This window comes from Mesorhizobium sp. WSM4806 (genome assembly GCF_055811635.1).
The window spans coordinates 169,060-224,844 of record NZ_JBVVQZ010000008.1; the positions used below are offsets into that span (position 1 = coordinate 169,060).

53 protein-coding genes (1 of these 53 only partly in view) are annotated in these 55,785 nt (G+C 63.2%); 22 read left to right on the top strand and 31 right to left on the bottom strand.

Going from position 1 to position 55,785, the window contains the following annotated elements; all coding sequences use genetic code 11:
• Window positions 1-325 precede the first annotated feature (325 nt).
• The 4 genes from AC0L2M_RS14710 to AC0L2M_RS14725 all read right to left on the bottom strand — a co-directional run bounded on the left by AC0L2M_RS14710 (window position 326) and on the right by AC0L2M_RS14725 (window position 4,514).
• Complete coding sequence (locus AC0L2M_RS14710) at window positions 326-874, bottom strand: DUF1254 domain-containing protein (protein WP_473535228.1); 549 nt, start codon at window positions 872-874, stop codon at window positions 326-328.
• Complete coding sequence (locus AC0L2M_RS14715; RefSeq protein WP_236371816.1) at window positions 867-1,451, bottom strand: DUF1214 domain-containing protein; 585 nt, start codon at window positions 1,449-1,451, stop codon at window positions 867-869. Before AC0L2M_RS14715 ends, AC0L2M_RS14710 begins: the two co-directional genes overlap by 8 nt.
• A gap of 115 nt (window positions 1,452-1,566) precedes the next feature.
• Window positions 1,567-3,726, bottom strand: a complete 2,160-nt coding sequence (locus tag AC0L2M_RS14720; RefSeq protein ID WP_027152779.1) for a transglycosylase domain-containing protein — start codon at window positions 3,724-3,726, stop codon at window positions 1,567-1,569.
• Between the two features lie 149 nt (window positions 3,727-3,875).
• Window positions 3,876-4,514, bottom strand: a complete 639-nt coding sequence (locus AC0L2M_RS14725; RefSeq protein WP_473535229.1) for a TetR/AcrR family transcriptional regulator — start codon at window positions 4,512-4,514, stop codon at window positions 3,876-3,878.
• A gap of 171 nt (window positions 4,515-4,685) precedes the next feature.
• Here AC0L2M_RS14725 and AC0L2M_RS14730 point away from each other — a divergent pair, with 171 nt between their 5' ends.
• Window positions 4,686-6,239 carry a trimethylamine methyltransferase family protein gene (locus tag AC0L2M_RS14730; RefSeq protein ID WP_473535230.1) on the top strand — a complete coding sequence of 518 codons (1,554 nt, stop codon included), beginning with the start codon at window positions 4,686-4,688 and terminating at the stop codon, window positions 6,237-6,239.
• Window positions 6,240-6,257: 18 nt separating this feature from the next.
• Here the strand turns inward: AC0L2M_RS14730 and AC0L2M_RS14735 are convergent, their stop codons facing one another.
• From AC0L2M_RS14735 to AC0L2M_RS14750, 4 genes are all read right to left on the bottom strand, one after another.
• On the bottom strand, window positions 6,258-6,422 hold the full coding sequence (locus tag AC0L2M_RS14735) for a hypothetical protein (protein ID WP_473535231.1): 165 nt from the start codon (window positions 6,420-6,422) through the stop codon (window positions 6,258-6,260).
• A 100-nt stretch (window positions 6,423-6,522) separates the two neighbouring features.
• Window positions 6,523-6,912, bottom strand: a complete 390-nt coding sequence (locus AC0L2M_RS14740; protein WP_473535232.1) for a hypothetical protein — start codon at window positions 6,910-6,912, stop codon at window positions 6,523-6,525.
• Window positions 6,913-6,999: 87 nt separating this feature from the next.
• Entirely contained in the window at window positions 7,000-8,619 is a 1,620-nt protein-coding gene (gene groL, locus AC0L2M_RS14745) for a chaperonin GroEL (RefSeq protein ID WP_473535233.1), read from the bottom strand.
• A gap of 100 nt (window positions 8,620-8,719) precedes the next feature.
• A complete protein-coding gene (locus tag AC0L2M_RS14750; protein WP_473535234.1) occupies window positions 8,720-9,082 on the bottom strand; it encodes a co-chaperone GroES in 363 nt (120 codons plus the stop codon).
• A 246-nt stretch (window positions 9,083-9,328) separates the two neighbouring features.
• Here AC0L2M_RS14750 and AC0L2M_RS14755 point away from each other — a divergent pair, with 246 nt between their 5' ends.
• Both AC0L2M_RS14755 and AC0L2M_RS14760 read left to right on the top strand, forming a co-directional pair.
• Window positions 9,329-9,601 (top strand): hypothetical protein, encoded by a 273-nt coding sequence (locus AC0L2M_RS14755; protein ID WP_027152776.1) that lies wholly within the window; start codon window positions 9,329-9,331, stop codon window positions 9,599-9,601.
• Window positions 9,598-9,864 (top strand): DUF1488 family protein, encoded by a 267-nt coding sequence (locus tag AC0L2M_RS14760; protein ID WP_027152775.1) that lies wholly within the window; start codon window positions 9,598-9,600, stop codon window positions 9,862-9,864. Before AC0L2M_RS14755 ends, AC0L2M_RS14760 begins: the two co-directional genes overlap by 4 nt.
• Here the strand turns inward: AC0L2M_RS14760 and AC0L2M_RS14765 are convergent.
• Window positions 9,861-10,079, bottom strand: a complete 219-nt coding sequence (locus AC0L2M_RS14765; protein ID WP_473535235.1) for a hypothetical protein — start codon at window positions 10,077-10,079, stop codon at window positions 9,861-9,863. The genes AC0L2M_RS14760 and AC0L2M_RS14765 overlap by 4 nt on opposite strands.
• Window positions 10,080-10,125: 46 nt before the next feature.
• Window positions 10,126-10,371 carry a hypothetical protein gene (locus tag AC0L2M_RS14770; RefSeq protein ID WP_236371796.1) on the bottom strand — a complete coding sequence of 82 codons (246 nt, stop codon included), beginning with the start codon at window positions 10,369-10,371 and terminating at the stop codon, window positions 10,126-10,128.
• A 169-nt stretch (window positions 10,372-10,540) separates the two neighbouring features.
• Here AC0L2M_RS14770 and AC0L2M_RS14775 point away from each other — a divergent pair, with 169 nt between their 5' ends.
• The 9 genes from AC0L2M_RS14775 to AC0L2M_RS14815 all read left to right on the top strand — a co-directional run bounded on the left by AC0L2M_RS14775 (window position 10,541) and on the right by AC0L2M_RS14815 (window position 18,625).
• Window positions 10,541-10,951 carry a DUF3168 domain-containing protein gene (locus AC0L2M_RS14775; protein WP_473535236.1) on the top strand — a complete coding sequence of 137 codons (411 nt, stop codon included), beginning with the start codon at window positions 10,541-10,543 and terminating at the stop codon, window positions 10,949-10,951.
• 168 nt (window positions 10,952-11,119) lie between these two features.
• Window positions 11,120-11,419, top strand: a complete 300-nt coding sequence (locus AC0L2M_RS14780; RefSeq protein WP_473535237.1) for a hypothetical protein — start codon at window positions 11,120-11,122, stop codon at window positions 11,417-11,419.
• A gap of 87 nt (window positions 11,420-11,506) precedes the next feature.
• Complete coding sequence (locus AC0L2M_RS14785) at window positions 11,507-12,172, top strand: response regulator transcription factor (protein WP_023800820.1); 666 nt, start codon at window positions 11,507-11,509, stop codon at window positions 12,170-12,172.
• Window positions 12,156-13,622 (top strand): ATP-binding protein, encoded by a 1,467-nt coding sequence (locus AC0L2M_RS14790; RefSeq protein ID WP_128172669.1) that lies wholly within the window; start codon window positions 12,156-12,158, stop codon window positions 13,620-13,622. Before AC0L2M_RS14785 ends, AC0L2M_RS14790 begins: the two co-directional genes overlap by 17 nt.
• Window positions 13,623-13,800: 178 nt before the next feature.
• The gene (locus tag AC0L2M_RS14795) at window positions 13,801-14,241 is read left to right on the top strand and encodes a hypothetical protein (protein ID WP_023800818.1); all 441 of its coding nucleotides are present in this window, start codon (window positions 13,801-13,803) and stop codon (window positions 14,239-14,241) included.
• 245 nt (window positions 14,242-14,486) lie between these two features.
• Window positions 14,487-15,620, top strand: a complete 1,134-nt coding sequence (gene ccmI, locus AC0L2M_RS14800; RefSeq protein ID WP_023800817.1) for a c-type cytochrome biogenesis protein CcmI — start codon at window positions 14,487-14,489, stop codon at window positions 15,618-15,620.
• 3 nt (window positions 15,621-15,623) lie between these two features.
• Window positions 15,624-16,064 carry a cytochrome c maturation protein CcmE gene (ccmE, locus tag AC0L2M_RS14805; RefSeq protein WP_023800816.1) on the top strand — a complete coding sequence of 147 codons (441 nt, stop codon included), beginning with the start codon at window positions 15,624-15,626 and terminating at the stop codon, window positions 16,062-16,064.
• A 105-nt stretch (window positions 16,065-16,169) separates the two neighbouring features.
• Window positions 16,170-18,161 (top strand): heme lyase CcmF/NrfE family subunit, encoded by a 1,992-nt coding sequence (locus tag AC0L2M_RS14810; RefSeq protein ID WP_473535238.1) that lies wholly within the window; start codon window positions 16,170-16,172, stop codon window positions 18,159-18,161.
• Window positions 18,158-18,625 carry a cytochrome c-type biogenesis protein gene (locus AC0L2M_RS14815; RefSeq protein WP_128172672.1) on the top strand — a complete coding sequence of 156 codons (468 nt, stop codon included), beginning with the start codon at window positions 18,158-18,160 and terminating at the stop codon, window positions 18,623-18,625. Before AC0L2M_RS14810 ends, AC0L2M_RS14815 begins: the two co-directional genes overlap by 4 nt.
• A 71-nt stretch (window positions 18,626-18,696) precedes the next feature.
• Here AC0L2M_RS14815 and AC0L2M_RS14820 read toward each other — a convergent pair whose 3' ends face one another.
• A complete protein-coding gene (locus AC0L2M_RS14820; RefSeq protein ID WP_091590846.1) occupies window positions 18,697-18,966 on the bottom strand; it encodes a CopG family ribbon-helix-helix protein in 270 nt (89 codons plus the stop codon).
• 185 nt (window positions 18,967-19,151) lie between these two features.
• Here AC0L2M_RS14820 and AC0L2M_RS14825 point away from each other — a divergent pair, with 185 nt between their 5' ends.
• From AC0L2M_RS14825 to AC0L2M_RS14840, 4 genes are all read left to right on the top strand, one after another.
• Window positions 19,152-20,681: a Do family serine endopeptidase gene (locus tag AC0L2M_RS14825; RefSeq protein ID WP_473535239.1), complete on the top strand. Its 1,530-nt coding sequence runs from the start codon at window positions 19,152-19,154 to the stop codon at window positions 20,679-20,681.
• Window positions 20,682-21,041: 360 nt separating this feature from the next.
• Window positions 21,042-21,716 (top strand): response regulator transcription factor, encoded by a 675-nt coding sequence (locus AC0L2M_RS14830; RefSeq protein WP_023800810.1) that lies wholly within the window; start codon window positions 21,042-21,044, stop codon window positions 21,714-21,716.
• A gap of 1 nt (window position 21,717) precedes the next feature.
• Window positions 21,718-23,187 (top strand): sensor histidine kinase, encoded by a 1,470-nt coding sequence (locus AC0L2M_RS14835; RefSeq protein WP_287064264.1) that lies wholly within the window; start codon window positions 21,718-21,720, stop codon window positions 23,185-23,187.
• Window positions 23,187-26,144: a bifunctional [glutamine synthetase] adenylyltransferase/[glutamine synthetase]-adenylyl-L-tyrosine phosphorylase gene (locus AC0L2M_RS14840; protein WP_473535240.1), complete on the top strand. Its 2,958-nt coding sequence runs from the start codon at window positions 23,187-23,189 to the stop codon at window positions 26,142-26,144. The genes AC0L2M_RS14835 and AC0L2M_RS14840 overlap by 1 nt, the downstream gene beginning before the upstream one ends.
• A 67-nt stretch (window positions 26,145-26,211) precedes the next feature.
• Here AC0L2M_RS14840 and AC0L2M_RS14845 read toward each other — a convergent pair whose 3' ends face one another.
• Together AC0L2M_RS14845 and pepN are read right to left on the bottom strand one after the other, a co-directional pair.
• On the bottom strand, window positions 26,212-28,539 hold the full coding sequence (locus tag AC0L2M_RS14845) for a PAS domain-containing sensor histidine kinase (protein ID WP_473535241.1): 2,328 nt from the start codon (window positions 28,537-28,539) through the stop codon (window positions 26,212-26,214).
• Window positions 28,540-28,855: 316 nt separating this feature from the next.
• Complete coding sequence (gene pepN, locus AC0L2M_RS14850) at window positions 28,856-31,501, bottom strand: aminopeptidase N (protein ID WP_473535242.1); 2,646 nt, start codon at window positions 31,499-31,501, stop codon at window positions 28,856-28,858.
• Window positions 31,502-31,656: 155 nt separating this feature from the next.
• Between pepN and AC0L2M_RS14855 the strand changes: the two genes are divergently transcribed.
• Window positions 31,657-33,963, top strand: coding sequence for a xanthine dehydrogenase family protein molybdopterin-binding subunit (locus AC0L2M_RS14855; protein WP_473535243.1), 2,307 nt, complete (start codon window positions 31,657-31,659; stop codon window positions 33,961-33,963).
• Window positions 33,964-34,007: 44 nt separating this feature from the next.
• Window positions 34,008-34,910, top strand: coding sequence for a DMT family transporter (locus tag AC0L2M_RS14860; protein WP_084833792.1), 903 nt, complete (start codon window positions 34,008-34,010; stop codon window positions 34,908-34,910).
• Window positions 34,911-34,919: 9 nt separating this feature from the next.
• Here AC0L2M_RS14860 and AC0L2M_RS14865 read toward each other — a convergent pair whose 3' ends face one another.
• The 3 genes from AC0L2M_RS14865 to AC0L2M_RS14875 all read right to left on the bottom strand — a co-directional run bounded on the left by AC0L2M_RS14865 (window position 34,920) and on the right by AC0L2M_RS14875 (window position 37,649).
• A complete protein-coding gene (locus tag AC0L2M_RS14865) occupies window positions 34,920-35,723 on the bottom strand; it encodes a helix-turn-helix domain-containing protein (protein WP_287341848.1) in 804 nt (267 codons plus the stop codon).
• Between the two features lie 266 nt (window positions 35,724-35,989).
• Complete coding sequence (locus tag AC0L2M_RS14870) at window positions 35,990-36,877, bottom strand: uracil-DNA glycosylase (RefSeq protein ID WP_473535244.1); 888 nt, start codon at window positions 36,875-36,877, stop codon at window positions 35,990-35,992.
• Between the two features lie 127 nt (window positions 36,878-37,004).
• Window positions 37,005-37,649, bottom strand: coding sequence for a hypothetical protein (locus AC0L2M_RS14875; RefSeq protein WP_128168068.1), 645 nt, complete (start codon window positions 37,647-37,649; stop codon window positions 37,005-37,007).
• Between the two features lie 247 nt (window positions 37,650-37,896).
• Between AC0L2M_RS14875 and AC0L2M_RS14880 the strand changes: the two genes are divergently transcribed.
• Both AC0L2M_RS14880 and AC0L2M_RS14885 read left to right on the top strand, forming a co-directional pair.
• Window positions 37,897-39,576, top strand: a complete 1,680-nt coding sequence (locus AC0L2M_RS14880) for an electron transfer flavoprotein-ubiquinone oxidoreductase (RefSeq protein WP_473477302.1) — start codon at window positions 37,897-37,899, stop codon at window positions 39,574-39,576.
• A gap of 145 nt (window positions 39,577-39,721) precedes the next feature.
• Window positions 39,722-40,327, top strand: coding sequence for a DUF922 domain-containing protein (locus AC0L2M_RS14885; protein ID WP_473535245.1), 606 nt, complete (start codon window positions 39,722-39,724; stop codon window positions 40,325-40,327).
• 1 nt (window position 40,328) lies between these two features.
• Here AC0L2M_RS14885 and AC0L2M_RS14890 read toward each other — a convergent pair whose 3' ends face one another.
• The 5 genes from AC0L2M_RS14890 to AC0L2M_RS14910 form a co-directional block, all read right to left on the bottom strand.
• A complete protein-coding gene (locus tag AC0L2M_RS14890; protein ID WP_473535246.1) occupies window positions 40,329-41,357 on the bottom strand; it encodes an endonuclease/exonuclease/phosphatase family protein in 1,029 nt (342 codons plus the stop codon).
• Between the two features lie 123 nt (window positions 41,358-41,480).
• Complete coding sequence (locus tag AC0L2M_RS14895) at window positions 41,481-42,941, bottom strand: AMP nucleosidase (RefSeq protein ID WP_473535247.1); 1,461 nt, start codon at window positions 42,939-42,941, stop codon at window positions 41,481-41,483.
• A gap of 126 nt (window positions 42,942-43,067) precedes the next feature.
• Entirely contained in the window at window positions 43,068-43,262 is a 195-nt protein-coding gene (locus AC0L2M_RS14900; protein WP_128172684.1) for a hypothetical protein, read from the bottom strand.
• Window positions 43,263-43,298: 36 nt separating this feature from the next.
• Complete coding sequence (locus tag AC0L2M_RS14905) at window positions 43,299-43,451, bottom strand: hypothetical protein (protein WP_287173901.1); 153 nt, start codon at window positions 43,449-43,451, stop codon at window positions 43,299-43,301.
• 204 nt (window positions 43,452-43,655) lie between these two features.
• Entirely contained in the window at window positions 43,656-44,000 is a 345-nt protein-coding gene (locus AC0L2M_RS14910) for a DUF2147 domain-containing protein (protein ID WP_128172685.1), read from the bottom strand.
• A gap of 462 nt (window positions 44,001-44,462) precedes the next feature.
• Between AC0L2M_RS14910 and AC0L2M_RS14915 the strand changes: the two genes are divergently transcribed.
• Entirely contained in the window at window positions 44,463-44,729 is a 267-nt protein-coding gene (locus AC0L2M_RS14915; RefSeq protein WP_027152750.1) for an SEL1-like repeat protein, read from the top strand.
• A gap of 3 nt (window positions 44,730-44,732) precedes the next feature.
• Here AC0L2M_RS14915 and AC0L2M_RS14920 read toward each other — a convergent pair whose 3' ends face one another.
• The gene (locus AC0L2M_RS14920) at window positions 44,733-45,101 is read right to left on the bottom strand and encodes a hypothetical protein (RefSeq protein ID WP_473535248.1); all 369 of its coding nucleotides are present in this window, start codon (window positions 45,099-45,101) and stop codon (window positions 44,733-44,735) included.
• Between the two features lie 133 nt (window positions 45,102-45,234).
• Here AC0L2M_RS14920 and AC0L2M_RS14925 point away from each other — a divergent pair, with 133 nt between their 5' ends.
• Complete coding sequence (locus AC0L2M_RS14925; RefSeq protein ID WP_128172686.1) at window positions 45,235-46,353, top strand: ABC transporter substrate-binding protein; 1,119 nt, start codon at window positions 45,235-45,237, stop codon at window positions 46,351-46,353.
• An 851-nt stretch (window positions 46,354-47,204) separates the two neighbouring features.
• On the opposite strand, the gene AC0L2M_RS14930 is transcribed toward AC0L2M_RS14925, so the two are convergent.
• The 9 genes from AC0L2M_RS14930 to AC0L2M_RS14970 all read right to left on the bottom strand — a co-directional run.
• On the bottom strand, window positions 47,205-49,163 hold the full coding sequence (locus AC0L2M_RS14930) for an acetyl/propionyl/methylcrotonyl-CoA carboxylase subunit alpha (RefSeq protein ID WP_473535249.1): 1,959 nt from the start codon (window positions 49,161-49,163) through the stop codon (window positions 47,205-47,207).
• A gap of 115 nt (window positions 49,164-49,278) precedes the next feature.
• Window positions 49,279-49,653, bottom strand: coding sequence for a hypothetical protein (locus AC0L2M_RS14935; protein WP_473535250.1), 375 nt, complete (start codon window positions 49,651-49,653; stop codon window positions 49,279-49,281).
• A gap of 89 nt (window positions 49,654-49,742) precedes the next feature.
• Window positions 49,743-50,303: an O-acetyl-ADP-ribose deacetylase gene (locus tag AC0L2M_RS14940; protein ID WP_287341839.1), complete on the bottom strand. Its 561-nt coding sequence runs from the start codon at window positions 50,301-50,303 to the stop codon at window positions 49,743-49,745.
• Between the two features lie 3 nt (window positions 50,304-50,306).
• Window positions 50,307-51,914, bottom strand: a complete 1,608-nt coding sequence (locus AC0L2M_RS14945; RefSeq protein ID WP_473535251.1) for a carboxyl transferase domain-containing protein — start codon at window positions 51,912-51,914, stop codon at window positions 50,307-50,309.
• A gap of 5 nt (window positions 51,915-51,919) precedes the next feature.
• On the bottom strand, window positions 51,920-52,303 hold the full coding sequence (locus AC0L2M_RS14950) for a type II toxin-antitoxin system VapC family toxin (RefSeq protein WP_473535252.1): 384 nt from the start codon (window positions 52,301-52,303) through the stop codon (window positions 51,920-51,922).
• Entirely contained in the window at window positions 52,300-52,692 is a 393-nt protein-coding gene (locus tag AC0L2M_RS14955) for an AbrB/MazE/SpoVT family DNA-binding domain-containing protein (RefSeq protein WP_473523330.1), read from the bottom strand. The genes AC0L2M_RS14950 and AC0L2M_RS14955 overlap by 4 nt, the downstream gene beginning before the upstream one ends.
• Window positions 52,693-52,776: 84 nt before the next feature.
• The gene (locus tag AC0L2M_RS14960; RefSeq protein WP_473535253.1) at window positions 52,777-53,940 is read right to left on the bottom strand and encodes an isovaleryl-CoA dehydrogenase; all 1,164 of its coding nucleotides are present in this window, start codon (window positions 53,938-53,940) and stop codon (window positions 52,777-52,779) included.
• 58 nt (window positions 53,941-53,998) lie between these two features.
• Window positions 53,999-54,655, bottom strand: a complete 657-nt coding sequence (locus AC0L2M_RS14965; RefSeq protein WP_128184647.1) for a TetR/AcrR family transcriptional regulator — start codon at window positions 54,653-54,655, stop codon at window positions 53,999-54,001.
• A gap of 220 nt (window positions 54,656-54,875) precedes the next feature.
• Window positions 54,876-55,785, bottom strand: the 3' portion of a protein-coding gene (locus tag AC0L2M_RS14970; RefSeq protein ID WP_473535254.1) for a pyridoxal phosphate-dependent aminotransferase. 203 nt of this gene lie beyond the right edge of the window; only the last 910 of its 1,113 coding nucleotides appear in the window; the start codon falls outside the window, past its right edge; the stop codon is at window positions 54,876-54,878.

Below are 55,785 nucleotides of genomic sequence, written 5' to 3' on the forward strand. Positions count from 1 at the left end.
TTTCGTGCCGCGAACGGCGGCAACCAATCGATCAGACCGAAACACCGGAACGCCGGCGGCGGTGATCATTTTCCCCGGCGTCCGCTACGAGCAACCGCCACTGACGGGCGAGACGCGGCCAGGCGCCGGTCCGGACAAGCCGGGTTCGTCAAGGACGATGCCGGGGACGTCGGGGACGTTGCCTGTTCCGCATCATTAACGCGCGTCGCGGCTGAATGGATTCGCCGCGCCCCGTTGGGCGCGCGAAGGACGCTCTATCTCTTGAATGAGCGCCGCGGCGGCTCGCAAGGCATGGGCCGCAACCGGCGGCATGTTTCAGTTGACGTCAGTAGTCCTGCAGCTCGCAGGAACTCTGCTCGAGAAACCGCGACACGGTCAGCTTCCAGCTGTCGTCGGGCACGAAGGAGCGGATGACGAACATGCCTTCGTCGATCGGCGCTTCGACGAAGATTGCCCCTTGCAATTCCTCCGGGAGATCCTTGCGGATCTCGATCATCTGCGCCGGCGTCAGTACGATACTGTCCAGCACCCTTCCGGTCGCGCTGTGGTCGTTGAAGGAGTAGATGTTATGGCCGCTGCGGTCATAGACCGATACGGACCAGAACGGGACGTTTCCCGGTGCCTTCACCCGAACCATCCCATCGGACAGATCGAAGCGGCAAGCCGCAGCATAAAACAGCGGATCGACCGATTTCACCACAGGCGTACCGCCGGCCTCAGCGTCCAGCCTGGTCATCCGATAAAGGTTGGAGGCCATGGCCAGCCGCGACCAGGCATTGCGTTCGGAAAATTCCGGGGCGAGCAGCAGCACGATGATGTGTACGATGCCGGCGCCAAGCAGGCCGAGCAGGATCGCGTGCAGCAGCCTACGCATTGCAGCCGACCTTTACGATCTGCGGCAGCGTGACATCCGAAAGGCCCGTGCTGCTGGCGATCGGCGTGTCGTAGAATGTCAGCACGAGATACATCCGGCCGAAGCCGTCGGAAAGCAGCCAGTTGCCGGGCGCGGGGCGGTTGCTGACGGAAATAAGCACGGAATTGTCGGGCTGGCGCAGCACCTGGTAGGACTGAAGTGCCGCAAGCCTTGGCTTGCCGGTCTCGACCACGCCGAGCGACCGATCGGCGGCATAGAGGGTCCAGAACCGGGCTGTGGGAAATCCGCCTTCGATTTCATAGGCGCATTGGCGTTTCAATAGTTCGCCATCGGAATCGCGTTCGGCGATAAACGACAGGCCTTCTGCCTGCCCGAGTGCAAGGACACCCTCGCGCGCCACGCGGGCTTTCGAATAAGGATCCGCCGACTGCGTGCCGATATCGGGAAACGCCGTCCATTGGCCGATCCTGATCGCGCCAATGCCATCCTGCGTCTTGAGAGCGTACCAGACGCTGCTGCCGCCGCCGCCGATGGATATGGCAAGCGCGAGGAGCGTCAGGAATGCGTTCTTGAACATGAAGAGCCGCGGGCAAGAGGAGTGCCGCTCGGGGATATCGCGGGGCAGGGGGCCATGGCAAGCGGACCTCTGTGGAATTGCGGCGCGAGGGATGGCCTGGCCAGTCGTGCCGGCATCAAAGCGCCGACAGGGTCTCCGGTGTCGCAGGCGCCTGGAGGACGGGTGCCGACTGGAACAGCCTGGTGATGTCCCTGAGCGCCCGCGTCGTCTGGCTGGACAGCACCGGCGGCCGCTCGGCGGCGGTATCGGCCGCTGCCTGCTCGGCATTCTTCTTTTCCGCTTCCTCGGCCTTGGCGGCGATCTCTTCGTCGACGAAGGGATGATCGAGGCCGGGGATTGGCTTGAGGTCGATATTCTGGTGCGCATAGACCATCAGCCGCTGCCAAACCATCGCCGGCAGCGAGCCGCCGGTCATGTTGTTGGTCGGGGTGAAGTCGTCATTGCCGAGCCACACGGCAGCCGTGTAGTTGCCGGTGAATCCGACATACCAGGCGTCGCGGTAAGACTGCGTTGTGCCGGTCTTGCCGGCCGAAACGATATTGGGAAGCGCAGCGCGCCGCGCCGTGCCCATCACCGGCACCGCCGCCAGCATGGTGTTCATGGATTTCAGCGCCTGCTCCGAGAGCACACGGCGCGGCGGCGGCGCATCCTTGGCGAAATCGTAAACCACCTCGCCGGTACGGGTGACGAGCTGGGTGACGCCATGCCGGGAGCCGACAAAGCCGTTCTGGGCGAACACGCTAAAGCCTGTCGCCTGGTCCATCACGGTCATGCCCGATGTGCCGAGCACCATCGTCTTGTGCGATTCGAGCGGCGATTCGACGCCCATGGCTTCCGCCATCGCCTTGATCGGCTTGATGCCGAGATGATTCTTGGCCAGCCGCACCGGCACGGTGTTGACCGATTTGGCCATCGCCGTGATCAGCGTGACCTTGCCGGCCCGTCCGTCATTGTAATTGTGCGGCGACCAGGCACCCCAGGAGATCGGCGCGCCGGAAACGACGGAGTCCGGCGTGAAGCCGTGCTCCATCGCCGTTGCGTATACGTAGGGTTTAAACGATGAGCCGCTCTGGCGCAGCGCCTTGGTGGCGCGGTTGAACTGGCTGGCACCGTAGTCGCGGCCGCCGACGATCGCCCTGACTGCGCCATTGGTTTCGATGACGACCATGGCGCCTTCGGTGACGTTGTATTCCTTGCCGAACTGGCGGAGATGGAACTCCATCGATTCTTCCGCCGCCTTCTGGATGTTGGCGTCGAAAGTGGTGTGGGCGACCAGCGAATGCTGGCCGGACTTCGCGGCGATCTTCTTGACCTCTTCGAATGCCCAGTCGAGGTAGTAATCCGGGCTCTTCTGCTCGCCGCGGTCGACGATTTCAGCCGGATGCAGCCGCGCCTGCAGCACCTGACCCTCGCTCATGAAGCCGCCTTCGACGAGATTCGACAGCACCACATTGGCCCGCGCCCTGGCAGCAGGCAGGTTGATGTGCGGCGCGTATTTGGTCGGTGCCTTGAACAGGCCGGCCAGCATCGCCGCTTCGGCGAGGTTCACATCCTTGACGCTTTTGCCGAAATAGAAATCGGCGGCCGCTTCGATGCCGAAAGTGCCGCCGCCCATATAGACGCGGTCGAGATAGAGCTGCAGGATCTCCTTCTTTGACAGATTGGCCTCGAGCCACAGCGCCAGGAAGGCTTCCTTGACCTTCCGCTCCAACGTCCGTTCATTGGTCAGGAACAGGTTCTTGGCCAACTGCTGGGTGATGCTCGAGCCGCCCTGCACCACGGAATTCGCCCGCACATTCGCGAAGATCGCGCGCGAAAGGCCGAGCGCGTCGATGCCGTAGTGATCGAAGAAACGCCGATCCTCGGTGGCCAGCACCGCCTTGATGACTTGGTCGGGCATTTCGTCGACCGGCACCGAATCGCGCTGGATGATGCCGCGCTGGCCGATCTCATTGCCGTAGCGGTCGAGGAAGGTGATGGCGAAATCGCCCTGGGCGCGCCAGTCGCCGGCGGTTTCCTGGAAGGCCGGCAAGGCGAGCGCCAGCATGACGACGATGCCGCCGGCGCCGAGCGTGAAACCTTCGCTCAACAGTTCGATGATGCCGCGGCGCCAGCCGGAGACGCGGAAGCGCCGGAAAAAAATGGTGGCCGCTTCCCAGAACCGGCGCGCCTTGAAGCCGGTCTCGTAGAGCGAGGAATCGAACCACGCATCCGCCGCCAGCAGTCTTGCGGCAATCGGACCCCTTCTCCTGCGTGTTTTCAAAGGACTGGCCATTCCAAGTTCCGGCTGCGGCTACGCCTCCCACTGAGAAGCGGCACTCCTACCAGACTATTTGTCCATTTTGGCCTCGCTCACAAGGGTGAGGGGAGCTTTCGCGGTACAGTTTGTTGATACCAGGGTCGGGCCTGCCACCTCGCGCCCGCTTACTGCGCCGCGATAAAGCGCATGAAATGCGCCACGTCGGCATCGCTTGGCTCCTGGCCGGTGAAACTGCGCAGATAGGCGGCGAGATGACTGACCCTCGCCTCGACCGGTTCCTTGAGGTCGAGCACATAATAGCCGATCTGCATGTAGTAGAGCACACGGGCGCGGATGAAGGCATCCTCTTCGCCGTAGCCATGCCGGCGATACATGTCGCGGATCGCACCCAGTCGGTCATTGTCGGCCTGGTCGACGGCCCGGCGCACGTCCTCGGAGCGACGCGCCCATTCCCGGATGGCGAAGTCGAGCCTGGGATCGAACAGGCGCTCGTCGGTCCAGCATTCGAACACGTTCATGACCCCCATGATGATGCTTTCGGCCGGCCGCTGCGCGCGTTCGACGATCGACTTGGTGTTGGTGTCCCGCCAATGGGCAAGCAACTGGTCGAGCAGGTCCTGACGTCTCTCGAAATACCAGTAGAAGCTTGAGCGCGATACGCCGAGCTTCTGGCCGAGCGGCAGCACGCGCACGCTTTCGATGCCGTCTGAAATCAGTGTCTGGAGCGCAAGATTGATCCAGTCCCGGCGCGTCACCTTGGTGTTGCCGGGCGCCGGCTCGTGCTGCGGAGAAATCATGGTCATGGCCGCACAATAGGCATGAGGGCGAACTGCATACAACCGTACTAGACACATATGTACAGTACAAGTATCCTGTCTGCCTCAACGAACTGGGCCGAGCGGCCGACGCGCGTCATCGCGGCTCCTGCCTACGATCCGCAACGCATGGCAATACGGCAATGAGGAGTATCCGCCATGGTCGATGACGCCGCACGCAACCTCAGGCGCGAACGCAGGCGCGGACGAACCGGCGAGGCCGGCAGCGAGACCAGCCGCCGGCCGGACTATCGTTCGCTGAAGAACCCGTTCCTGCCGCAGCCGATCTTTTCGGCCGACCAGGTCGCCGCGATCCACGACACGGCGCTGCGCGTGCTCGAGCAACTCGGCGCCAAGGTGCTGCTGCCGGAGGCGCGCGCCATTCTTGCCCGTGCCGGCGCGCTGGTCGACGAGGACAGCCAGATGGTGCGCATCGGCCGCGATATCGTCTCGGCGGCGCTGGGCTCGGCGCCGAAATCGATCCGCGTCCATGCCGGTGACCGTGCCCGCGACCTGACGCTCGAACTCGGCTCGATGACGTTCCTGGCAGGATCCGGGGCGCCAAACGTCACCGATCTGGAGCACGGCCGGCGGCCGGGAACGCTTGCCGCTTTCGAGGATCTCATCCGCCTGGTGCAGCATTTCGACGTGCTGCACATGCTGGGACCTTGCATCGAGCCGCAGGACATCGACAACCGCTTCCGCCATTATGCCGTCAACCGCGCGCAGTTGACGCTGTCGGACAAGCTGCCGTTCGTCTTCGCGCGCGGCACGCCGCAGGTCGAGGACGGCTTCGAGATGCTGCGGCTGGCGCGCGGTCTGTCCGAGGACGAATTCCGTTCGGGCGCTCATTGCTACACCGTCATCAACACCAACTCGCCGCGTCAGCTCGACATTCCGATGGCACAAGGCATCATCGACTTTGCCAAGGCGGGGCAGGTGCTGATCATAACGCCCTTCTGCCTGGCCGGCGCCATGGCGCCGATCACCGTGGCCGGCGCGCTGACGCTGCAGCACGCCGAAGCGCTGGCCGGGCTGACGCTGGCCCAGATCGTGCGGCCGGGCGCGCCGGTGGTCTATGGCTCCTTCTCCTCCAATGTCGACATGAAGTCCGGGGCGCCGGCCTTCGGCACGCCGGAGCACGTCAAGGCGACGCTCGGCGCCGGTCAGCTTGCACGCTTCACCGGCCTTCCCTGGCGGTCCGGCGGCGGCAGTGCCGCCAACATTTCGGACGCGCAGGCAGCCCACGAAACGCAGTTCGCGCTATGGGGTTCGGTGCTCGCCGGCGCGACGGTCTGCATCCATGCTGCGGGCTGGCTCGAAGGCGGGTTGAGCGTCTCGTTCGAGAAGCTGATCACCGATATCGAGGCGCTGCAGACCATCGCGGAACTCTGCGCCGCGACGCCCGGCGACGAGGCCGCGATCGGCTTCGAGGCCATCGCCGAAGTGCAGCCGGGCGGGCATTTCTTCTCGACCGGGCACACAATGGCGCGCTACCGCACCGCATTCTACGAACCGCTGGTCGCCGACTGGTCGAATTTCGGCAACTGGACTGAGGCCGGGTCAAGAACCGCCACCGAGCGCGCCACCGGCATCTGGAAACGGCTGCTGGCCGATTTTCGGCCGCCGGCTTGCGCCGCTGCCACATCAGGTGTTCTCGACGAATTCATTGCGCGGCGCACGGAAGAGGGTGGCGCAGCACCGGTCTCGTGATGTAGTTCAGCGAGCGCGTTACATGGGGCGCTTGTCGCCTGCCTTCTGCCGGTCGCGGCGGATCGTGCCGGCATCGGCTTTCCTGTGCTTGTCGGCGGCGAGTCTGCGAATGCGATCGAAGCGGCTTTCCTCGGCCACTTTGGTCTTTACTACAGCATTTGGCTTCGGGACGAATGCAATCATGGATCGATCTCCTTGCCGACGGCTGCGCGCCGGAGGATGCCCCGGCGGCTGTCTTTCGGGCTCTCGTCAAGAGCACGTTCTCTCCGAGAGGTCGAAGATGTTAGGTGGCGAGAGCGACCGCGCAGCTTTGCGCACCCAGCCTGTCGGGCGAGGTTTTTCCGGGCATGGTCGCCCAGCCGCCCGTCTCGATGAACTGCCGCTTCTTGTAGCTGTCAGTTATGGCCTTGAACTCGACAAATTTGGCGGCCGCGTCGGGCGCCGTATTGAAGCGATCGACGCAGACCGCCGAGGCCAGTTCGCCGCGCGCCGTATCGCCGGCGGTGGCCGCCAGCGCGCGCGAGGTGCCGCCGGTCACCCAGCCGCCCCAGTTGAAACCGATGATCAGCGTGGCGACGAAGGTTGCAGCGCATGCCCACAAAAGCGTGGATTTGGCCGGCTGGTAATCTTCCCATCGACGCGCGAGAGATGGCTTGCTGCTTTGTGTGGCCACGGACAGTTCCTTCCTGGTTGATGTTGGGATCGGTCGCCCGGCCTTGCTGGGGCCAGGCCTTGCAGGGCCTATTTACGGGAGGGGTGGTCAGTAGCCGCCCATGCCGGCCGAAGGCGCAGCGTCTTTTGCTGGAATGTCGGTGATCATGGCTTCCGCGGTGATCAGCAGCGCCGCGATCGACCCGGCATCCTGCAACGCGGTCCGCACCACCTTTGCGGGATCGACGATGCCAGCCTTGATCATGTCGACATAGGTCTCGTTCTGGGCGTCGAAGCCCTGATTGTGATCCTTGCTGTCCGTGAGCCTGCCGACAACGATCGAACCTTCGACGCCGGAGTTCTCGACGATCTGGCGGATCGGCGCTTCGAGCGCTCTCGACACGATCGAAATGCCCGCCGTCACATCGGCATTGGCTCCGGTCAGCCCGTTCAGCACGGCCTTGGCGCGCAGCAGCGCGACACCGCCGCCGGGAACGATGCCTTCTTCCACTGCCGCGCGCGTGGCGTTCAGCGCATCGTCGATGCGGTCCTTCTTTTCCTTGACCTCGGACTCGGTCGCGCCGCCGACGCGAATGACCGCGACGCCGCCGGCGAGCTTGGCCAGCCGCTCCTGCAGCTTCTCCTTGTCGTAGTCGGAAGTGGTTTCCTCGATCTGCCCCTTGATCTGCTGGACACGCGCCTGGATCGTGGCCTTCTCGCCGGCGCCGTCGATGATCGTCGTCGTGTCCTTTTCGATCAGCACGCGCTTGGCGCGGCCTAGCATGTCGATGGTGATGTTTTCGAGCTTGATGCCGAGGTCCTCCGAAATCACCTGGCCGGCGGTAAGCACCGCGATGTCTTCCAGCATCGACTTGCGGCGGTCACCGAAGCCCGGCGCCTTGACGGCCGCAACCTTGAGTCCGCCGCGCAATTTGTTGACGACCAGCGTCGCCAGCGCTTCGCCTTCGACGTCCTCGGAGATGATCAGCAGCGGCTTGCCGCTTTGCACCACGGCTTCGAGGATCGGCAGCATCGCCTGCAGATTGCCGAGCTTCTTTTCATGGATGAGGACGTAAGGGTCCTCCAGCTCGGCGCGCATCTTCTCGGCATTGGTGACGAAATAGGGCGAGAGATAGCCGCGGTCGAACTGCATGCCCTCGACGACGTCGAGTTCGGTGTCGGCGGTCTTGGCTTCCTCGACGGTGATGACGCCGTCATTGCCGACCTTGTCCATCGCCTTGGCGATCATGGCGCCGACGGTGGTGTCGCCATTGGCGGCAATGGTGCCGACCTGCGCGATTTCACCGGAAGTTTTGACCTTCTTGGCGCGTGCCTGGATTTCCTTGACGACAGCGGTAACGGCAAGGTCGATGCCGCGCTTGAGGTCCATCGGGTTCATGCCGGCGGCAACGAATTTGGCGCCCTCGCGCAAGATGGAAGCGGCAAGCACCGTGGCGGTGGTGGTGCCGTCGCCGGCAAGGTCGTTGGTCTTCGACGCCACTTCGCGCACCATCTGCGCGCCCATGTTCTCGAACTTGTCGGAAAGCTCGATTTCCTTGGCTACCGCCACCCCGTCCTTGGTGATGCGCGGTGCGCCATAGGCCTTGTCAATGACGACGTTGCGGCCCTTGGGGCCGAGCGTCACCTTGACGGCGTTGTTGAGGATTTCGACACCACGCAGCATGCGGTCACGCGCATCGGTGGAGAATTTGATTTCCTTGGCAGACATGATTTTTCCAGTTCGGTTGGTTGCGGCAGGGCGCTGTCAGCACCGCCTGAATCAAAAATTTGGAGCGTCCTTTGCGCGTCCAAGACGCGCGGCGCTCCAATCAGGCGGCCGTCTTGGCAGCCCCGGTCTTCTCGATGATGCCCATCTCGCTCTTGTCGATGATGCCCATCTCGCTCTTGTCGATGATGCCCATGATGTCGGCCTCCTTCATGATCAGAAGGTCCTCTCCGTCAATCTTGACCTCGGTGCCGGACCATTTGCCGAACAGGATGAGGTCGCCGGCCTTGACATCGAGCGCGATCAGCGCGCCGCTTTCGTCACGCGCGCCCGGCCCGACGGCGATCACTTCGCCTTCCTGCGGCTTTTCCTTGGCATTGTCGGGGATGATGATGCCGCCCTTGGATGTGGTGTCGTTTTCGGCGCGCCGAATGACGACGCGATCGTGGAGTGGCCGGAATTTCATGGAAACTTCTTTCTGGGGCCGGCTTAGGCGGCCGCTCCCTTCTATAGGCGCGTTGGCACTCGATAGATAGGAGTGCCAAAAAATATTCGTTGGCCGCCGTAAAACATTGAATAGTATTATTTTGCCTTTTCGCTTCAGAAATTTGCTCGATCAAAAATAGGTCAGAATTTGATTTTTCCACATCGAGTGACTATTTTAAGGGAGAAAATCATTTTCATCATTGCAGCCAAAAGGAGGTTTTAATCGATGGCGGAAGTTAGCCAGAACATCATGGAAAAAGCCGAAGCGCGCTTCATGGAGAAGCAGAAGAAAACCGCGGAACGCAATCAGGCAACGGCCGAATATGTTTCAGAGGCCAAGGCCAGGACCATTAAGACGGCAAGATTGCGGGCGTTGCGGCTGGCCAAGGAAGAGGCCGACCGCGCCGCGGAGGCCCTCAATCCCGTCGCCCCCAAGAAAAAGCGGGCGTCGCGGGCGATCAAGAAAGCAGACGTTGCATCAACGGAGGTCAAGTCATGAGCCTGACATTTCCCAATCGAAGCCGCAGCTACGACGAGGCGGGCAAACGCATCCGCTTCGTCGGCCATGACGGCATGTTCCAGATTTCCTTCTCCGTCGCCACGGATGCCATCTCGAAGGCAGAGTCAGGGACACCAACTGCAGAAGCCACCTATCTCGCCGCCTTCGATACGGCTTCCAGCTCCATCCACGACGTCGCCAGGAATGCCTATGACCGGACCCGCAAGAGCATATATGTGCTGACGGCGGCCGATTTTCGTTAAATCCCGAACGTCATCGCGTTCAGGGCCAACGCGCCAGCGCCTTTGCCCGTCGCTTGACATCTCGGCTGTTCGGCCGATCCGACCATCGCGTCTGCATCGCGCGTGTTCATGCCAACCAAGACCTGGTGCTTAAGCTCGACGGGCTGGCCGGTGAAGCCATCGAAGACGGTCCAGCTGTGCGGATGCTCCATGCGCAGTGCGTAGCGGTTTGCCATTCCGGCATCCGTTTCGTTTCCGCCCCCGATCGATGAATGCGATTGGTCAGGCCTGCGTGATGTAAAACACTGCCGCCAGGACAAGGACCGTCCAAACGACGACGAACAGCTTCAGGGCTAGGCCTCCGTATGAAGACAGAACCTCCCGCATGCGGGACACAATGTTCTTAATGCTTTTCGACATGGTCGGCGCCGCCGCAACGACGACTGGCGTCTTGATCCCAAGCTTTCCGAAAACAGGCAGCAGAGATGGCTCGCGCACGAAAACAACCTCGAAGGTCTGGAGAAACAAACACTCCATAGCACCGTTTTTCAAACGCCTTGCATGTCAAATGAAAGGCGTGGGTAGCCACCTGAGATCCCCCTGATCTGGCGCAGCCACCTCAACGCGGCTACGCTGCAAGCACGAATCGTTGACGACACAAAGGCCTGTTCAGCCGCGACGGGCGAGGGAGAAAACAATGGCCGCGCCGGCTGCCGCGTTGCAGAAGGCCTTGTTCCAGGCGCTGGACGCTGACGGTTCCCTGTCAGCGGCGTTGGGCGGCGCAAAACTATTCGACCATGTCCCGGAAAACATCCCGTTTCCCTATGTGACGTTCGGCCGGACCAGCGTCTATGATTGGGTAACAGGCAGGGAGAAAGACGCCGAGCAGCTTTTCACTCTGCATTTCTGGTCGAAATCCGAGGCCAGGAAAGAAATGCTCGACGTGATGGACATGGTCAGCGCCCGCCTCCAGGATGCGGCGCTCGCGCTCGACGAGCATCACCGCGTCAACCTCAGGCTCGAATTCACCGAGGTCCGTTACGACCAGGATCTTTCAGCCTGTCACGGGCTGCTGCGCTTTCTTGCCGTGACGGAAGAAAACGTCTGACGCGCTTTCAATAAGGCTGCAACACAGTCTAGACTGGCGCCGGGATTTGCCGGGTTGGGGCGGCCAAATCACCGGGGTTGGTTGTGTCGCATACCAGGGGGTGAGACAGGCATATGTTGCAGGCAATGTTCATATCACGTTCAGCACCGATGCGTTAGGACGCTGATCATGAAAACGCTTCGCTCCCACTTCCCAACCGCGACACTTGCTCTCTGCGCTGCTGGTCTGTTTGCGTCGCAGGCGACGGCGCTGCCGGTCGTCGTGCCCGAGCAGAACCGGCCGATCGTCCCGGCCGCCTCCGACTGCTACGCGATCGGTCAGCAGGTCGCCGAGCAGAATGGCGGCACGCTGGCCAAGGCGTCACAGTCGACGCGCGGTGGCCAGCCGGTCTGCGTCATCGTCGTGCTGGTCCCGGGCAAGGATGGGCAGCGTCCACGCCGCACGGAGATCGTCGTTCCGCTGAACTGATGCCTGCCGTATCCCAGGCGCTGGAATCGGCCTATACCTGACGTCCAGCTCCTCAACAGGCCGATTCCTCAACTGGTATGATCCCATATGCGCGTACTCGTTGTCGAAGATGACAAGGACTTGAACCGGCAGATATCCGACGCGCTGGTCGATGCCGGCTATGTTGTCGACCGGGCTTTCGACGGTGAGGAAGGGCATTTCCTCGGCGACACCGAGCCCTATGACGCCGTGGTGCTCGACATCGGCTTGCCGCAGATGGACGGCATCAGCGTGGTCGAACGCTGGCGGCGCGGCGGCCGCAAGATGCCGGTCCTGATTCTGACGGCGCGCGATCGCTGGAGCGACAAGGTATCCGGCATCGACGCCGGCGCCGACGATTATGTCACCAAGCCGTTCCACATCGAAGAGGTGCTGGCCAGGGTCCGAGCGCTCATCCGGCGCGCGGCCGGCCATGCGTCGTCGGAGCTGACCTGCGGGCCGTTGCGGCTCGACACCAAAGCCTCCAAGGCCGATGTCGACGGCGTGCCGTTGAAGCTGACGTCGCACGAATTTCGCCTGCTTGCCTATCTGATGCACCATATGGGCGAGGTCGTGTCCCGAACCGAGTTGGTCGAGCACCTTTACGATCAGGATTTCGACCGCGATTCCAACACAATCGAGGTCTTTGTCGGGCGGCTTCGCAAGAAGATGGGCATCGACATGATAGAAACCGTTCGCGGCATGGGCTATCGAATGCGTGAGCCGGAGGCGTAAGGCGGAACCGCTCAGACAGACTGTAAGGACGCCGCTTTCAGTGCGGTTCGGGCCGCGTTCGCTGGCGTTCCGGGTGATCGCCTTTTCCACGGTCTGGGCGATACTCACCCTGATTGTCATCTTCACGCTGATCACGACCCTTTATCGCCAGGCGAACGAGCGCGGTTTTGACAGCCTGCTGTCGGCGCATCTGTTCAATCTGATCGGCTCGGTCGGCGTGTCCGAAGGCGGTTCGCTGACCGGCGCTCCCGACCTGGGCGACCTTCGGTTCTCGGAGCCGAAGTCCGGCTGGTACTGGTCGGTGGAGCCTGCGTCGGAAGGCGTGAGTGGTGAGTTGCACTCCTCCTCGATGACCACGGCGATCCTGTCGCCAAGCGTCGCCGAGGTTCCGTTCAATGCCAGCTTCCAGCGCAGCTATACGACAGAAGGCATCGATGGCGAGGAACTGGAAGTGTTCGAGAGCGAATTCGTTCTCGACGCGAAAAATCGCGCAGCGCGCTTCCGCGTCATGGGCAACCGGACCGAGCTCGAGCAGGAGATAAGCGCCTTTCAGCGTCGCCTGCTGACCTATCTTTCGCTGTTCGGCGTCGGCATGATCGCCATCAACGCCATCGCCATCCTGCTGGGCCTGCAGCCATTGCGCCGGGTCAGGGACGCTCTCGCCATGGTGCGCGAAGGAACCGCGCAAAAGCTCGACGGTCGCTTCCCCGCCGAGATCGAGCCGCTCGCCGACGAGACCAACGCGTTGATCGAAAACAACAAGCGTATCGTCGAGCGCTCGCGGACGCAGGTCGGCAACCTCGCCCATTCGCTGAAGACGCCGCTGGCGGTGCTGATCAACGAGGGACGGGCGCTCGGCGGTGCCAAGGGCCAACTCATAGCCGAACAGGCCGCCTCGATGCAGAAGCAGATTGACCATTATCTGCAGCGGGCCCGCGTTGCGGCGCAACGCGACAGCGTCGTCTACCGCACGCCGGTGGCGCCGCTGGTCCAGCGCATGGTGCGCGTGCTGCAAAAACTCAATCCGCAGACAGCTCTCTCACTTTCGCTGCCGGCAGTCGATATCGTCTTTGCCGGGGAACGCCAGGATCTGGAAGAATTGCTTGGCAATTTGCTCGACAACGCCATGAAATGGGCAAAGAGCGCGGTCGCTGTGTCGGTGGCGCCAATCTCGGGCAAGGGTGGCTCCGCCAAGAAGAGTGGCGCCGGCAAGGAGGGTGCTGTCAACCTGTTCGAGATCAGTATCGAGGATGACGGCCCGGGCATTCCGGAAGACAAGGCGCGCGAGGCGCTGAAGCGCGGGCGGCGTCTCGACGAGACAAGGCCGGGGACCGGGCTTGGACTTGCCATTGTCGCCGACCTCGTCAACGAATACGGAGGCGTTCTGGCTCTGGAACGGTCCAGCATGGGCGGGTTGAAGGCGGTGGTTCGATTGCGGAGCCTTCACTAGGCCCATGCTTTTTGCTGGGCCGGTCGACATTGATCGACGGTGCGTGATATGGCGGCATGTCGACTGGTCCCGGAGCCGTCGGCCGCGGCCAAATTTCCGACAAACATCGACACTATGGCCACGCCGACTTCCCCGATGGCGCGGCCCCCAGCTTTAACTCAAGAGACCGGTTTTTGGCATGAAGATTCGCGTCGCGCTCGTCTCCGCACTGCTGGCCGTTTCCGGCTGCACGACGCTGGGCAGGAACCCTGGCCCCACGGTGGCGCCGCAGCCGGCCGCAACGCCGCCAAGTGACGGCAAGATCGCGACGACGGTCATTTCCGCCATGGGCGGCGGCCTCGTCAGCGGATCGATCGGTACTGGCTTGAGCGATCCCGAAAAGCGCAAGGCGCTGGAGGCGGAATACAGGGCGCTCGAGTACACGGCGAGCAGCCAGAAGGTGACGTGGAAGAGCGATCGGTCGGCGCATTACGGTGAAGTCGTGCCCGCCCAGCCCTATCGTGTCGGCTCGCAGGACTGCCGACAATACACCCATACGGTGTTTACCGGCGCCGCCGGGGCCACCGCGCGCGGAACCGCTTGCCGCAACGCCGATGGTAGCTGGACGCCGCTGACGTAACGACCGGCCGGATAATGCATGTGGCGCAAAAGCATGCCCTCGGGCCTGACTCGAGGGTGTGCAGCGATCTTGCGATGACGATATGCATGAAAACAACTATCTAAGGTGCGTCGCATGACGCCGGTCGAACGCGACGCGCTTTAGGTCCGGTTGACATCAATCAAGGACATGCGACGCATCTGCCGTCAAAGCGTCGCAGGACGCCTGTGTTGGCAGGGCAGGGCTCTGCCGTTATTGGAAGAAGCATGCTGTTCTGGGTCATAGCCGCCATTCTCACGCTGGGTGCAAGCCTGGCGGTGCTGCTGCCACTGGCCGGCGGCCCGAAGGGTGGTTCGCCAAGCAGCGATCATGACCTTGAAGTCTATCGCGACCAGCTGTCCGAGCTTGACCGCGACGTGGCGCGTGGCCTGATCCAGCCGGCCGAGGCCGAAGAGGCGCGTGCGGAGATCGCCCGCCGCATCCTTCGCCTCGACAATGCCGCCGACAAGGCAGCGGCGCGGCAGCCGTCGATGGCGACCAGGCTGGTCGCGACGGCTGCGGTCCTGGCGGTTCCGCTGGTCAGTTGGGGCTTGTACAGCCAACTCGGCTCGCCCGATCTGCCGTCGCAGCCGCTCAGCGAGCGACTGGCCAAGAATCCCGCCGACAGTTCGGTCGACGAACTGGTGGCACGCGCCGAGGCCCACCTTGCCGCCAACCCGTCCGATGGCAAGGGTTGGGACGTCCTGGCGCCAATCTATCTGCGCATGCAGCGGTTCTCCGACGCAGTGACGGCCTACCGCAACGCTATTCGCCTCGACGGCGACAGCGCAGCCCGCCAGGCCGGCCTCGGCGAGGCGATCGCCAGCGAAGCGGGCGGCATTGTCTCGGCCGATGCCCAGGCAGCCTTCGAGGCGGCGCTGAAGCTCGATCCGGCGACTCCGAAGGCCAGCTTTTATCTGGCGATGGGCATGGCGCAGGAAGGCCGCATCGAGGAGGCGACGGCCGGCTGGCAGAAAATGCTCGCGGCCTTGCCGCAGGACTCGCCCTGGCGCGGCGCCGTCGCGCAGGCACTGGCCGAAACCGCCAGGCGCAGCGTCGCTTCGGGAGTGCCTGCAAAAGGCCCGAACGCCGGGGATGTCGACGCCGCCTCGTCGATGTCGCCGCAGGATAAGGAAGCGATGATCAACACCATGGTTGCGGGGCTTGACGAAAAACTGCGGCAAAACCCGCGCGATGTGGAAGGATGGATGCAGCTTATTCGTTCCTATGTCGTGCTGGGCAAGGCCGATCAGGCGCGCGACGCGCTCAATCGCGGTATCGCCGTTTTTGGCTCCGATAGTGACGAAGCGAAGAAATTCACCGCCTTTGCCGCCTCGCTTGGCCTGACGGCGACGGAGTAAGAAATGACGCGCAAGCAGAAAAGACTGTCGGTGATCGCCGGAGGGTTGGCCTTCCTCGGTGCCGCCACCGGCCTGACCTTCTATGCGCTCGGCCAGAAGGCCTCCTACTTCTACATGCCCGCCGATCTGACCACCGCCAGCCTGCAGCCCGGGCAGCGTATCAGGCTCGGGGGCCTCGTCGAAAAAGGCACGATCGAGCGCGGTCAGGGGACCACCGTCGCCTTTTCGGTGACCGACAACCAGAAGCAGGTCAAGGTCACCTACACCGGCATTCTTCCCGACCTTTTCCGCGAGGAGCAGGGCGTCATCACTGAAGGCATTTTTCGCCCGGACGGCGTCTTCGTCGCCGACAGCGTGCTGGCCAAGCACGACGAGAACTATATGCCCAAGGAGGTGGCCGACGGCCTCAAGTCCAGAGGCGTGTGGCAGGAGAGCAAAAAGTGACTAAGCAGGTTCCGCAAAAGCCTGCCCTCGGGCTTGACCCGAGGGTTCCCACGATTTTGCGGCAAGACCCTGCGGCAAAGCAAAAACCTGGCGGGCTTGGCCACAATGGTTGAAACCGGACATTTCGCACTGGTCCTGGCGTTCGCGCTGTCTTTGGTACAGGCGCTGGTGCCGCTGTTCGGCGCGCGTATCAACAGCCAGAAGATGATGGCCGTCGGCGGTCCGGTCGCGGTGACCGGCTTCGCCTTGACCGCTCTGTCCTTCGCGGCGTTGGCGACGGCCTATGCGACGTCCGACTTTTCGGTGGCCAACGTCTGGGACAACTCGCATTCGCTGCAGCCGCTGATCTACAAGATCACCGGCACATGGGGCAATCACGAGGGCTCGATGCTGCTCTGGGTGCTGATCCTGAGCTTCTTCGGGGCGCTCGTCGCTGCTTTCGGCAGCAATCTTCCAGCGACCCTTCGAGCCAACGTGCTGGCCGTGCAAGGCGCGATCGGCGCCACCTTCTTGCTGTTCATCCTGGCGACGTCCAACCCGTTCGCCAGGCTCAATCCGGCGCCGATCGAGGGCCGCGATCTCAACCCGATCCTGCAGGATCTCGGCCTCGCCATCCATCCGCCGCTGCTCTATCTCGGCTATGTCGGCTTCTCGATCTGCTTTTCCTTCTCGGTCGCCGCCCTCATCGAAGGCCGCATCGACGCGTCCTGGGCGCGCTGGGTGCGGCCATGGACGCTGGTCGCCTGGATGTTCCTGACCGGCGGCATCGCCATGGGTTCCTACTGGGCCTATTACGAACTTGGCTGGGGCGGTTTCTGGTTCTGGGATCCGGTCGAGAACGCCTCGTTCATGCCTTGGCTGGCCGGCACCGCGCTGCTCCATTCGGCGATCGTCATGGAAAAGCGCTCGGCCCTGAAGATCTGGACGCTGTTGCTGGCGATCCTGACCTTCTCGCTGTCGCTGCTCGGCACCTTCCTGGTGCGCTCCGGCGTGCTCACCTCCGTCCACGCCTTCGCCACCGATCCAACGCGCGGCGTGTTCATTCTCTGCATCCTGACACTGTTCATCGGCGGATCACTGGCGTTGTTCGCCTTTCGCGCCTCGAGGTTGACGGCCGGCGGCCTGTTTCATCCGATCTCGCGCGAAGGGGCGCTGGTCCTCAACAATCTGTTCCTGACCACGGCCACCGCCACCGTGCTGATCGGCACGCTCTATCCGCTGGTCGTCGAGGCCGTTTCGGCCGACAAGATTTCGGTCGGCGCGCCGTTCTTCAACCTGACGTTCGGCCCGCTGATGGTGCCGCTCCTGGTCGCGGTTCCGTTCGGGCCGCTGCTGGCCTGGAAGCGCGGCGACATTTTCGCCGTCGCCCAGCGGCTGATGGCGGCCTTCGCCGCCGGGCTTCTGGCCGTGCTGGTGACGGCCTTGTTCATCGACGGCTCGTCGGTGTTCGCTGCACTTGGCGTCGGCCTGGCCTTCTGGCTGATCTGCGGCGCGCTCACCGATATTGCCGTCAAGTCCGGCTTTGGCAGTGTCGCGCCCGGCATCATGTTCAGGCGCTTCGCCGGCCTGCCGCGTTCGGTCTTCGGCACCGCGCTCGCCCATCTCGGTCTTGGGCTGACGACGCTGGGCATTGTCGGCACCCTTTGCTTCGGCACCGAGAAGATCCTGTCGATGCGTGCCGGCGAGACCGTGCAACTGTCCGGCCACACACTGCGCTTCGAAGGGCTCTATCCGACCCAGGGGCCTAACTACAGCGAGGATCGCGGCCGCTTCGCCCTGCTCGGCGCTGATGGAAGCACCACCGCCGTGATCACCTCGTCCAAGCGCTCCTATCCGGTCCGGCAGATGACGACGACCGAGTCCGGTATCAAGACGATCGGTTTCAGCCAGCTCTACCTCTCGCTTGGCGATGAGGCGACCGACGGCTCCGTCGTGGTGCGGCTGTGGTGGAAGCCGCTGGTGACGCTGATCTGGGGCGGCGCCCTTGTCATGATGGCAGGCGCTGCGATGTCGCTGATGGACCGGCGGCTGCGCGTCGGCGCACCGTCCCGCCGCCGCAAGTCGGCGGGCGCCATGCCTTCGGCGAGCCTGCCATGACCGCAAGAAAAACTTCACTGGCCTCCCTGATCCTGCTGCTGACGCTGTTGTTTGCCGGCGCCGCACTTGCGGTGAAGCCGGACGAGGTTCTGGCCGACCCGGCGCTCGAGGCGCGGGCGCGGACGCTTTCGGAAGAGCTTCGCTGCATGGTTTGCCAGAACCAGTCGATCGACGAATCCGATGCCGACCTTGCCCGCGACCTGCGCGTGCTGGTGCGCCAGCGCCTGGTCGCCGGCGATACCGACCGGCAGGTGATCGACTACATCGTTTCCCGCTATGGCGAGTTCGTGCTGTTGAAGCCGCGCTTCAGCCTGCGCAATGCGCTATTGTGGGGCACGCCGGTCCTTCTGCTGCTTGCCGGCGGGATTTTCATCGTGCTGACCGCCCGGTCGCGCCGTTCGACGCCTGCGGCCACGCTCACCGCCGAGGAGAAGGCAGCGTTGGACAAGGTTCTGGGTAACTAGTTCGGCCCGGCCGCCCCGTCGCCAAGACCGCGGCCGTGTCACGATGTCTCGCGACCAGGTGACGAACCGCTTCAAGCCTTGTCTGCGCGCCTGGCTTCCGACGCTTCGATGATGGCGTCGATTTCCGCCATGGCTTCGTCGTGCGGCACGACACGGCCAGCTGCCGCATCGGCCATGCCGCGTTTGATGCCTTCGATGATCTCAAGCTCGCGATCGACATAGGCCGATATCGCCTCGGCCGCGAGGAAGGATTTGCTGCGCCGCGTGTCGGCGGCGATCCGCTCCAGCTTCAGCTTGGTTTCGGACGAAACCCGTATCGTCATGGTGGCGCTTGCGGTCATGGTGAAAGCCTTGTGCTGAACTGTGTACAACATAGGGCAACGGGCGGGCGCAACCAAAGGGTTGGTGCCTGCAAACATTACCAAAGTTTCATGCACTGGAAATGGCGCCGTAATGTGCGCGCCTCTATTTCTCTTGGCCGAGGATGCCGAGCGAAGCGCATCCCTTGAAAGAGGATACGAGACCCATGAATATTGCCCCCAATTCACATTCCCGCACCCGCAAACGCTTGATGGCCGCCGCCGCATCAGTGGCCATTGCCGGCGCGATCGGCTTCGGCGCGGTTGCCACCGGGACAGCCCCCGTCCTGGCCGAGGCCGTGCGTGTCGAGGCGCCTCAAGTTCCGAGCTTCGCCGACGTGGTCGAGCGCGTTTCGCCGGCGGTCGTCAGTGTCCGCGTCAAAGCCAAGATAGAATCGACCGCCGACGACGGCTCCGACATGCCCGACGCCTTCGGCAATCTCCCCGACGATCCGCAATTGCGCCGCTTCTTCAGGGAGTTCCGTGGCTTTGGCGATCAGGATGGCCGGGATGGAATGCGACGTTTCGGACGCGGTGACCGCCAGCCACGCCCGGTCGCCCAGGGGTCCGGCTTCTTCATCTCCGAGGATGGCTACCTCGTCACCAACAACCATGTCGTCGGAGAGGGCTCGTCCTTCACGGTGGTGATGCATGACGGCAAGGAACTCGACGCCAAGTTGGTCGGCACAGATCCGCGCACCGACCTCGCAGTGCTCAAGGTTGAAGGCGACGGCAAGTTCACCTATGTCGACTTCGCCGACGATTCAAAGGTTCGCGTCGGCGACTGGGTGGTGGCCGTCGGCAATCCGTTCGGCCTCGGCGGCACAGTCACTGCCGGCATTGTCTCGGCCCGTGGTCGCGACATCGGCGCCGGTCCTTATGATGATTTCATCCAGATCGATGCCTCGGTGAACCGCGGCAATTCGGGTGGCCCGACCTTCAACCTTAACGGCCAGGTCGTCGGCATCAACACCGCGATCTTCTCGCCGTCCGGTGGCAGCGTCGGCATTGCCTTCGACATTCCCGCCTCGACCGCCAAACAGGTCGTGCAGGATCTGATGAAGGACGGCACCGTCCAGCGCGGCTGGCTTGGCGTCGAGATCCAGCCGGTCACCTCCGAAATCGCCGAATCGCTCGGGCTGAAGTCCGACAAGGGTGCGCTCGTTTCCAGCGCCCAGGACGATGGTCCCGGCAAGGAGGCCGGCATATCGGCTGGTGACGTCATCACTCAGGTGGACGGCAAGGACGTCGCTTCGCCGAAGGAACTCGCCCGTCTGATCGGCGCCTACCCGCCCGGCAAGCCGGTCGACGTCACGCTGTGGCGTGACGGCAAGAGTGAAACGGTCAAGGTCGACCTCGGCACGCTGCCTTCGACTGACAAACAGGCTTCGGCCGACCAGCAGCCTTCGGTTCCACCAAAGGCCGATACACTGGCCGATCTCGGTCTCACCGTCACCAGGTCCGACGATGGCAAAGGGCTTGTGGTGACCGATGTCGATCCCGACAGCGATGCTGCCGATCGCGGGATCCAGCCCGGCGATGTCATCACCTCGGTCAATTCGACGGAGGTCAATGGCACCGAGGACGTCGCCAAGGCCATGGCCGACGCGGTGAAGTCGGGCCGCAAGGCGGTGCTGATGCAGATCACCCGCGAGGACAGCAACCGCTTCGTCGCGCTGCCTGTCGCCAAGGGCTGACGTTCCAGACTCTTCCGATGCGGCGGTTTCAAACACCCGAGCCGTAGCATGGGAAAGCACGGGGCTTGAATACGTTAGTCAGTCATCGTGTTCCGGCCCAGCGGCAGCGGGCTCCCATCGCCCGCTGCCGCTCGAATAACAGAGCAGTCGCCCAAAGTGTGAAACGGTTTTGGGATGACGACATGCTCAAACAACAAAGCATGTCGCCCAAATCCGAGGATGCGGCGGCTCGACGCCAATAACATTATAAAACAAAGACTTACTGCTCGTTCTTGAATCATTTTGTTCGCGATACACCTCGAGGCCATGATGCCTATGCCGGCCACTCAATCTTCCAGCGAAATCGCGTATAACGGTCCCATGAAGATTCTCGTCATAGAAGACGATCGCGAAGCGGCCGATTACCTCCAGAAAGCCTTTACCGAGGCCGGGCATACCGCCCATGTCGCCGGCGACGGCGAAACCGGCTTCGCGCTCGCTGACTCCGGCGACTATGACGTGATGGTCGTCGACCGCATGCTGCCGCGCCGTGACGGCCTGTCGGTCATCGCCGGTCTGAGATCCCGAGGCAAGACTACGCCGGTGCTGATCCTGTCGGCGCTCGGCGAAGTCGACGACCGGGTCACCGGCTTGCGGGCCGGCGGCGACGACTATCTGACCAAGCCCTATGCCTTTTCCGAGCTTCTGGCCCGGGTCGAGGTGCTGAACCGCCGCGCCAGCGCCAGGGAGGCCGAAACCGTCTACCGGGTCGGCGACCTCGAACTCGACAGGCTGTCGCATTCGGTACGGCGCGCGGCCCGCGAGATTACGCTGCAGCCGCGCGAGTTCCGCCTGCTCGAATATCTGATGCGCCATGCCGGCCAGGTGGTGACGCGCACCATGCTGCTGGAAAATGTCTGGGACTATCATTTCGATCCGCAGACCAACGTCATCGACGTTCACGTCTCGCGGCTGCGCGGCAAGATCGAGAAGGGCTTCGACAAGCCCATCCTGCACACGGTTCGTGGCGCCGGCTATATGCTCAAGAGCGGCTAGCATGGCCCTTTCCATGCCGGCCATCATGAAGACGACGGCAGCGCGGCTTTCGGCGCTCTATCTCCTGCTGTTCGCCATCTGTGCGGTGCTGCTCGTCTTCTACATGACCTCGCTGTCGGCGCGCATGCTGACCGGCCAGACGCAGGAGACCATCAACGACGAGGTGCTCGGCCTCGCCCGGGTCTATCAGCGCGGCGGCTTGCCGCTGCTGGTGCGGGTGGTCGAGCAGCGCTCCCGCCAGCCCGGCGCCAACCTCTATTTGATCGCCGATGCCAACGGCCAGATCCTGACCGGCAACGTGCAGAGCCTGGAACCCGGCGTTCTCGTGGCCGAGGGCTGGACGACGGAGCCGTTTTCCTACCGGCGCTTTGGCGAGGGCGAGCTCGAGCGGCAACGCAACCCGATCGCCGACCCGAACGAACCCAGCCAGAGCGAAGTCCAGGTCGAAGGCGAGAAGGGCCACAACGCCATTGCCTTGGTGCTGCGCCTGCCGAACCAGATGATCATGCTGGTCGGCCGCGATCTCGGCGAGCCTGAGCGGTTCCGCGCCGTCATCCGCCGCGCCTTGACGTTGGCGCTCGGCATGATGGCGCTTGGCGGAATTTTGATCTGGTTCTTCGTCGGCCGCGCGGCGCTGAAGCGCATCGACTCGGTGTCGCAGGCCAGTCGCCGCATCATGGGCGGCGACCTTTCCGGCCGGCTGCCGGTCACCGGGGCCGGCGACGAGTTCGATCGGCTCTCCGAAAATCTCAATTCCATGCTGGCCAGGATCGCGACGCTGAATGAAGGGCTGAAGCAGGTCTCCGACAACATCGCCCACGATCTGAAGACACCGCTGACCAGGCTGCGCAACCGCGCCGAGGCGACGCTCTCCGGCAAGCACAACTCCGCCGCCTACCGGCAGGCGCTGGAAGCGACCATCGCCGAGTCCGACCATCTGATAAAGACCTTCAACGCCATCCTGATGATCTCAAGGCTGGAGGCGGGCTATTCCTCAGAAATCACCAGCCGGGTCGATCTGGCTGCTTCCGTGCGCGATGTCGTCGAGCTCTACGAGCCGGTGGCGGAGGAGGCGGGAGTGACACTCGAGACCTCTGTGCAGGACGGCTTCGCCGTTGAAGGCAATCGCGAGCTGATCGGCCAGGCGCTATCGAACATCGTCGACAACGCGATCAAATATTCGACCGACTCGACAGCCAAGCCGACCGTTCGCGTGGCGCTCGATCGCGTCGGCAGCGAAATCAGGCTTTCCGTCACCGACAACGGCCAGGGCATTCCCGACGATGCCGATCGCGCCAGGGCGACCGAGCGTTTCGTGCGGCTGGAGAAGAGCCGCTCGCAGCCGGGTTCCGGTCTCGGCCTCAGCCTCGCCAAGGCGATCATGACATTCCACAAAGGGCGGCTTGATCTCCTGCCCGCCAATCCTGGATTATCCGTCGTCATGAGTTTTCCCGAACGGGAGGATCGCTGATGGCGGTGAAGGCGGCTGCGGAACACACCAACTGGCTTCTGAGGCCGGCGGCAAGGCTCGTGCCTCTGGATCAGAACCGAGCCCGGGGGGAATTGTCGGAGATCGCTTCCGCAGCGCAGGAAGAGGGGCTTGCCGTGCTGGCGAAATTCCTGGCCGGCGAGGGCGCCGTCCAGGAGTTTCTCGCGGCAGTCTTCGACCTGTCGCCGTTCCTGCGCGACACGGTGCGCCGCCGCCCGCAGATCCTAGATGCGCTTTTCGATGAGACCGTCGAGGCGCGGCTGGCGTCGATCGGCGCCGCCATCGGCAAGGCCGCGCGGGCGGAAGCCATCTCTGAAAACGGCCTGATGATGGAGTTGCGGCAATGGAAAGCGGAAGCGCATGTCCTGATCGCGCTGGCCGATCTTGCAGGCGAGGCCGAAACTGCAATCACAGTACGGCGGCTGAGCGATCTTGCCGACGCCTGCACCCGCGCTGCCGTCGACTTCCTGCTTCGCGACGCGCACCGACAAGGCAAGCTCAAACTGCCGGATCTCGAGGATCCGGCGCGCCGGTCGGGCTGGATCCTGCTCGGCATGGGCAAGCTTGGCGCGCATGAGCTGAACTTCTCCTCCGACATCGACCTCGTCGTTTTTTTCGACCCGCAAGCGCCAGCAGTCGTCGATCCGCTCGATGCGACGGAGCTGTTTTCGCGCCTGACCCGCCGGCTGGTCCGCATGCTTCAGGACCGCACCGAACACGGCTATGTTTTCCGCACCGACCTCAGGCTTCGTCCCGACCCCGGTTCGACGCCGCTGGCGATCCCGGTCGAGGCGGCGCTGCGCTACTACGAGGCGCGGGGCCAGAACTGGGAGAGGGCCGCAATGATCAAGGCGCGTCCGGTGGCCGGCGATGTCGCCGCCGGCACTGCGTTCCTGAAGGAGCTCCAGCCCTACATCTGGCGCAAATACATGGACTATGCAGCGATCGCCGACGTCCATTCGATCAAGCGCCAGATCCATGCCCACAAGGGTCTTGGCGAGATCGCGGTGAAGGGCCACAACGTCAAGCTCGGCCGCGGCGGCATCCGCGAGATCGAGTTCTTCGTCCAGACTCAGCAGCTCATCGCCGGCGGCCGCTTCCCCGAACTGCGCGGCCGCGAGACGGTGCCGATGCTTGGCCAGCTTGCGGCACGCGGCTGGATCACTGCCGATGCGCGCGATACGCTCACAAGGCAGTACTGGCTCCTGCGCCGCGTCGAGCACGCCGTTCAGATGGTCGCCGACGAGCAGATCCACATACTGCCGGACGATGACGAAGGGCTCGAACGCATTGCTCGCCTGCTCGGTTTTGCCGATGCGGCGACCTTTGCCGAGGCGTTCCGCGCCGCACTCCATCAGGTCGAACGCCACTACGCAGCGCTTTTCGAGACCGCGCCCGAGCTTTCGGCGGGCATCGGCAATCTGGTCTTTACCGGCGATGTCGACGACCCCGATACGTTGCAGACCCTGCAGAGATTGGGATTCCAGCGGGCGAGCGACATCTGCCGCGTCATCCGCGGCTGGCATTTCGGCCGCTATCGCGTCACCCAGTCAGCCGAGGCGCGCGAGCGGTTGACCGAACTGACGCCGGCGCTGCTGCAATCCTTCGGCCAGACGCGCCGCGCGGACGAGGCGTTGATACGCTTCGACGAATTCCTTGCCGGTCTGCCCGCCGGCATTCAGCTGTTCTCGCTGCTCCACTCCAATCCGGCTCTGCTGAAGCTGCTGGCGACCATCATGGGCGCGGCGCCCCGGCTGGCCGCCATCATCACACGCCGGCCGCACGTGTTTGACGGCCTGCTTGATCCGGCCCTTTTGACCGAACTGCCGGACCGCGCCTATCTGTCCGGCCGTCTCGCCGCGTTCCTCGAGGGCGACAGGGCCTATGAGGACGTGCTCGACCGCTTGCGCATCTTTGCGTCCGAGCAAAAATTCCTGATCGGCGTCAGGCTGCTTGCCGGCTCGATCGATCCGGCGCGCGCCGGCCGTGCCTTTTCCGATCTGGCCGATCTCACCATCGACGCGGCGCTGCGGGCGGTCATCGCCGAGTTCGCGCTACGCCACGGTCGCATCGCCGGCGGCACGGTTGCGCTGCTCGGCATGGGCAAGCTCGGCAGCCGCGAATTGACGGCCGGCTCAGACGTCGACCTCATCCTGCTCTATGATCACGACGCCGATGCCGAAGAATCCGATGGCGACAAGCCGCTCGCCCCGTCGCACTATTACGCCAGGATGACGCAGCGGCTGATCGCTGCGGTGTCCGCGCCGACCGCCGAGGGCGTTCTCTACGAACTCGACCTTCGCTTGCGGCCGTCCGGCAACAAGGGGCCGGTGGCGACCCATGTCGATGCCTTCAAGAAGTACCAGCGCAAGGACGCCTGGACCTGGGAGCATATGGCGCTGTCAAGGGCCCGCGCGATCGGCGGCGATCAAGCGCTATGCGCCGAGGTCGAGACCGAAGTGGCACAGGTGCTTGCCCTGCCGCGCGACAGCGCCAAGGTGATGGCCGAGGCGGCCGAGATGCGCGCGATGATCGAGAAGGAAAAACCGCCGCGCGATCTCTGGGACATCAAGCTGATCCCGGGTGGTCTCATCGATCTCGAATTCATCGCGCAGGTGGCGGTGATCACGGGAAAGGTCGAAGCCGGCCGCCGGGTCACCGGGACGGCGGACGTGCTGTCGAGGCTGGCGCCGGATTTCGCCGAGGCGCAGATCAGGCAGGAGCTTTGCGATGCCTATGCGCTCTATCTGGCGCTGACCCAGATGACGCGGCTCTGCCTCACCGGCGTATTCGAACGCGACGACGTTCCGCCGGGGCTTTCGGATCTGCTACTGGCGGTCACCGACCTGCCGGATTTCGGGGTGCTGGAAGCGCACCTCAAGGAGACGTCGCAAAATGTCAGGAAGGATTTTGGCTTTTTGCTTCGTGTGAATGAGTAGTGAGTAGTGAATGGTGAATGGAATTAGATATTCACTACTGACTATTTCACTATTCACTATTCACTAGTCAGGCGGCGGCCCTGACTGGCTGCGTCGGCTTCCTGGTCGGAATGCGCACCGACACGATCGTGCCGGTGCCTTCGGTGGAGCGGATTTTCAAGGCGCCGCCCTGAAGCTCGGCCAACGAGCGTGAGATGGCAAGGCCAAGGCCGGAACCGGCATGGCTCTTGGAAAACTGGTTCTGCACCTGCTCGAACGGCCGCCCGAGCTTGCTCAGCGCCTCCTTCGGGATGCCGCAGCCATTGTCTTCGATCGTCAGCACCAGAGCGCTGGAGGTGTTGCGGGCCCTTACCGCAATGCGGCCGCCCTGGCCGGTGAACTTCACCGCATTCGACAGCAAGTTGATGATGATCTGCTTGATCGCCCGGCGGTCGGCGAACAGCGTCAGCGAATCGGGGATGCGTGTTTCGACGGTGATCGACTTTTCCGCCGCCTGCAGCGAGATGACGCGCACCGTTTCCCGCATCAGCGGGCAGAGGTCGATCTCCTCTTGATCCATCGAGAACTGGCCGGCCTCGATCTTCGACATGTCGAGGATGTCGTTGATGACGCCCAGAAGATATTTGCCGCTGCCGTTGATGTCGGTGGCGTATTCCTCATAGCGCGGCGAACCCAGGGGCCCGAACAGCGCCTGTTCCATCAGTTCGGAGAAGCCGATGATCGCGTTGAGCGGCGTGCGCAATTCATGCGACATGTTGGCCAGGAACTCGGATTTGGCCCGGTTCGCGGCCTCGGCGCGCTCGGTTTCCTTCATGTATTTGTGATTGAGCTCGACCAGTTCGCGCGACCGCTCTTCCTCTGCCCGGCGGGCAAGGCTGAGGTCATGGATCGTCGCCATCAGCCGGCGCTCACTGTCGACCAGCTTCTCCTGGTGCAGCTTGATCTGGGTGATGTCGGAGCCGACCGAGACGGTGCCGCCGTCCCTGGTCCGCAACTCGTTCACCTGCAGCCAGCGGCCATCGGCAAGCTGCCGCTCGAAGGTCACGCCGCCTTGCTGACCGTTGGTGTTGGCAAGCCGGCGCTCCGAAGCGAAGGCAAGCATGCGATCTTCGAGAACGGCGCGCGAGGCGCCCGGCATCACGTCGCGATCCGACAGGCCGTTGTCCTGCTGGTACTTGGAATTGCACATGATCAGGCGCTGGGCCGAATCCCAGAGCACGAAGGATTCGTTGATGTTTTCGATGGCCGTTCGCAGGCGAAGATCCGCGGCCTCGGAGCGCAGCGCCAAATGCCGCTGCTCGGTGACGTCGACGGCGATGCCGATCAACTGGATCTCCGGCGCTTCCGGGTCGATCACCTGCGCTCTTGCGCGCATCCACACCCATTGTCCGTCGGCGTGGCGCATCCGGAACACTTGGTCGATGTGGTCGATCTCACGTGCGACGATCCTGTTGGCGAGTTGGAATAGGTCGCCGTCCTCGGGATGGATGATCCCGTCGACCTCGCCGAACGACAGCATCGTGTCGCAGGGCTCATAGCCCAGCATGTCGTACATCGAACGCGACCAGTACATCTTGCCGCGCACCATGTCCCAGTCCCACAGGCCGCAGCGGCCGCGCACCAGCGCCATGTCGATGCGCTGGTGCGCTTCGAGATAGATGCGGTCGGCGGTCTGGGCGCGCGCCGCCTGGCCGAAATAGGCATAGAGGACGATGATCAGCACGCCGGCCGTCAGCACGAACAGCGTGACGTTGAGCGAAACGGTCTTGCGCCACGTGTCGAAGACCGCATCCTGCGGGACGAGCGCTGCGGCAGCACCATTCCTGCCGTTTGCCAGGCTCACCGCGGCATACCAGTCCTGGCCGCCGATGCTGACCTCCATCACCCCGGCGCGGTCGCCGAACAGGAACAGCGGTTGACCGCCCTGGGCGATGGCGTCGAGCGACCGCCCTTCCCAGCCCGTCGATTGCGGTGTCACGGCAACGATCTTGAACGCGCTGTCGGTGACCGCAAGCACGTGGCTTCGGCCCATGGCGCCCTGACGGCTGATGCCCTCCAACAAGTCCTGCGTCGCGCCAGGCGTCGAGGCCATGTTCGCATCGACGCTGATCGAACTGGCCAGTTGGCCCGCCGCGAGCGAGAGGATCGCCTTGGCGTCGCGTTCCACGTCGTCGCGCTCGTGCATCAGCGACAGGAACCGCAGTGCCGCGATGACAATCAGGAAAATGATGATGAGGGCCGGTATCGATCGGCGCAGCAATGGCTCGGCTGCCAGAAGCCGTCGGTAGGCGGGTTCGGCGATCAGCCGCGCATTGCCGGCAAGACCGTCGCTTCCCGCCTCACGCTGCTCAAAACCCGTCCCTCCGGGCGCGCCCCACGCGTCCGCCTTCGCCATAAATGGCTCTCCCCGATCTTAAATCTGCTTGACGATCCGGCGACGCCGCACTTCCGAATCTTCAGCTAAAGAATCAAAGGTGATTCGGCTTGTCCATAGGCGCAGCGAAAAAAGATTAAAAATCGACTAAAATAATGGCTTTTCCGCCCGATGGTGCCGGGCGGCAACCTTCTAAGGTGTGTTGAGATTCAGGTCAGGCCGTGCCGAGAACGGTGGATTCCGAGAACCGGAGCGGAGCGTACTTTTTGGTACGTGAGCACCGGAAGCGCAGGAAGCCGCCGTTCGCAGGCCGGCATCACCTGAATATCAACTTACCTTACGCCAGCGTGCGCTCAATGATGTCGCGCAAATCGGCCGACAGGTTCTCGGTATTGGCAATCGAAAGCAGCGCTTCCCTTGCCTTGCCCTGCCGGGCAGGTTCCAGCGAGCGCCATGATCTGAGTGCCGTCGCCAGCCTGGCGGCCAATTGCGGGTTGCGCTTTTCGACCTGCAGGACCGTTTCGACGAAAAACCGGTAGCCTTCGCCGTCGGCGCGATGGAAGCCGGTCTGGTTGGCGCTGGAAAACGTGCCGACGAGCGAGCGCACCCGGTTCGGGTTGGCCATCGAGAAGGCCGGGTGGCCGGTCAGGGCGCGCACTGCATGAATGGTTTGCGGGCCCGGCACGCTGGCCTGGATATGGAACCATTTGTCCATCACCAGCGGATCGGTCGCATATTTCGCCTCGAACTCCGCCAGCGCCTTGACCGTCGCGGGCAAACCGTTATGGCGCAGCGCAAGCACGCTCAATGCGGCGGCCCGGTCGGTCATGTTGGTCGCGGACTGGAAATGCCGGGCCGCAAGCGCCGCACCTCCATGCAGCAGCGAAAGATAGTCGAGCAAGGTGTTGCGCAGCGCCCGGCGACCGGCGCTTGCCGCATCAGGACTGAAAGCGTGCTTGTCGGTCAGTCGATCGTAGAGGTCGGAGAATATCTCGCGATTCGCCTCGGCGATCGCGACCGTCAGCGCCTCGCGGGCCGAGAAAATGGAATCGGGGTCGATGTTCTTGCCGATGTCACGGGCGATATCGGCTTCGCTAGGAAGCGCCAAAGCCAGCGCCCGATAGGCCGGTTCGAGTGTCTCGTCGCCGGCTATTTTGCCGGCAAGCTCGATCAACCGCGATGCGAAACCGGGCTGCTTGCCGTCAAGGACCTGGCGGAAGGTGGATATCAGAGCCTCGGTCAAAAGCGTGTTGAACGCCTGCCAGCGCGAGAAGGTATCGTTGTCATGGCCAGCAAGGAAGAACTGATCGTCGGCCCTCTGCTCGACGGAAAGCGTCACCGGCGCCGAGAAGCCGCGGTTGAGCGACATCGCCGGGCGCTCAGTGACGCCCGAGAAGCGCACCATGTGCCGGCGCTTGCGGATATGGATGACGCCGTCCTCGACGCTGGCGCCCTCGACGCCGCCATATTCTATCGCTTTGCCGTCGGTGCCGACCAGGCTGAAGGCCAGCGGAATATGCATCAGCCGCTTGCGGCTTTCGGACGGCGTTGGCGGCACCGACTGTTCGATCTCGAGCGTGAATTCCTGGGCCGCCGCATTGTGCGTCGAACTGATGGTCAGATTGGGCGTGCCGGCCTGATGGTACCACAGCGAAAATTGCGCGAGGTCGCGCCCGGACACATCCTCGAACACCTTGATGAAGTCCTCGATGGTTGCAGCCTCGCCGTCATGGCGCTCGAAATAGAGATCCATGCCGGCCCGGAACGTCTCGGCGCCGAGAATGGTGCGGATCATGCGCACCACTTCCGAGCCCTTTTCGTAGACTGTCGCCGTGTAGAAATTATTGATCTCGCGGTAGCGGCGCGGTCGCACCGGATGCGCCAGCGGTCCCTGGTCTTCGGGAAACTGATGTGCCTTGAGCGTGCGCACTTCGGCGATGCGTTTCACCGCTCGCGAGCGTTGGTCGGCGGAGAATTCGTGATCGCGGAAAACCGTCAGCCCTTCCTTCAGGCAAAGCTGGAACCAGTCGCGGCAAGTGATTCTGTTGCCGGTCCAATTGTGGAAATACTCATGCGCGATGATCGCCTCGATATTGGCGAAATCGGCGTCCGTTGCGGTCTCCTGATCGGCCAGCACATACTTGTCGTTGAAGATGTTGAGGCCCTTGTTCTCCATCGCGCCCATGTTGAAGTCGGACACGGCGACGATGTTGAAGACGTCGAGGTCGTATTCGCGGCCGAACGCTTCCTCGTCCCATTTCATCGACCGTTTCAGGGCGTCCATGGCGTAGCCGGCGAGCCGCTCCTTGCCCGGCTCGACAAAGATGCCGAGCTCGACCTGGCGGCCGGACAATGTGACGAAGCTGTCCGCGACCTTGCCGAGAGCCCCCGCAACAAGGGCGAACAGATAGGACGGCTTGGGGAAAGGGTCGTGCCAGACTGCATAGTGCCAGCCGTCGGCAAGTTCGCCGCTGCCAGCCGGGTTGCCGTTGGAAAGAAGCAGTGGCGCCTCGTGGTGCGGCGCCTCGATGCGCACCGTATAGACCGACAGGATATCCGGACGATCGAGAAAATAGGTGATGCGCCGAAAGCCCTCGGCCTCGCATTGCGTGCAATAGACGTTGCTGGAGCGATAGAGGCCCATCAGGGCTTCGTTGTGCGCCGGCGCCAGCTCGGTTTCGATCAGCAGCTGGAAACGGGCTGCTGCGGGCGGCGTGGTGATCGTCAACTGATCGGGCGTGGCGAAAAAATCGGTAGGCGCGAGTGTCTGGCCGTCGATTGCGATGCGGCCGAGCGTCAGGCCATCGCCGTCCAGCACCAGCGGCACTGACGCCGCGACGCCGTCACGGCGCTCGACCGTCAGCACGGCGATGACGCGCGTGGCTTCCGGCGACAGCCGGAAAGTCAGGCCGGTTTCCGGAATGAGATAGTCGGTGGGGCGATAGTCTTCGAGCTTGAAGACCTGGCCGGTGTCGGTGCGCATTTCCGTTGGTTTTCCTGTCGATTCCCGCAGCGGCAGGTGGGTCCGCTGGTCGAAGAAATGTGAAGCACGCGCTCTTTACACGAAACCGTCACTCGACAAAACTGGCGCAGCGCCTATTTCAGGCACTCGTTTCCAATCATCGTCGCGAGGTATCCATGACCGTCGTCACACCGAAATTCGGCATGGGCGCCTCTGTGCTGCGTCGCGAGGACCAGGCCTTCCTAAAGGGTCTCGGTCGCTATACGGACGACATCCAGCCGGCGGGCCTCCTGCACGGCTATGTCCTGCGCTCGCCGGTGCCCAAGGCAAGCTTCACCCTCGGTTCGACCGAGGCGGCCAAGGCGGCATCTGGCGTCCATCTGGTGCTGACCGGTGCTGATGTTGCTCATCTCGGCAAGCTGAAATCCGGCGTCATGCAGAGGCAGCCGGACGGCACCAAGGCGCCGACCCGCGACATTCCGGTCCTTTGCCGCGACCGGGTCAATTATGTCGGCGACGCCGTCGCCTTCGTCGTCGCCGACAGCCGCGCGCTGGCGCAGGACGCGGCCGAACTGATCGAGGTCGAATACGAGGGCGAGGATGCCGCGTCCGGCACCGCCACGGCGCTTGACGAAGGCACGCCGCTTGTCTGGCCGGAACTCGGCTCCAACCGCGCCTTCAGCTACCACATCGGCGACAAGGCGAAGACCGCGGCGGCATTCGCCAGGGCGGCGTATGTCACCCGCATCGAATTCATCAACAACCGGCTGGTCTGCAACTACATGGAGCCGCGTTCGGCGATCGGCGAGTGGAACACGCAGGAGAACCGCTTCGTGCTGACCACAGGCTCGCAGGGCGTGCATTCCATGCAGTACATCCTGGCCGACATATTCAAGATCAAGAAGAATCAGCTGCGCGTCATCACGCCGGATGTCGGCGGCGGCTTCGGGCCGAAAAGCTTCGTCTATCGCGAGCATCCGCTGGTGCTGGAGGCCGCCAGGCGCCTTGGCCGCCCGGTGAAATGGGCCGGCGACCGCACCGAGCATTTCCTCACCGATGCGCAAGGTCGCGACAATGTCGTGACCGCCGAGATGGCGATGGACAAGGACGGCCGCTTTCTCGGCATGAAGGTCGACCTCCTCGCCAATATCGGTGCCTATATCTCGCAATATGGCCCGTTCATCCCCTATATCGGCGTCACCATGTCGACCGGCGTCTACGACATCCAGGCGCTCGACGTTTCGGTGACCGGCCTCTACACCAACACTTGCCCGGTCGATGCCTACCGCGGCGCCGGCCGTCCGGAAGCGGCATTCCTGCTGGAAAAGCTCGTCGACGCCTGCGCCCACGACCTGGCCTTGCCAGTCGAAGAGATCCGCCGGCGCAATTTCATCAGGCCCGAACAGTTTCCTTACCGCACGCAGACCGACCGCCTCTATGATACCGGTGAATTCGCAGGCCATATGGACCGCGCCATCGAACAAGCGGAGTGGCAGGCGTTCCCGGAGCGACTGGCGCAGTCGAAGGCGGAAGGCAAAATCCGCGGCATCGGCATGGCGACCTATATCGAGGCCTGTGCCTTTCCCGGCTCTGAACCGGCCTTTGTCGAATTGAACGGCGACGGCACGGTGACGCTGAAGATCGGCACCCAGACCAACGGGCAGGGGCATGCGACCGCCTATGCGCAGTTCCTCTCGGAAAAGCTTCATCTCGACATCGGCAACATTCATGTCCGCCAGGGCGACACCGACGAGCTGAAGGCCGGCGGCGGCACCGGTGGCTCGCGCTCCATTCCGCTTGGCGGTGTGTCAGCTTCTCGCGCCGGCGAGGATCTGGCCATCAAGATCAGGCGCATCGCCGCAGATGAGCTGGAAGCCTCGGCCGACGACATCGAATTGTCCAACGGCGTTGCCCGCATCGTCGGCACCGACCGCACGATCGATTTTTCGAGCATCGCCAAGGCAGCCAAGAACCCGGACGATCTCAAGGGCTTTGGCGAGTTCGTGCAGGACGAATGCACCTATCCGAACGGCACCCACATCTGCGAGGTCGAGATCGATCCCGACACCGGCGTGACGGAAATTGTCCGCTATACGATCGTCGACGATTTCGGGGTCACCGTGAACCCTATGCTGCTGGCCGGCCAGGTGCATGGCGGCGTCGTCCAGGGCATCGGCCAGGCGCTGACCGAGAACACGGTCTATGACGAGGACGGGCAGCTGTTGACGGCAAGTTTCATGGACTATGCCATGCCGCGCGCCGACGATTTGCCGTTCTTCCATTTCGAGACCCGCAACGTGCCCTCGACCACCAATGCGCTCGGCATCAAGGGGGCAGGCGAGGCGGGCACGATCGGAGCGACGCCGGCCGCGCTCAACGCGGTGACGGATGCGCTCTATCGCGCCTACGGCATCAGGCACATCGACATGCCGGCAACGCCGGCGCGCATCTGGGCGGCGATCCAGGAAGCAGCTGCCAAGTGAACCCGACGGACCATCCTGGCGGGCACAACACGCTGACCGGGATCATGCTCAAGATCGTGTCGGTGGCGGTCTTCGTCGCCATGTCGTCCTGCATCAAGGCGGCGGGCACGGTGCCGGCGGGCCAGATCGTCTTCTTCCGCTCGTTCTTCGCCATCTTTCCGATCGTCGTCTTCCTGGCCTTCCAGGGAAAACTTGGCACCGCATTTTCGACCAAGCGCCCGCTCAACCACATTGCGCGCGGCGTTGTCGGCGTCTGCGCCATGGGGCTCGGCTTCTTCGCGCTGATTCGGCTGCCGCTGCCGGAAGCGATCGCGCTGAACTACGCACAGCCGCTGCTGGTGGTGGTGTTCAGTTCGATCTTCCTCGGCGAAGCGATCCGCGTCTATCGCTGGAGCGCGGTTGCGGTCGGACTGGTCGGGGTGCTGGTCATCTCATGGCCGGAACTGACGCTGCTGGGTTCGGGCGCAGCACTCGGCGATCAGGAGGTGCTCGGCGTCATCGCCGCACTGGTCGCGGCAGCGATCTCGGCCGTCGCCATGCTGCTGGTGCGCAACCTTGTCCAGAGCGAGCCGACGGCAACCATCGTGCTGTGGTTTTCGGTGACGGCGAGCCTCCTGGCGTTGCTGTCGCTGCCGTTCGGCTGGCAGGCGCTGACACCGGCGCAGGCGGGCCTGCTCATTGCTGCAGGCTTTTGCGGCGGGCTCGCCCAGATTCTGATGACGGCCGCCTATCGCCATGCCGAGGCCTCGGTCGTGGCGCCTTTCGAATACACGTCGATGCTGCTTGGCATCGTTGTCGGCTATCTCGCCTTCGGCGACGTCCCGACGGTTTATATGCTTATCGGCGGCGTAATCGTCGTTGCCGCCGGCATCTTCATCATCTGGCGCGAGCGGCAACTGGGCCTTGAGCGTGCCCGCACCCGCCAGGCGACCCCGCCACAAGGATGATCAGGACGGCTAGGCCCGCTCGTTCGCCAATCGCACCAGCACGGTCCTTGTCTGCTCATCGGCGGGGAAAAACGATTCGATCGCCAGTTCCGACAGCGTCACGTCGAGCGGCGTGCCGAACACGGTGATGGTGCTGATGAACGACAGCACGGCATCGCCATGCGCGAGCCGCAGCGGGTGCACGATCGCGTTCGGCTCGACCGGCAGCGGCCGTGCGCCGTTCAGGCCGGACGGATAGGTCCGAAGCTCGCGCTCCAGTTCGACCAGAACCGGGTCGCCTGAAGCGTCGTTCTGGTGTTTCAGCCGGTCGAGAAGATGCGCGCGCCATTCGGCCAGATTGACGATGCGCGGCGCGACGCCACCCGGGTGCAGGCTGAGCCGCAGCACGTTGACCGGCGGCTTCAGTAAGGAAGGCTCGGCGACGTTGGCGAGGAACGGGCCGATGGCGGCGTTTGCCGACACCAGGTTCCAGTGCCGGTCGACAGCCAGAGCCGGGAAGGGTTCGTGACCCTTGAGCACGATCTCGACCGCCGCCATCGCCGGCGCCAGCGAGGCATCGGTGAGCGGTCGCTCGCTGAAGCTGGGGGCAAAGCCCGCGGCCAGCAGGAGCTGGTTGCGCTGCCTCAACGGGATCGACAGCTGCTCGGCCAGATGCAGCACCATGTCGCGCGAGGGTGCCGCGCGGCCGCTTTCCACGAAACTCAGATGCCGCTGCGAAATTTCGGCTTCCATGGCGAGATCGAGCTGGCTCATTCGCCGGCGCGTGCGCCATTCGCGAATGAGGCTGCCGGCGGAAGTCTGGGTTGCGGTCATGGGCGCATGACTAGGCCGGCCGCAGACGCATTTCAATTACCGGGGAGGTTATAGGTACAGCATCTACGTCGGAGATTTGCGAAAGCGGTGATGACAGCCAATCTTCCCCCTTGTGGGGGAGATGCCTGGCAAGGCAGAGGGGGGCGCTGTCCCGCCGACCTATCGGGAGGCCACGAAAGTGGGCCATCCTTCGCGCCCCCTCTGGCCTGCCGGCCATCTCCCCCACGAGGGTACCACGAGGGGGGAGACTGGCTAATCTCGAACCCTCAACCCAGCGCCCGAAGCTTCGCCTTCACTTCAAGGAAATCCCGCCACGCCAGCTTCTTGTGCGCGGGGGTTCGCAAGAGATACGCCGGATGAAGCGTTGGCATGGCCGGGATGGCAATGCCGGCGGCGGTCGTGTGGACGCGCCAGTTGCCGCGCAGCCGCAGGATGCCCTCTGTGGTGTTGAGAAGGGTGCTTGCCGAGGGGCCGCCCAAATTGACCAGCACCTTCGGATTGACCAGCTCGATCTGCCGTTCGATGAACGGCCGGCAAATCTCGGTCTCGTGCGGCGTCGGCGTGCGGTTGCCCGGCGGCCGCCAGGGAATCACATTGGCGATGTAGGCCGAGGTCCGGTCGAGGCCGATCGCGGCCAGCATCCGGTCGAGCAGCCGGCCCGAGCGGCCGACGAACGGCAATCCCTCGATGTCCTCGTCGCGCCCGGGTGCCTCGCCGACCAGCATCACCGCGGCATTCGGATTGCCATCGGCGAACACCAGGTTCTTGGCGGTGAATTTGAGGTTGCAGCCGTCGAATGCCGCCATGTGCTGGCGAAGTTCGTCCAGGGTTGCCGCCGTCGTCGCCAGGTGTCGCGCCAATGCCGCTTGCTGCTCGTCGGGCACTGTCGCCTTACCGGACGGCGCGCGCACCGCCGGCGCCGCAGCTTGCCTTTCGCCCATTCCGGCGCGTGACAGGCTTGTCGAGCGTGGCAGCGCTGCGTTCTCACCGGTTGGCGGCGTAACTGTCGCTGGCGCCCGCTCAGGCGGCTTTGACGCAGCCTCGGCAAACCTGTTCAGCGGCTCCTCTTCGAGCGCTTCATCGACGCCGGCGCTGGCGTAGAAGGCCAGCAGCTCGGCAATATCAGGTCGGTTGTCTCGGGAAACGGCAGTCATGCTTTCACATTCAGTCGCGCGGCAGGAATTTGCAACATCGTGATTGGCGCGATGCTTCATGATTTCGTCATCGTCGGGCGGAGCATGAGCGAAGAGACGTTGCGAAGACCCAGTATGACGAAGTAGTTCAGCTCGACGGTATACGCGGATCCTGCACCAGATAGAACGTCCAGCGTGGTGTGTAGTCGGTGATCAGGTAATCGAATTTTGCCGTCTTCAACGGGTCGATCTTGCCGCTCTTGAACAGCAGCCGGTCATAGGGTTCGAAGTCGCGATCGAAATCGGCAAAGCTGCTCGACCAGATGTTGTCAGGCGTTTTGTTGCGCTGGTCGAACGACAGGCCGTCGCCGAACACGCTCGGCCGGTGGAGTATCTCCTGGAGCTCGAATTGGAACTCGACCCAGGCCTGGCCGCTGTTGTTGAGCACGTCGATGCGCATATACATGAGGCCGTTGGCAAATTGGCCCGCAGTGCCGAAGGGGTGGATCGGCTTCGTCGTGCGGATCGTCAGTGTCACTGGTGTCGCCGAATTCAACTCTTCGGTGATGACAAGCGGGTCCTCCTTTGTCCCGATGCCCGAGGCGCTGGTGATGCGGAAGCCGCCCAGCTCGTCGGAAAAGGAGTAGGCTCCGGCCACCCAGACCCTTTGCGGCTCGGCGTGGGCGCCAACGGACGCCAGCGGCAAAAGGGCCAAAACGAGCGCCCGGCAAACCCGTCCGGGCGGCGAAAAAAAGCGCGTCGATGAAAAGCCGGATGGCCCGTATGTGCGCATGATGCGAAGTATGGCCGATAAGCAAGCCGTCGAACAATTAAAAAAAATCAGGGCAACGGCTCTCTTTGGACTGGCTTGACCCGGATCGATGTTGGTGGACCCGCAAATCGCGATTTTGTAGTACGATGCGCGGCCTTTTGACGAAATCGGCATTGTCACGTCAGCGCCGGTTTCGCGTCGCGAATTGATGCGCTATGCAGCGGATAAGCCAGCAAGATGCGCAAATGCGGCAGCCAGTGAGGGGTTGATGAGCGAGATCGAACGCGAAAGCATGGAATTCGACGTGGTCATCGTCGGCGCCGGTCCGGCCGGCCTCTCGGCCGCGATCCGTCTCAAGCAGGTCAATCCCGAGCTTTCCGTCGTCGTCCTGGAAAAGGGCGGCGAAGTCGGCGCTCACATCCTGTCCGGCGCCGTCGTCGATCCGATCGGCATCGACCGGCTGCTGCCGGGCTGGCGTGACGAAGAGGGACATCCGTTCAAGACGCCGGTCACCGCAGACCATTTCCTGGTCCTCGGCCCCGCCGGTTCGTTCCGTCTGCCCAATATCCTGATGCCGCCGCTGATGAACAACCACGGCAACTACATCGTTTCGCTCGGCAATGTCTGCCGCTGGTTGGCGACCAAGGCCGAGGCGCTGGGCGTCGAGGTCTATCCGGGCTTTGCCGCCGTGGACCTCATTTACAGTGACGAGGGCGCGGTCACCGGCGTTGTCACCGGCGATATGGGCGTCGAGAAGGATGGCACGCATGGCCCGGGCTTCGCGCCGGGCATGGCGCTGATGGGCAAATATGTGCTGATCGGCGAGGGCGCGCGCGGCTCGCTGGCCAAGCAGTTGATTGCCAAATATCATCTTTCCGACGGCCGCGAGCCCGGCAAATACGGCATCGGTCTCAAGGAGCTCTGGCAGGTCAAGCCGGAGAACCATCGGCCGGGCCTTGTCCAGCACTCCTTCGGCTGGCCGCTCGACATGAAGACCGGCGGCGGCTCCTTCCTCTACCATCTGGAGGACAACCAGGTGGCGGTCGGCTTCGTCGTCCACCTCAACTACAAGAACCCCTACCTGTCGCCGTTCGACGAGTTCCAGCGCTTCAAGACCCACCCGGCGATCAGGGCCACATTCGAGGGCGGCAAGCGGCTCGGCTATGGCGCCCGTGCCATCACCGAGGGCGGCTGGCAGTCGGTGCCGAAACTGTCCTTCCCCGGTGGCGCGCTGATCGGTTGTGCTGCCGGCTTCGTCAACGTGCCGCGCATCAAGGGCTCGCACAATGCCGTGCTCTCCGGAATGCTGGCGGCCGAGCATGTCGCCGAGGCGATCGGCGCCGGCCGCGCCAATGACGAACTGGCTTCTTACGAGGCGGCATGGCGGGCAACCGACATCGGCAAGGATTTGAAGAAGGTGCGCAACGTTAAGCCGTTGTGGTCGCGCTTCGGCACCGTCGTCGGCGTCGGCATCGGCGGTCTCGACATGTGGCTGAATTCGCTGTTCGGGTTCTCGCCTTTCGGCACGCTGAAGCACGGCAAGGCCGATTATGCGACGCTGGAGCCGGCCGCCAGGCATAAGAAGATCTCCTATCCGAAGCCGGATGGCGTGCTCACCTTCGACCGCCTGTCCTCGGTGTTTCTGTCCAACACCAACCACGAGGAAAACGAGCCTGTCCACCTGCTGGTCGCGGATATGGATCTGCAGCGGCGTTCCGAGCACGATGTCTATGCCGGGCCCTCGACACGCTACTGCCCGGCCGGCGTCTACGAATGGGTCGACAAGGATGGCAACGCCGCCGCCGATCCCGCGGCGAAGGACGTGCGCTTCGTCATCAACGCGCAGAACTGCGTCCACTGCAAGACCTGCGACATCAAGGATCCGAACCGAAACATTACCTGGGTGCCGCCACAAGGTGGAGAGGGACCAGTCTACCAAAACATGTAGCCCAGCAAGCCAGAACGGCCCGGCGGCCGTCTCGCCCGTTGACCAAAATGAAAGCGCGTGAAGGCCTATTATATGTGCGGCGTCTAAAAGAAGTTGAAGCGGGGCGGCGCCTGTGGTTCCATTCTTTCTGACCCGGGAGATGACCATGCGCCTGGCGGTTCTGACGTGCCTTGTGGCGATTGGCGGCTTGTGCGGCTTCGCACCGCCGGCATTGGCTGACACGAAGGTGCTGGTCAAGACCCGGACCTACGACATCACTGGAACCACGGGCGCCGCCCTGATCGAGGCCATGGACCGCAACGGTCCGAAGCGGCACGGCTTCATGACGCACGCCATCGCGCTGGCCGCCTATACCGTGGATTGGGACCTTGACGTCACAAGGGAGGGTGGTGTCTGCCGTCTGCGCCAAGCCAGTGGCACGCTCGATCTCACCTACACCTTGCCGCGTTTGGCCTCAGCCGCGACGCCGGCGCTGCAGAAGCGCTGGAAGCGGTTTTTCGCGGGCGTTCGTGCTCACGAGCATAACCATGGCCGCATCGCCAGGACAATGATGCGGGCGACCGAGAAATCGATCACTGGACTGGAGTTCGCCGACAACTTGTTTTGCAGCAAGACGCACCGCGAGGCGAGGCGCCGGATCAAGGCCGTCTATGCCGAATACGAGGCGAAACAGAACGCCTTCGACGCGCGCGAGCATCGCGACGGCGGCCATGTCGAGCACCTCATCAGGGCGCTGTTGCGCAAGCAGTAGCTCAGCCTCGGGTCCTGCCGTTCTGTCTCACCGATGCCGTCGCGGTTTCTTGTTCGTCGACCGGCTTCTTCTGTTCCTGCCTGAGCGAGAACTCCACCATCAGCGGAAGATGGTCGGAGCCGGTGTTTTCTAGCCTCGACACCGAATGGATGTGTACCCCGCCCTTGCTGAAAACAAGGTCGATCGGCAGTCCGGCGAAGCGCAGGAATTCCGGCAGCTTGATAGGGAGCCAGGTCGGCCCCGGCGAAGGCGCCACGGTCAGCTTGCCAAGACCTGCGACGCGCCGGACGGCGGCGCTCCACGGCGCTGCATTGCAGTCGCATGCCATGATCGATGTCTCGCCAAGCGAGGCGAACTCCCCCGACAATCCGCCGATCTGCCGTGACTGGTTGCGCGGCCATGGCCAGGTGAGGTGCATGGCGGCGACGTCGACTTCGGTTCCGCCGAAATCGACCGTCGCGATGGCCATCGCGCCGCGGCCATAGCAGCGCGGTTGCGCGCCGGCGGCAAACGACCGTCTGGACAGCAGCGCAACGCCGAATACGCCATTGGGGTAGGGGCAGAAGATCCGGTAAGGGTAGGCGCTTGCAACATGGCCAAGTTTCGCCTTCCACATGTCGGACACCTCGTCGAGGGTGATCACATCAGGCTGGGTCCGGCCGATCAGCGACAGGACTTTTTCAGGCGTTGAATTGTTGAACCGCAGGTTCATCTGCAGCAGGCGGTAGACCGCCTGATCACCGGGGTAGACCGCCTGATCGCCGGCCTCGACTTCGTAGGCTGCCTGGACCGGCCACAGGCGGGGCACCGACAGGGCGTTCGACGTGGTGGCAAAGGCAGCCACCGCAAAGAGCAGCCCTGTGGCCGCCTGCAGGCGAAACGAGGTCGCCAGCAGCGGCAGCGCGCAAAGCGCCATCAGCACGGCAAGATGAACGCGGAAATGAGCGAAGGAATCGAAGGCCGGATGCAGCGTTCCGAAAAACCCGGCCACCAGCGCGACCGAGAAGACGAGCATTGCGACGAATGCCATCGAAGCCATCATGTCTCGAACGGGTGCCATCTACTTTGCTTATCGGCAGAAATGCAGCCAATCAAGATGGTGAAACGCCCTGCCGCGCTGTTACCATACTCCGATCGATGAAAGCCGCCGTTCCTACTGGAACGCCGTCTCCGAAAAGCTTCTGAGCTTGCGCGAATGCAACCGTTCCATCGGCATCTCGGCCAGCTTTTCCATCGCCCTGATGCCGATGGTCAAATGCTGTGCCACTTGCCGCTTGTAGAACTCGGTCGCCATGCCGGGCAGCTTCAATTCGCCATGCAGCGGTTTGTCGGAGACGCAAAGCAGCGTACCGTAGGGTACGCGGAAGCGGAAGCCATTGGCGGCGATCGTCGCCGACTCCATGTCGAGCGCGATCGCCCGTGACTGCGACAGCCGCTGCACTGGTCCACGCTGGTCGCGCAACTCCCAGTTGCGGTTGTCGATGGTAGCGACTGTGCCGGTGCGCATGATACGCTTGAGGTCATAGCCGGAAAGGCCGGTGACTTCGGCGACCGCCTCCTGCAGCGCCACCTGGATTTCGGCCAGCGGCGGGATCGGCACCCAGACCGGAAGATCGTCGTCCAGAACATGGTCTTCCCGCACATAGGCGTGCGCCAGCACATAGTCGCCCAGCGCCTGGGTGTTGCGCAGGCCGGCGCAATGGCCGAGCATCACCCAGGCATGCGGCCTGAGCACCGCTATGTGGTCGGTGATCGTCTTGGCGTTGGAGGGGCCGACGCCGATATTGACCATGGTGATGCCGCCATGGTTCGGCTTCTTCAGATGATAGGCCGGCATCTGCGGCAGGCGCGGCGGCGCCACGCCATGGCTGGGCGCATTTTGTCCAGCCTTGGTGACGACGTTTCCCGGCTCGACGAATTCGACATATCCGCCGCCGCCTTTCGCCATAAGATCGTGCGCACGGGCGACGAATTCGTCGATGTAGAACTGGTAGTTGGTGAACAGCACGAAATTCTGGAAATGCTGCGGACTGGTCGCCGTGTAGTGCGACATCCGGTGCAACGAGTAGTCGATGCGTTGCGCCGTGAACGCCGCCAATGGCCTGGCTTCGCCTAGCGCCACTTCGAACGTGCCGTTGGCGATCTGGTCGTCGGTGCCGTCGAGATCCGGCACGTCGAACAGGTCACGGATCGGCCGCCTGATGCGCTCGGCTGCCGCGCCGTCGACATGCGAGCCTTCCAGGAACGCGAAATGCAGCGGGATGGGCGTCGTCGATTCCGAGACCGTGACCGGAACGCCGTGATTGCGCATGATCAGGCGAAGCTGTTCGATGAGATAGCGTTCGAAAAGGGCGGGCTGGGTTATGGTGGTCGAGAAATGCCCAGGCGTCGGCATATGGCCGTAAGCCTGCCGCGAGTCGATCTGGGTGAACGAAGTCGTGGTGACACCGACCTCCGGATAAAAGGCCCGGTAGCGCTTGTTGTTGTCGCCGCCTGCGGCGAGCGCCGTAAACGAATCGCGCAGGAATTTGGTGTTGCGGTCGTAGAGCGCCTGCAAGGCCGCGACGGCCTTTGCTGCATCATTGCAGATCTGCCGGCCAAATGGCTCCGGCATCACGACTGAGTCTATGGCTTGGGGGTAGATTCGCTTTTCCATGACCCAATATAGAGGCTTGGCCACGCGGTTGGGAGGGGGCCGAAGGGTCGTTTTTTGTTTTGAGTTTCGATGAAGGCCGATTGCCTAACCACGCCGCAGGCTGATCAGCAGCACAAAGCCGACGCCGGTCTTCTTCAGCGCCGGCGCTTCGATCGTCGAGCCGGCATCGGCGCGCATCGTCGGCACGGCCAGAACCGGCGCGGCAAGAACCATCAGGATGAGCGTCGCCCGCGGCACTAGCCGAAGGGTCTTGCGGGCGTTGGCGGCGATGCGGTCCATGGTTTTTGCTTTTCTCCTCTCGAAGACTTTGTCGGTTCAGGGGCGAAAATGGTTCACGCAATCGAACCGGCAGGAATTGGCCTGGTCCCAGGAACGGGCCGGGCGCCCGGCCTCTGCAACGAGGATGGCGAACGCCATGCCGAACAGGCTCATTAGCAGGCAGACGATGGCGAAGCGGCGGGCGAACATGGCGTGGTTCTCCTTCAACACGCATGACAATGCCCTGATGCAACTGAACCGGCTCTGATGCCGGTGTTCATCTGCGGTTCAAATTTGGACTGTTAGGGCGCAGAAGGCGCAGCCTGCGCGATCGATCGGTGTTCCCAAACACAGAGGCGCGAACAAAAACGGGGCCTTTGCGGCCCCGTTTTCATTGTGCGGCAGTCGAAACGATCAGAGCTTGTGCCAGGTCTGGCTCCTGCAGATCAGCCCGCCGAGCACGCAGCCGCTCATCTTGAGCGAAGCGCCTGAGACCGAGGCCTTGCCCGAATAGGTCTTGTCGGTCTCCGGGTCGGTTATCGTACCCGTGTATTTGTTGGCGCCGGACACCTTGAACGAACCGATTCGCTTGCCGGCAAACTTGCCGGATTTGAGCGTGATGGAAAATGCGTCGCCACCGCCCGTGATGGCGGCGGTCGAACCGGCTTGCGTTTTCCAGTTGCCTTCGATCGGGTCGGCCCAAGCGGTGCCGGCCATGATCAATGTGGCCGCGAGGCCCATGCTGATTTTGCGAAACATGTTTCTCCTCCCTGTGGACATCCGGACGAACGTTCCGCCCCGCCAGTCTGCCTCTTACGCAAACGTAAGCTAATCCACCTCCCGGCAAAACAAAAGCGGTGCCGCTGCGGAAGACTTCGGGATTTTTCCCGGCCGCCTGAAGCGGTCTGGTCGGCGAGAAATGAAATGCCGGGCATGCTGGCTTTGTCTTCCGTGGTTAGCGGAGTCTTGATTTGCGCCTCGCAAATTTTCATCAATTTTGGCGCAAACCGGCGCAATTGCTGGCTTTGCATCGTTAATGAATTTCGGCGTTTACCTCTTGTTTTAGCTTTGTTTTCCTCAAATTAAGCACGCCGTTTAACGACGGATTCAAGCCTTCGGTTCATTCTCGAAAGCATCGAAAGAGCGGCCGCCCAAGGGTTTCCAAGGGACAGAACGAGGCAGCTCTCGGGAGCCTGACAGGGGCTAGAACAGGGGATTGAAATGGCACGTTTTGAAATGCCTGAAGCCGGCTTCGGCGCCATGGGGGCAACTGCCCAGGCCGACATTCTTTTCGAACTGGGCATGATGTATGCGACCGGCCGCGATTGCGAGACCGATGTCGTCGCCGCCCACAAATGGTTCAACATCGCTGCGATCAAGGGCTCGGTGCGCGCCGCGGAACTGCGCTCGGAATTGTCGGCCGCCATGTCGAAAGTCGAGATCGCCAGGGCGCTGCGCGAAGCCCGCGAATGGATGACGATGCACTAAGTCTCACCTGAACTCATCATGTACTGAGATCACCGACAGGGACGCTTCAAGGCCGCGCGAAGACGGCCGGACCGGCAAGAACAAGGCCGCGCAAGACGGCCGGACCAACAATGACAAGAACGCCGCAGGCCGGATACAGCCCAGCTGCGCGACGGACAGGGAAGGCGAGCGGTTTTCGGGGCGCGCGTAGCGTTCGGGATTGTTCGATCGACAAAAGCCGCGACCGGCCGGAACAAGGCCGGCGCGGCTTTTCGCGTTTTCGGACCATGGTCCCAAAAAGTGGAAACCGGTTTTTGGAAGAAGATCATGGTCAAACAGTCGGACCATGATCCCAAAAAGTGGAAACCGGTTTTTGGAAAAGATCATGGTCAAACAGAAAGCCGGCAGGCCCAATCGAGTGCCGCCGATGCGCCAAGACAGGCTTGGCGAACGGTGAAATTCTCCCACCTAATCTGGAAGAGGCGCGGTCGGAGCGGCCGCGCGCGAGTGGAGGAGTTGTATCGCCATGAAAAAGTTGGGTATTTTGAGCGCGGCCATTGTCGGCCTGGTGATGAGCGCGCCGGCCTTCGCCGAAGACATCACCTTTTCGGTGGTCGGACCGATGACCGGACAGCTTGCCACCATCGGCGACCAGTTCAAGCAGGGCGCGCAAGCCGCCGCCGACGCGATCAACGCCGCCGGCGGCGTCGACGGCCGCCAGATCAAGCTCGATGTCCAGGATGACCAGTGCGATCCGAAGCAGGCGGTTTCGGTCGCAAACCGCATCGTCGCCAACGGCGTCAAGTTCATCGATGGCCATGCCTGCTCGGGCTCGAGCATCCCGGCCTCGGCCGTCTATGCCGAAGCCGGTGCGATGATGATGAGTCCGGCTTCGTCGAACCCGGAGCTGACGGACGCGGCGGCGAAATCCGGCTGGCCGACGATCATGCGCCTTTATACGCGCGATGATGCGCAGGGCGCCTTCATCGGTCCATGGATCGCCAAGAAATACGCCGGCAAGAAGGTCGTCATCATGCATGACAAGAGCGCCTATGGGCAGGGCGTGGCCGATGCCGTCAAGGCGACGATGAACCAGAACGGCCTCAACGAGATCCTCTATGAGGGCATCAACGCCGGCGAAAAGGACTATTCGGCGCTTGTCACCAAGCTCAAGGAACTGAAGGCTGATGTGGTCTATTTCGGCGGCTACCACCCAGAGGCCGGCCTCATCCTGCGCCAGTCGGCGGAACAGGACTTCAAGTTCCAGCTGATCATGCCGGACTCGATTGCCACGCCGGAATTCTGGCAGGTTGCCGGCCCGGCCGGCGAAGGCACCATGTTCGTCTTCCCGTCGGATCCGCAGGCGAAGCCCGAAGCCAAGCAGGCCATCGAAAAGATCAAGGCGGGCGGCTTCGTGCCCGAGGGGTTTACGCTGTTCTCCTATGCCGTGATCCAGGCCTTTGCCGAGGGTATCAAGCGCGCCGGCAGTGACGACCCGGCCAAGGTTGCCGAAGCGCTGAAGAATGGCCAGCCGATCAGCACCGTCGTCGGCCCTGTCACTTTCGATGAAAAGGGCGACCTCAAGAACGTCAGCTACGACATCAACCAGTGGCACGACGGCAAATACGCGCCGATCCAGCCGTAATCGCCATTGCATGTCGCGCAAAAGTGCGCAGCGGTTTTGCGGAAACGACATGCACAAAAACAAGAACTAAAGCGCGTCGCGTGCGACGCGCTTTAGCGCCTGGCGACAATCGGAGATGGCCGGGGCAGATCCGGCCATTTTCATTGTGCGCCAGGCATGGCGCGTGGTGCGCAAGCACCGTTTGACCGGGATGGTATCCGGTCGATGACTTGGAGGTGAAAGTCCTCTGCGGACCCTGGTGATGGGAACCGCTAGCCGAACAGCAAGGGCGTCGTCGCGAGGCGGGGTCTGAAGGAAGCTGCAAGCAAAGTGCCGGCCTGACGAACAGGAAGCGCATATGAGGCGTCCGCATCCGGGCGAGGGAGCAATGAAGCCCGAAGCCCGATATCACCCGGAGGGTGTGGCCGTAGATGCGACAGGTAGATGGCACGAAGGTCACGCGTCTTACCCTGGGAGGCCTGCCGGCCTGCCCCCGGAAACGGGTGTGCTACCGCCGCCGAGAGGCGCCGGGAAGGGTCGGCAGGAGTCAGCAGAGGCCGTAGTAGCCGGACCAACCGGTGAAGGGCTGAACGTGTCGATGGAGGTCGGACTTCATTTCCGACCGCCTTGGGCAGATACCTCGCGAGAGGGCCTGAGCCGGAAGTAGCGGGCGGAACCCGCAAGATAAGGCTGGGCGCCAATAGGGCGGCGGGCATTGAGGACCTCAAGCCGAGCGCGACACGAACCGCCGTGTACGGGACCGTACGCACGGTGGTGTGGGAGGGGGGATGCCGCAAGGCTCCCTCCTACCCGATTGGTCATGCGTTTGCGGCGCGCGTCTTCCGTCGTCGCCTCTCCTTGCATGAACAGCGTCAGCCGTGGGCTTCCTCGGCAAAACGCACCAGCACCGTCCCATCGGTGACCTGCGCGCCCTCTGTTGCGATCTCGGCGATCGTCCCGTCATGCGTGGCGGAAATCGTGTGCTCCATCTTCATCGCTTCCAGGATCAACAGCGGCTGGCCCTTGATGACGGTTTCGCCTTTTGCCGCGCGCACCAGCTTGACCAGTCCCGGCATCGGCGCTCGCAGGCTGTCGGCACCGGCGGCGATTTCGTCGGCCCTTGCCAACGGGTCCGGCACCGCGAAGCTGTAGCCGACGGCGCCTGAAAAGACAGTGACATGGCCTGGCCAGCGGGCGAGGCGAGGGGCAGCGCGAAGATCAACCGCGCTGTCATAAGGTGCGTCCAGTGCCACCTGGAAGCGCCCGTCCGGCCGCATCGATACAAGCGCCAGGATATCGTCCTCGCCGTAGCGAAGCCGCGTGCGCCGCGCCATCGCGTGGAAATGCGCATAGCCGGCAAGCGACGACCACGGGTCGCGGGTCGGCGCCTGAGCCCCGGCGCCGGACGCTGCAAGTGCGGCCGCGGCGACGATCTCGCTGCTCGGCGGCGCCACTGCGGTCAGCGCTTGCTGGTGCCTGCCGATCAGCCCGGTGTCGACGTCACCTGCCGAAAAATCCGCGTCAGCGGCGAGAGCCGCGAGAAAGGCGGTGTTGACGGTCGAGCCGGCGATCTCGGTTTGCGAAAGGGAAATGCCCAGTGCTTCGAGCGCCGCCTGCCTGTTCTTGCCATGGACGACGAGCTTGGCGATCATCGGGTCGTAGAACGGCGAGATGGCATCGCCGGTCCGCACGCCGGTCTCGATCCGCATGCTGGCGCCCTCGGGCGCTGTATCCGGAAATTTCAGGTGATGCAGCGTGCCCGTCGCCGGCAAAAAACCCTTTGCCGCGTCTTCGGCATAGATGCGCGCCTCGAAGGCATGTCCGGAGAGCGCAATCTCGCTCTGCGTCTTCGGCAGCTTTTCGCCGGACGCCACCCGCAACTGCCATTCGACCAGATCGGTGCCGGTGACCATTTCGGTGACGGGATGCTCGACTTGCAGGCGAGTGTTCATTTCCATGAACCAGAAGCGGTCGGCCTTCAGCCCTTGCGAGGCGTCGCTGATGAACTCGATCGTGCCGGCGCCGGAATAGTCGATCGCCTTGGCGGCCTTCACCGCCGCCTCCGTCATTGCCTTGCGCAATGCCGGCGTCATCCCGGGGGCGGGGGCTTCCTCGATCACCTTCTGATGGCGCCGCTGCGCCGAGCAGTCGCGCTCGTAGAGATGCACGACATTGCCGAAGCTATCGCCGAAAACCTGAACCTCGATGTGGCGCGGCTTGTCGACATATTTCTCGACCAGCACGCGGTCGTCGCCGAACGCGGCCTTGGCCTCGCGCCGCGCACCCGACAGCGCCTCGGAAAAGTCGTCGGGATGTTCGACGCGCCGCATGCCCTTGCCGCCGCCGCCGGCGCGCGCCTTGATCAGCACGGGATAGCCGATCTCGCGTGCCTTGGAGGCGAGCAGCACGATCTCCTGCGCCTCGCCGTGATAGCCCGGCACAACCGGCACGCCGGCCTTCTCCATCAGCCGCTTGGCCGCGTCCTTCAGCCCCATGGCGCGGATCGAGGCGGCCGACGGGCCGATGAAGACGAGCCCGGCCGCTGTCACCTGATCGACGAAATCAGGGTTTTCCGACAGAAAACCGTAGCCGGGATGGATGGCTTCGGCGCCGGTGGCCAAAGCCGCCGCGACGATCTTGTCGCCGCGCAGATAACTTTCGCCGACCGGCGAGGGTCCGATATGCACCGCTTCGTCGGCCATCTCGACATGCAAGGCGCCGGCGTCGGCGTCGGAATAGACGGCGACCGTGCGCACGCCCATCCTGCGCGCGGTGCGGATCACCCGGCAAGCGATCTCGCCGCGGTTGGCGATCAGGATTTTGGCGAACATGGGACCTCCAAAGCCAGAGCTTGCCGCCAACGGCGCGAATGCTCCTTCACGCGGGCTGTGGCAACACCCTGCTTTGCAGTCCGGCCATTGTCAAAGGATCGGTAAGCCAGCCTGCCTACTTGGAGGCAGCGATCTCGCAAGCTCCTCCGGTCGTGACCTTGTAGCGGCTGCGGGTGGCCTTGCAGGATTTCAACGCCGCCTCCTCGGCGGCCTTCTGTGACGACGCATTCAGATGCGTGCCGCAGATTATGTACAGCGAAGTCACCCGCATATAAGGGGTCGTCGCATAGGCTGAATGGCCGCTGGCTGCCACATAGGCGTTGTAAGCTTTGGTGCAATCGGACTTCGGGTTTCCCGACAGAGCCGGCCAGAACCGGGTATCGCCCTTGCTTCCCGCCAGCGATTCCGCCGCTCCAATGCCGGGCGCTGCTAATATAAGCAATCCCGCAAGTACAGATACAGTTGTTTTCTGAAAAAGCTGCTGTCTCATCTTCGCCCAATCCCCATTGGTATTTGCAATGAGCAATAGCCGCGATTCTTTCGTCTGGCCAGATCGGGGAATGAAAATAAGTCTGAAAACTATGAATGGATTTTCTTACCTGAGCCGGTCGCGCTCCCGCCATTGCGCAGCAACGCCTGTTGGTATAGGTCCGCCGTCTGTTGGTCGAAGCAGCAGAAGATGACGGTTTCAGGAACCGCATTGTGGCTGACAAAGGCGCTCACCGTGCCAACGGCGATCTGCGTCGCCTGGTCCTTTGGATACCGGTATACACCGGTCGAGATCGCCGGAAATGCCACCGTCCTGCAATCCTTGCCGGCGGCGAGTTCGAGCGACCGGCGGTAGCAGGAGGCCAACAACTCGGCTTCGCCCTTGCCGCCGCCTTGCCAGACCGGCCCGACCGTGTGGATGACATAGCGTGCCGGCAGCCTGTAGCCCTTGGTGAGTTTTGCGTCGCCGACCTTGCAGCCATTGAGGGATTGGCATTCGGCCAGAAGTTCGGGGCCGGCCGCACGGTGGATGGCGCCGTCGACGCCCCCGCCACCCAGAAGTGAGGTGTTGGCGGCGTTGACGATGGCGTCGACCGCCAGCCTGGTGATGTCGCCGACATGAACGCGAATCCTTGCCTCGATCTCGCTCATCGGTCACATCCTGAACACGCCGAAGCTTGTCTCCTCGATCCCGGCGTTCAGCGCTGCGGACAGGCTGAGCGCCAGCACCTCGCGCGTCTTGGCCGGATCGATGATGCCGTCGTCCCAGAGCCGGGCGGAGGAATACAGCGGGTGGCCTTCATGCTCGTATTTCATCAGGATCGGCTTCTTGAATTTTGCCTCCTCCTCCGCGCTCCATTCCCCGCCCTTGCGTTCGATCCCCTCGCGCTTGACCACGGCCAGCACGGTGGCCGCCTGCTCGCCGCCCATCACCGAAATGCGGGCATTCGGCCACATCCACAGGAAGCGTGGCGAATAGGCGCGTCCGCACATGCCGTAATTGCCGGCGCCGAACGAGCCGCCGATGATCATGGTGACCTTCGGCACGCGGGCCGTGGCGACCGCCATCACCAGCTTGGCGCCGTCCTTGGCGATGCCGCCGGCCTCGTATTTTCGCCCGACCATGAAGCCGGTGATGTTCTGCAGGAAGATCAGCGGAATCTTGCGCTGGCAGCACAACTCGATGAAATGCGCGCCCTTCAGCGCGCTTTCGGAAAACAGCACGCCGTTGTTGGCGATGATGCCGACCGGCATGCCGTTGAGATGGGCAAAGCCGGTGACCAGCGTGGTGCCATAATTCTGCTTGAACTCGTCGAATTCGGAGCCGTCGACGATGCGGGCGATCACTTCACGCACGTCATAGGGCTGGCGCAGATCGGTCGGCACGATGCCGTAGAGTTCTTCGGCCGCATGAAGCGGCCCAATCGGATCGCGCAGCGCCAGCCCGATCTGCTTCTTTCGATTGAGGTTCTTGACGATGCGGCGCGCGATCGCCAGCGCATGCTCGTCGTCTAGCGCAAAATGATCGGCCACGCCGGAAAGCCGCGTGTGGACCTCGGCGCCGCCCAGTTCCTCCGCGCTGACGTCCTCGCCGGTGGCGGCCTTCACCAGCGGCGGACCGCCGAGGAAGATGGTCGCCTGGTTGCGTACCATGATCGTCTCGTCCGACATCGCCGGCACATAGGCGCCGCCCGCCGTGCACGAACCCATGACGCAGGCGATTTGCGGAATGCCAGCAGCCGACATGTTGGCCTGATTGTAGAAGATGCGGCCGAAATGGTCGCGGTCGGGAAACACCTCGTCCTGGTTGGGCAGGTTGGCGCCACCGCTGTCGACCAGATAGACGCAAGGCAATCTGTTCTGCAGCGCGATCTCCTGGGCGCGCAGATGCTTCTTCACCGTCAGCGGATAATAGGTGCCGCCCTTCACCGTGGCATCGTTGACGACGACCATCACTTCCGTGCCTTCGACGCGGCCGATGCCGGCAATGATACCGGCCGATGCGATATCCTCGCCATACATCGACCACGCGGCGAACTGGCCGATCTCGAGGAATGGCGAGCCGGTGTCGAGCAATTGGGCGAGGCGCTCGCGCGGCAAAAGCTTGCCGCGGCTCTGGTGGCGCTCACGCGCTTCGTCCGAGCCGCCACGCTCGACGGTTGCCGCCTTTTGCGCAATGTCGGCGACCAGCGCCCGCATGCGCTCGGCATTGGCGCGGAAGGTGTCGGAGGCTGGCGAGATCTGCGAGGTGAGGGGGGCCATTGGCGTTACCGGATCAATTCGATCTTGCAGCCGATATCCAGGTCGCCCCAGTCGCGGTCGGCGGTGACGGCAATGGCGTTCTCGCGAATTGCCAGGGCCAGGCAAGCCCGGTCGCCCAGCGACAAGCCGCGATGCCGCGTCAGCTCGCGAAGCTGACCGGCGGCGATGCCCATCATCTCGTCGAAAGCAGCGACCGGCATGCCGAGACTGGCGAGGTCGTCCGCGGCCTCTTCCATGCTGCGTCCCCTGTCGATCAGCTTGGCTATGATTTCGGCCGCATTGACGGAGCTGCATTGCGCATCCGGCGCGAAACCCAGGGCAATATCGGTGCCTTTCTCGTCAAGCAGGATCGCAAGCGCCGCCGAACTGTCCATGACGTAAGGTTTCACTTCGCTCCCTTCCTCGCCGTACCTTCGGCATGAAGCCGATCCAAACGTCTATCGCTTCGACGCTGTTCTTCCCGCCGCTCCTTCAGAAATTCGTCGACGACACTTTCGCCGGGCTTTTTCAACGCTGACAATTCGGCCTGGACGCGCTGCAGGTTCCGAAGCCACGACCTTACCCGCAACTCGCCGTTCTCGACATGAAGGATCAAGTCCTCACCAGGCTTCACCCCGATTTCCTCGCGCATCGCAGCCGGGATAACGAAGCGTCCGCCCTCGCCAAGCCTGACGCGCTCGCGCTTCGGTGGCAACCGGAGCGGAGTTTTTTGAGCTCCTGCGTCGAATTGTGTCGGCGGATTCTCGTCAAACCCAGCCTTTTCGGTTCCGTTCGCCATAGCCCGCCACGTTCCAAAAATATGACATATCACGAGAAATATGGGGCAAATCGTCCAGCATGGCAAATTCAGGAGATAGCGCCATCAGACTCCTTCCGCCATGATTTCCCGCCCGATCAGCCAGCGGCGGATCTCGCTGGTGCCGGCGCCGATCTCGTAGAGCTTGGCGTCGCGCAAAAGCCGGCCGGTCGGATAGTCGTTGATGTAGCCATTGCCGCCCAGCAGCTGGATGGCGTCGAGCGCCATCTGCGTCGCCTTTTCGGCAGCGAACAGCACGCAGGCGGCGGCGTCCTTGCGGCTCGTCTGGCCGCGGTCGCAGGCGGCGGCGACGGCATAGACATAGGCGCGCGCGGCGTTCATCGTCGTATACATGTCGGCGAGCTTGCCCTGCACCAGCTGGAACTCGCCGATCGGCTGACCGAACTGCTTGCGTTCGTGCACATAGGGGACCGCCACATCGAGGCACGCCGCCATCAGCCCGAGCGGGCCGCCGGCGAGCACCGTGCGCTCGTAGTCGAGGCCCGACATCAGCACCTCGACGCCGCGCCCTTCCTCATGCAGCACATTGTCGAACGGCACTTCGACATCCGAAAAAACCAGTTCGCCGGTGTTGGAGCCGCGCATGCCGAGCTTGTCGAGCTTTTGCGCGACGGAAAATCCGGCGAAATCCTTTTCGACGATCAAGGCGGTGATGCCGCGCGACTGGAGTTCTGGATCGGTCTTGGCGTAGACGACCAGCGTCTCGGCGTCCGGGCCGTTGGTGATCCACATCTTGGTGCCGTTGAGCACATAGCAATCATTGCGCTTTTCGGCGCGCAGTTTGAGCGACACGACGTCGGAGCCGGCGCCGGATTCCGACATTGCCAGCGCGCCGACCTTTTCGCCGCTGCACAGCGCAGGCATATATTTTTCCTTCTGCGCCGGTGTTGCCCAGCGATTGATCTGGTTGACGCAGAGGTTGGAATGGGCGCCGTAGGAGAGGCCGACCGAGGCCGAGGCGCGCGAAATCTCCTCCATCGCCACGACATGGGCGAGATAGCCCATGCCGGTGCCGCCGAATTCCGGATCGGCGGTGATGCCGAGCAGGCCGAGCCCACCGAGCTCGGCCCACAGATGCGCCGGAAATTCATTCGAGCGGTCGATCTCGGCGGCGATCGGGGCGATCTTGTCCTGGGCGAAGCGCCGCACCAGGTCGCGCAGCGCTTCGATGTCTTCGTCAAGCCCGAAGTTGAGTGTGTGCGTATACATGCCGTTTCTCCCGGCGCACGGCCCCGAAATCGAATTCGATTTCGGGAAGGGCGCAAAATCAAAGTGCTACAGCGTCCTTTGCTCGCCGGCTGCGGCGCTGCAGGTCGTTGTCGCGCCATGGGCCTTTGCTTCCAACCAGGCGCATCGTCATTGAAAGATATGTGGCGGTTACCTCCGAGATCGATAGCCGCTCGCCCGGCCGGAACCAGACGATGACGCCGGTCATCATCTGGATCAGCGCCATGGCTGTCAGCCCTGTGTCTTCGACGTCGAAGACGCCGGCTTCCGCGCCGTCGCGCAAGATGACGCGCAGCTCCTTCTCATAGGCGGTGCGCATACGCAGGATCTGCGTCAGGCGGTCATGCGACAGGCTGCGCAATTCCATGTTCGAGACATGGGTGGAATGGCGACGCTCGACATGGAAGGCGATGTGGTTTTCGACATAGGCGGCGAGCCGTGTCGCCGGATCGGCCGCGGCCGGGCGCGCCGCGTCCCACGCCTCGATCAGCCCTTCCATGTGCTCGCGCATCAGCGTGAACAACAGGTCTTGCTTGGTCGGAAAATAGCGGTAGAGCGCCGCCGCCTGGACGCCGACCTCGGCGGCCAGCTGGCGCATCGACATCGCCTCATAGCCAAGACGCGCGATCAGGCTGACCGCCGCCTCGCGGACCGCTGCTTCGGTCTTTTCGCCGTCGGAACCGGTCGTGCGCGCCATGCAAGCCTCGTTGAGAGGGTAAGAATAAAACGAACGTTCAATTAATTCAAGAGCGCGACTCCTCCTTCTCCCCTTGTGGGAGAAGGTGGCCTCGCGAAGCGAGGTCGGATGAGGGGTGTTCCAGCTTGGCACCGCCGGCACTCCGTCCAACACCCCTCATCCGTCTCGGCGCTGCGCGCCGATCCACCTTCTCCCACAAGGGGAGAAGGAAGAGCGCCTTTCAGCTTCCCCGTGCTGCCGCCAGCGCACCCGGCAATTCCTCGGCAAAAATGTCGAGCTCGTGGTCGAGGCCGACGCTGACCCTGATACAACGGTCGAGCACCGGCACCATCGGCTTGCGGATGAACACATCGCGCGACAAAAGCGCCTGCAGCACCTTCAGCGCGAAGGCGCCGTCGCCGGCGCAGTCCATGGTGACGAAATTGGTAGCCGAGGGCAGCGGCTTCAGCCCATTGGCCTCGGCGATCTCGGCGATGCGCCGGCGGCCGGAAGCGACGCGCGCCACCACGCTTTGCAGATAATCCTGATCGGCCAGCGCCTCGACGCCGGCGATCTGCGCCATGCGGCTGACGCCGTAGTGGTTGCGGATCTTCTCGAAATCGCGGATCACCTGGGCGTCGGCCACCGCATAGCCGCAGCGTATGCCGGCCAGCCCGTAGGCTTTCGAGAAGGTGCGCATGCGGATGACGTTCGGCCGTGACACGTCGATCGGCGGCAGCGCCGAGGCAGGGCCCAATTCGCCATAGGCCTCGTCGAGCACCAGCATGGTGGTCTCCGGCAGGGCGTCGATGAAGCGGATGAGCTCCGCCGCCTCCCACCAGCTTCCCATCGGATTGTCCGGGTTGGACAGGTAGACCAGCGGCGCTTTGTCCCTGGTGGCCGCAGCCAACAGGCCGTCCAGGCTTTCCTGGTCGTTTTCGTAGGGGACCGCGACCAGCCGGCCGCCGACGCCGGCAATATGGAAATTGAAGGTCGGATAGGCGCCGAGCGAGGTGACCACCGCGTCGCCCGGTGCCACATACATGCGCGCCACCAGGCTGAGCAACCCGTCTATGCCTTCGCCGACCACCACGTTTTCGACGCCCACGCCAAGATGCGCGGCAACAGTCACCTTCAAATCGTGATTGTCT

Excerpts from the sequence above, each read along its gene's own strand:
- pepN (WP_473535242.1), bottom strand. The coding sequence starts at position 31,501 with ATGCGCACCGACACCGGCCAGGTCTTCAAGCTCGAAGACTATCGCCCC.
- AC0L2M_RS14860 (WP_084833792.1), top strand. The coding sequence starts at position 34,008 with ATGCTCAAGATCGTGTCGGTGGCGGTCTTCGTCGCCATGTCGTCCTGC.
- ccmE (WP_023800816.1), top strand. The coding sequence starts at position 15,624 with ATGACGCGCAAGCAGAAAAGACTGTCGGTGATCGCCGGAGGGTTGGCC.
- AC0L2M_RS14925 (WP_128172686.1), top strand. The coding sequence starts at position 45,235 with ATGAAAAAGTTGGGTATTTTGAGCGCGGCCATTGTCGGCCTGGTGATG.
- AC0L2M_RS14820 (WP_091590846.1), bottom strand. The coding sequence starts at position 18,966 with ATGACCGCAAGCGCCACCATGACGATACGGGTTTCGTCCGAAACCAAG.
- AC0L2M_RS14845 (WP_473535241.1), bottom strand. The coding sequence starts at position 28,539 with ATGGCGAAGGCGGACGCGTGGGGCGCGCCCGGAGGGACGGGTTTTGAG.
- AC0L2M_RS14710 (WP_473535228.1), bottom strand. The coding sequence starts at position 874 with ATGCGTAGGCTGCTGCACGCGATCCTGCTCGGCCTGCTTGGCGCCGGC.
- AC0L2M_RS14895 (WP_473535247.1), bottom strand. The coding sequence starts at position 42,941 with ATGCCGGAGCCATTTGGCCGGCAGATCTGCAATGATGCAGCAAAGGCC.
- AC0L2M_RS14960 (WP_473535253.1), bottom strand. The coding sequence starts at position 53,940 with ATGTATACGCACACACTCAACTTCGGGCTTGACGAAGACATCGAAGCG.
- AC0L2M_RS14875 (WP_128168068.1), bottom strand. The coding sequence starts at position 37,649 with ATGCGCACATACGGGCCATCCGGCTTTTCATCGACGCGCTTTTTTTCG.
- AC0L2M_RS14870 (WP_473535244.1), bottom strand. The coding sequence starts at position 36,877 with ATGACTGCCGTTTCCCGAGACAACCGACCTGATATTGCCGAGCTGCTG.
- AC0L2M_RS14900 (WP_128172684.1), bottom strand. The coding sequence starts at position 43,262 with ATGGACCGCATCGCCGCCAACGCCCGCAAGACCCTTCGGCTAGTGCCG.
- AC0L2M_RS14810 (WP_473535238.1), top strand. The coding sequence starts at position 16,170 with ATGGTTGAAACCGGACATTTCGCACTGGTCCTGGCGTTCGCGCTGTCT.
- AC0L2M_RS14955 (WP_473523330.1), bottom strand. The coding sequence starts at position 52,692 with ATGGCGAACGGAACCGAAAAGGCTGGGTTTGACGAGAATCCGCCGACA.
- AC0L2M_RS14780 (WP_473535237.1), top strand. The coding sequence starts at position 11,120 with ATGAAAACGCTTCGCTCCCACTTCCCAACCGCGACACTTGCTCTCTGC.
- AC0L2M_RS14715 (WP_236371816.1), bottom strand. The coding sequence starts at position 1,451 with ATGTTCAAGAACGCATTCCTGACGCTCCTCGCGCTTGCCATATCCATC.
- AC0L2M_RS14785 (WP_023800820.1), top strand. The coding sequence starts at position 11,507 with ATGCGCGTACTCGTTGTCGAAGATGACAAGGACTTGAACCGGCAGATA.
- AC0L2M_RS14755 (WP_027152776.1), top strand. The coding sequence starts at position 9,329 with ATGGCGGAAGTTAGCCAGAACATCATGGAAAAAGCCGAAGCGCGCTTC.
- AC0L2M_RS14945 (WP_473535251.1), bottom strand. The coding sequence starts at position 51,914 with ATGGCCCCCCTCACCTCGCAGATCTCGCCAGCCTCCGACACCTTCCGC.
- AC0L2M_RS14795 (WP_023800818.1), top strand. The coding sequence starts at position 13,801 with ATGAAGATTCGCGTCGCGCTCGTCTCCGCACTGCTGGCCGTTTCCGGC.
- groL (WP_473535233.1), bottom strand. The coding sequence starts at position 8,619 with ATGTCTGCCAAGGAAATCAAATTCTCCACCGATGCGCGTGACCGCATG.
- AC0L2M_RS14830 (WP_023800810.1), top strand. The coding sequence starts at position 21,042 with ATGAAGATTCTCGTCATAGAAGACGATCGCGAAGCGGCCGATTACCTC.
- AC0L2M_RS14915 (WP_027152750.1), top strand. The coding sequence starts at position 44,463 with ATGGCACGTTTTGAAATGCCTGAAGCCGGCTTCGGCGCCATGGGGGCA.
- AC0L2M_RS14880 (WP_473477302.1), top strand. The coding sequence starts at position 37,897 with ATGAGCGAGATCGAACGCGAAAGCATGGAATTCGACGTGGTCATCGTC.
- AC0L2M_RS14760 (WP_027152775.1), top strand. The coding sequence starts at position 9,598 with ATGAGCCTGACATTTCCCAATCGAAGCCGCAGCTACGACGAGGCGGGC.
- AC0L2M_RS14765 (WP_473535235.1), bottom strand. The coding sequence starts at position 10,079 with ATGGCAAACCGCTACGCACTGCGCATGGAGCATCCGCACAGCTGGACC.
- AC0L2M_RS14750 (WP_473535234.1), bottom strand. The coding sequence starts at position 9,082 with ATGAAATTCCGGCCACTCCACGATCGCGTCGTCATTCGGCGCGCCGAA.
- AC0L2M_RS14825 (WP_473535239.1), top strand. The coding sequence starts at position 19,152 with ATGAATATTGCCCCCAATTCACATTCCCGCACCCGCAAACGCTTGATG.
- AC0L2M_RS14720 (WP_027152779.1), bottom strand. The coding sequence starts at position 3,726 with ATGGCCAGTCCTTTGAAAACACGCAGGAGAAGGGGTCCGATTGCCGCA.
- AC0L2M_RS14775 (WP_473535236.1), top strand. The coding sequence starts at position 10,541 with ATGGCCGCGCCGGCTGCCGCGTTGCAGAAGGCCTTGTTCCAGGCGCTG.
- AC0L2M_RS14905 (WP_287173901.1), bottom strand. The coding sequence starts at position 43,451 with ATGTTCGCCCGCCGCTTCGCCATCGTCTGCCTGCTAATGAGCCTGTTC.
- AC0L2M_RS14890 (WP_473535246.1), bottom strand. The coding sequence starts at position 41,357 with ATGGCATTCGTCGCAATGCTCGTCTTCTCGGTCGCGCTGGTGGCCGGG.
- AC0L2M_RS14935 (WP_473535250.1), bottom strand. The coding sequence starts at position 49,653 with ATGAGACAGCAGCTTTTTCAGAAAACAACTGTATCTGTACTTGCGGGA.
- AC0L2M_RS14885 (WP_473535245.1), top strand. The coding sequence starts at position 39,722 with ATGCGCCTGGCGGTTCTGACGTGCCTTGTGGCGATTGGCGGCTTGTGC.
- AC0L2M_RS14865 (WP_287341848.1), bottom strand. The coding sequence starts at position 35,723 with ATGACCGCAACCCAGACTTCCGCCGGCAGCCTCATTCGCGAATGGCGC.
- AC0L2M_RS14930 (WP_473535249.1), bottom strand. The coding sequence starts at position 49,163 with ATGTTCGCCAAAATCCTGATCGCCAACCGCGGCGAGATCGCTTGCCGG.
- AC0L2M_RS14735 (WP_473535231.1), bottom strand. The coding sequence starts at position 6,422 with ATGATTGCATTCGTCCCGAAGCCAAATGCTGTAGTAAAGACCAAAGTG.
- AC0L2M_RS14725 (WP_473535229.1), bottom strand. The coding sequence starts at position 4,514 with ATGACCATGATTTCTCCGCAGCACGAGCCGGCGCCCGGCAACACCAAG.
- AC0L2M_RS14730 (WP_473535230.1), top strand. The coding sequence starts at position 4,686 with ATGGTCGATGACGCCGCACGCAACCTCAGGCGCGAACGCAGGCGCGGA.
- AC0L2M_RS14910 (WP_128172685.1), bottom strand. The coding sequence starts at position 44,000 with ATGTTTCGCAAAATCAGCATGGGCCTCGCGGCCACATTGATCATGGCC.
- AC0L2M_RS14835 (WP_287064264.1), top strand. The coding sequence starts at position 21,718 with ATGGCCCTTTCCATGCCGGCCATCATGAAGACGACGGCAGCGCGGCTT.
- AC0L2M_RS14855 (WP_473535243.1), top strand. The coding sequence starts at position 31,657 with ATGACCGTCGTCACACCGAAATTCGGCATGGGCGCCTCTGTGCTGCGT.
- ccmI (WP_023800817.1), top strand. The coding sequence starts at position 14,487 with ATGCTGTTCTGGGTCATAGCCGCCATTCTCACGCTGGGTGCAAGCCTG.
- AC0L2M_RS14840 (WP_473535240.1), top strand. The coding sequence starts at position 23,187 with ATGGCGGTGAAGGCGGCTGCGGAACACACCAACTGGCTTCTGAGGCCG.
- AC0L2M_RS14965 (WP_128184647.1), bottom strand. The coding sequence starts at position 54,655 with ATGGCGCGCACGACCGGTTCCGACGGCGAAAAGACCGAAGCAGCGGTC.
- AC0L2M_RS14940 (WP_287341839.1), bottom strand. The coding sequence starts at position 50,303 with ATGAGCGAGATCGAGGCAAGGATTCGCGTTCATGTCGGCGACATCACC.
- AC0L2M_RS14815 (WP_128172672.1), top strand. The coding sequence starts at position 18,158 with ATGACCGCAAGAAAAACTTCACTGGCCTCCCTGATCCTGCTGCTGACG.